We start from the raw sequence: 57671 nt of genomic DNA, 5'->3' as shown, positions 1-57671 counted from the left end.
CGTTTCCGGGATTGGCGGCAGCAGCTCCTGGCGTCGGTACGGGCAGGCTCAACCAGGCAACGGCAGCGCACAGCGCACAAATCGCCCCGGCGGTCAGATTTACTGCAGCAAAAGGGAATCGATCGAGAATGAGCCCGCCCAGGAAGGCGCCGCCCAGCGAGCCCACATTGGTCGCAACCTGAAGCCAGGCGAACAGGCTTGCGCGGTCCTTCCCGCCGGTAATCTGCACGCCATAGGCCTGCGCTGGAGCGATATAGCCGGCGCAGGCGCCCTGCAAGAAACGCAGCGCCATGATCGTCCAGACATCCTGTGCAACAGCGACAAGGAGTTGCGTGACCGCTAGCCCGCCGAGCGCCCGAACCATCATCAGCCGATTGCCGTAGCGATCGCCCATTCGCCCCCAAAAGGTGCTGGTCAGCGACATACCAATCATCGGGCCAACATAGACACCCACGCCTGCGAGTCCAAAGACGCTGTCGGAAGGGCTCAACGCTTTGATTTGGATCGGCCAGAATGGACCACTCATTTCCATGGCGCCCATGGAAATGAATTGCAGCCCGAACAGCAAGACAAAAACAGGACCGAAGCCGCGAAACAAGGCAGAAGCAGTTGTCATTCCGCTCCCGCCAGTGGATTCGGCAGCTCGTGCTCAACCCGATAGTCGCGATAACGCTCCAGGTGCATCCGCAGCACGGAGCGGCTCGGCCAGGGTTTCTCAAGAAAGGCCTTGCGTTCTTCCTGCCAGAATGCGTCCGACAACATGCGCGGCCTGAGCGCATCGAAAACCGCCTCGGCCTCTTCCCGCAGGATGCGCCAAAGGCTTGTGCCCGACAGTGGATAATGTTGGTCGAGGCACAGTGCGACTTCATGAAGGTGGCAGACGAAGCAGGCATCGATGACGAATGAGCGCACAAGACTGATATTGTCATCAAATGTGGTGGGTAAGATCCCCGTGCGAGTGAAGGGCTTGAGGTGGTACCCTCGTTCCTTGAACAGGGGCGCAAAACTGCGGCCGTCGCCGAAATCACGGATCAGCAGTTTTCGCGGGCGGCCGGTTTCATCGAACAGGATCGTGCTGTTTTGCTGATGCGCCTCAAAAGCAATTCCGTAAAGCAGATACATGGCGAGCGTTGGCCGGATGACGGTCCCTACATAGACACGGAAGAACGCAGATACGGCTGCTTCACTTTCATCGCCGCTTCTGGCAATCAATTCACAAATGAGCGGGCGGCCATCGATCGGGTTCGCCGTCAAGAGTGCCGCAACAGTGACCGGCAACAGCCCATCATTTCGCGCCAGAGCGTCGCAGTTGCGGTAGACGACCGATAGAAAGCGGCCCGGATGCTCGTCGCCCGTCACGGGGTGGTGCAGGATTGCGCCCAGGTCTTCGGTGAAGATCTCCAACCTTTCAGAAAGATCCCTCTCCTTTGACAGAATATCGGAAATCAGGGTGCTGAGACGCGGCCCCATGTGAATCGATTTGGCCTGCAGAGTGCGCTGTTCGCTGGTCATCCAGATCGCCACCGGCAGTTTGATAAAGGGCCTCGGCTCCTCTGTGTCCGGCAGCATTGTGCGGAACGACATTGACGGCAGCGTCATGGCCTCCGGGCCATCCGGATCGAAAACTCCGGAACTAATCTCGGACGCGAACTCACGGCGCAGGAAATTGTCAAGGTGCCAGCTATGGACAGGGAGAGGCAGCCAGTCCTCGCGAGACTTTCCACGTTTATGCAATCCTTCGGCCCAGTCGCGCCAGAGCTCGGGGAAGTTTTGTGAGAACCATTCCGAATAGCTGCCGACATGCGGCATCTTCTCCACATACGACCATTCTTTGCGCAGCGCTGCTATTCGGACGCGCACGCGAGCACCGAACTCCGGCGACAAAGCCGCGACGTCCTCCGGCGAGAGGTCGGGTTTGGCCTTCCATGTCGGATAAAAGGGATGACCTTCCAGCGCGCCCCACTGATCGAGCGTCATAGCCGCCAGATGCGGCGGCAGGCTCTTTTCCAGATATGCGAGGAATCCCTGCACGCCTGCTTCGGCTACTTTCCCTCGCAGCTCGGCGCTCCAGTGCTCCCGGTGACGACGCGCCAGGATGTCGTTGCGCATGCTGTCCTCGACGTCGCGTATGAGATGCTCGACGCCGTCCGATGCTGGCGAGATCGCCAAGGCGGGCGCGACCTGCCGGATGAGGTCGGAGGGACCACCGATACGGTAGCGAGCACCGATCTCGTCTAGTATTTCGACAGAACCACGATTTTGCAATGTCCCGGCAGGCGCACGACGCAGGTCGGTGAAATGCAGGACCCGGCGTGACTGCCAAAGGGGGAGCCATGCTTGGTTGCCGTCGCGCGCCCACAACAATGCATCCGGTTCAAGAAGGCGCTCGGCGAACAGGCAGCGGACGAGCCGGTTGACCGCATTGCGCGATGCGTCCGACCAAAGCCGCCCGGCACGCGCCTGAGCTTCGGCATCTGCGGAGGAAGGCATCCACTCGTCCACTACGCTTCCTCCGGCCAGTTGGCGGGCAAAAAGGCCGGCGTGCTTTCGGTGAACCCGCCATGGTAGTTGAGCGCCCAGTTGTAGGTTTTCGTGATAGCGGGAGTTGCCACTTCAAGCCGCGTGGCCAATTCCACCAGCAGCGCCTGCCCGAAGGCGATATCTTCGTGGAAAGCGCGGCTTGCGCGATCGATGACAAGGCCGGGCCCGTCCGGATTGGGAACAAGTGGGGCGCGAATGCCCGCGTAAGCACGGTTTGTTCGCAGCAGCGTATACATGGTCCGGTCGTCCTCGATCTGGCTGCCATAAGCCTCGATCAATTCCTGTCGGAGCGGCTTCACCGAACTCAGATCAATGCCCAGGCGCAATTCGACCGCATGGCGGATTGCCTGGTTTTCCGCATCGCAGGCCTCCAGCAATTCGGCGCCGGCGCGTGGGCAATCGCTCCACCAGCAAAGGGGACGGTCAAACGGCTTGTTTTCCCAGGGCGCGCCAGGGCCGATCAGGGCATAGAGCACGGCGGGATGCATCAATGCGTTGCCCGGTGTCAGCGTGATTTCGAGATAGTCCTGCAGCAGGGTGACGGGGGCTTCATAGATATGACCCAGCATCGCCTGGAGATCGGCGCGGCTCGCTGCAGTCTCGCGGCGATGAAGCGCCGCGAAGAGCTGAGCCTTGGCCCCTCCCATGCGCACCCGCTCGCCTGGCACCAAGTCAAAGGCCGTATGGGGCACGTCCTTCATGCCCCAGATCACCACATTGTCCGTACCCGAAAGGGCTTTGGCTGCGAGCCAGTTGAAGCCGCAAAAGCCGGGAATCGCGCCAACATAGACGTGCTTGTCCCGGGGGAGATGCCCTGCGAAGGAGTGTAGAAGCGCAGGCCGCGCGTGGGCCGGCAGCGTCACGATCACCATGTCCGTGCCTATAAGTGCCTCGCTCGGATCGGTGCCGACATAGTCGGGCCGTCCGCTCAAGAGGTGGCCGTCCGGCGTCTGGGCCCACCAAACACCGTCTCCCCTCGTCCATCGATCGGCGACGGCAGCCGCCCCCGTCAGCACGGAAACAGTGATACCTGGACGCTGCTTGAAGAGCACGGCATTCAAATGCCCAGTGCGCCCCGCACCGCAGATCGTCACCTTCATGCTGCGCGCGCCCTTCCGGTGAGCCAGCCGTCGAGCTGTGCGGCGATGGTCGGATCCAACAAATCGCGCTTGGCCATCCATTCATCGTCGAAGACCGAGCCAAGATATTTCTCGCCACCGTCGGCAACGGGCGTGACCACCGTGCCGGACAACTTGCCGGCTGCAATGAATTCCAGCGCCTTGTAGATGGTGCCCCCGGTCGAGCCCCCGACCAGAAGCGCGTGGCGCCGCGCGATAAAACGTGCTGTTTCGAAGGCCTGCGTGTCGGTGACCTGCACCCCTTCATCGATGCATCCATAGTCGAGCACCTTGCCGATTTCGTCGCCGGCGGGCGTTCCCGTGCCCGACTGGTAGTAGGGATGGCCAGGCTTGCCGAAGACGATCGAGCCGGCCGGTTCCACAGCGATTGTCCGGACAGCAGGGTTAACCCGCTTCAGACGCTGGGCGATACCGGTCATTGACCCGCCGGTGCCGACACAGCCGACAAAGGCATCGATGCCGTCAGGAAGCTGTGCCAGGAGTTCGTCGACGAAACCGGCATAGCCTTCCGGGTTTGCCGGATTGTCGGACTGGTTCATGAACAACGCATCAGGAAGCTGGGCGCCGAGTTGGGCGGCCAGCCGTTGGCGCTCCACCACCGCAACCTCGTCCTCCCGATAGTCGCCTTCGACATAACGAATTTCCGCGCCCAGCGCGCGCATCATGCGGATCTTGTCCGGCGCGGCGTGATGATCGACAACGGCAATGAAGCGCAGGCCCAATTCCACTGCGGCTAACGCCAGTCCGATCCCGGTGTTTCCGGACGACGATTCGACGATCGTGCCGCCCGGCGGGAGCCGCCCGTCCTCAAGCGCGGCAAGCACCATGCTGCGCGCCATGCGGTCCTTCATGGAGCCACCCGGATTGTTCTTTTCAAGCTTCAGCACGAGCGTGGCATCGCTGTTGGGTACGGCAATCGGCATCACCGGCGTTTGGCCGATCAGCTGGCTTACGGTCCTGCAGAGCATTGTGCCTCTCCTACTGTGTCGGGGACGAGCGTTAGCTGTCCTTTTACATCCTGAACCACGCAAAGGCGGCTCGGCATCGGGTGGCGATGGAATTCGTTTTCCAGGAGGTCCATCTGGTAACCGCCGGTGTTGGCGTAAACCAGAAGGTCTCCCGCTCGCGGAGCGATGGGAAAGGTGAGCCATCTGTTGCTAAGGACGTCCTCGTCCAAGCAGCTATGGCCGGCCAGATAACCTCGGATAGATTTTGCGGCGATCGGCGGCGATGTGGCCGGAACCAGGATGGGATCGACCAAAAATTCGGAGCCAAACCAGGTTTCGCAAGCGCTGAAGCTGCTGCCTTCGACGAAGACGACATGGGCATCAGGGCCAACGGCTTTCACGCGCAACACCCGGAAGACGGAAATCGCGGCCTGATCGGCCAGTGCTCGCCCGGGCTCCATCCCCAGCACCAGCCCCTCATGGACAAGATAGTTCGCAAAGCTGCGGCCATCGGCCATCGGTGCGCTCAGCAAACAACGCAGCCACTCGGCGGCGGAAAGCTCTCCCCCGTAGGGATAGAAGGAATCCGGTATCTTCCCGGTGCGGTAGTCCTCGGGCATCTGTGCCCCAAGATGCGCCTGATAGGCGCGCTGATCGACATATTGGATCGGCAACCCGCCCCCAATGTCGATCATGCGCGGCGCAAAACCTTGTGCGCGGGATTCGCTGAGCAGACCGGCGGCCTCTCTAATCGCTTGCGCGCGAGATTCCCAACTATAGCCACTCAGGTGGAAGTGCAGCCCGTCAAAGCGCAAGCGGCCTTCGCCAGCAATGCGCGACAGACAATGCCGGATGGCCGCGGCCGGCATGCCGAAGCGACTCTGCGCCTGGTTGGCGGGACGCAAACGCAGCAGCACCGGCTGAACCGGGCCGCCTGCCGGAAGCCCGCGGATCAGATCCTCGAGCTCTTCCGGTGAATCCACCGATATGAGAGCGTTGCAGTTGATAAGCTCGTTGTGGAATGCCGCCGTCTTCGCCGGGCCTGTCGCCACAAGTTGTGCGCCGTCGGCGCCGAGCCGTCTGGCATCCCGCAACTCATAAAGGCTTGAGACGTCAATGCCGGCCCCTGCGCGCAGTGCTGCGGATAACAGCCCCGGCGATTTGTTGACTTTCGCTCCGTAGTAGACCGCGTGTGTGACGCCGCTCTCTCGCAAGGCGCCTCTGAGTACCGCGAGATTCCTCTGCAGCTCTTCGGGCCAGATCAGATTGACCGGCGACCCATGTCGGGCGACCCAATCGATCAGCAGCGGGCCGTTGCCAGCCAAGAGCTCCGCCGTGCTTGGCCGCAGAATCGGTGAGAGGCCCGCGCCGGGCTTGTAGCAATGCAAGGTCATCGCCTCGCCCTTTCGGCATAGGCTACGGCGCGTTCTGTCGGAGCAAGGTGGCGCAAGCTCTCCAACGGCAGGTTGCAATTGGGCAGGCTCTGATCAAAAATATGTCGCGTCGTCTTGCAGGGGAATTTTCGGCCGCTGCGCGCCATCGCGAGGATGCTCGCAGGCGTGATCGTCTGGCCCGCGCGCCAGCTCTCCACCCGCACTGCGCTGTAGTCCAAGAGAATCACCGGCACCAGTGGCAGTTGCAGGCGGTGCGCGACTGCTAGCCGGTGATGACCGTCCATCACGAAGAGAGCGTCCTTCTCCGCCGTGATCGGAACAGTCCAACAACCCGCGCGGAGGATTTGCATCTGCAGCTCCGCTACCCGGTTGGGATCGACCTCTTCGGTCGGGATCAAGCATGTTGGCGAAAGGAAGCGAACTTGCATATCGACCAGCCTGATTTTTTGTCAGCAGGAACCGTTCGGGAAGCGCCTTCAGGGTGGCGCTGCGTCGTTGGTGCCAACGCGCAGCGACAAGGAACAGAGGGTTTGCAGGCACGCCGGCTGTTCGCGAACGAGCTGCCCGGTCTGCGTGTCCGGCAGCGGGGTTAACGCGCGAACAAATGCGCTGACACCTCCTCCCACGACCGAGCCATAAGCATCCATAAAGCCTCTCACCAAACTGTAAGAGCAGCGATTACATGTCCACGGTCATCGACAGGAGATACGTGCGCGGTGCTCCCAGGAAGAACGTCCCGAATGAGGCTACGCTCGACCAGTAATTCGTACCGGTCACATTCTGAACGTTCGCGCGGAAAACCGTCCTCCTGCCGTTGATCGCCGTCGTATAGCGAGCACCGAGATCGAGACGCGTCCAATCCGGGATCGGCTGCTTGTTCGCTGTGTCGACGAACTGCTTGCCCGTGTAGATGACTGCCCCATTCAAAGTGAGCCCGGTCACCCACGGGAGATCCCACTCGGCTCCAATATTGGCCTGCACGTTCGGAACGCCGATTGGCGTGTTGCCCACGTTTGCCGCGAGGGCGGTCTTCGTCAGGGTGCCATCCAGCAGCGAGAAGCCTCCGAGGACACGAATATCGGGCATGAGTTCACCGTAGACGTTGAACTCGAGCCCACGGACTTGCTGTTCGGCGGTCGCCGCGAAGCGCCCGGCGGACAGCTCGCCGCTCGCCTTCGATATCTGGAAAGCGCTGAAGGTGGTTGCAAGCCGACCGAAATCCACCTTGACGCCGGCCTCGTACTGCTTGGCGATGTAGGGCGGGAGCACTTCGCCGAAGTTGGAAGCGGTCTGCGGCGCAACATCGCCCCGGCTTAGACCTTCGATGTAGTTCGCGTACAGAGAGACGTTGTCCCAGGGACGGACGACGAGGCCGACCACGGGAGTGGTCGCGCTCTTGTCGTAGGACGACGTCAGTGTTCCGACATTGGAAAGATAGTTGTTCGCTTCGATGCCCTGGCGCCGGACACCCAAAGTCAACAGGACACGCTCATTCAGCACAGATAAGGTGTCAGCAATCGAGAGCCCCGTGAGTTCACTGTCCGAGAGCGGGGGGCGCCCGCTGATCTCGTTTGCGAACTGAGTTGGCGCCACGGTCGGATTGTAGATGTTCGACGCGACCAGACTGCCATTGGTGAGCCGCCGGTTCAACGCGTCATGATAGAGGGAGGCCTGGAAGGCGATCGCATGGTGGACGAAGCCGGTATCGAAGCGGGCGCGGACGCCGCCATCATATGTGTATCGATCAACGCTAAGCCCGAAGAATTGGGGCGTCGAAGTCGTGTCGCCGCTCGTATTGATGATCGTCGGGAGACCGAAGAATCGCTTGACATCGGTGCGCGATCCGCCGACGTCAGCGAACAACGTCACCTGATCGGTTACATCGTATTCGGTGCGCAACAAGGCAGATTGATCGTTGATGCGCGACCATTCCCAAGGTTGCGTCACGTTCAGCCGACCGTCCGGCGCGTTCGGCACTTGTAGGCCGGGAGCCATGAGGAAAGGACGTGACGGCGCGTCGAACCGATCGGTCTGGGCGATGAGATAGAGCCAGGACCTGAAGCGCTCGCCCTGATAGTCGAGGGCCAGCGATCCGACACCCGTCGTTTCGGACTGGCGGTCAATGGGCGTGTCGCCGTCGCGCAGGCTGCCGGTGGTGCGCACGCCCCATTCCTTGCTGTCGCCGTAGCGCCTCGCAATATCCCAGTGACCGCCGAACCGTGCGGCCGAACCGTAACCCGCGGTGAAGCGTGTCAAGTCCTCTCCCGCACGCTTAGGCACAACATTGATGACGCCGCCGACGCCGCCGTTGGGTGCGATCCCTGAGAGCGCAGCTGAGGGACCCTTGAGCACTTCGATGCGTTCGATGTAATCCGTGAATATGCGGTAGTTCGGCGCGATCCCGTAAAGGCCCTCGAAGGCGAACTCACCGCTATTGCCTTCGTTAATTGGAAAGCCGCGAATGTTGAAGGAATCGACCGTACCTCCCGTTGGGTGGGAACTGCGCACGGAAGGATCCAGGATCAAGGCATCCGCAACCGTCGCCGCCTGCTGATCCCGGATGAATTTGTCCGTGTAGCTCGTCAGATTGAACGGCGCCTTCATTGTGTCGGCGTTTCCGAGCAGTCCCAGCCGCCCGCCTTGAGCGACCTGGCCGCCCGCAAAGGCGGGCACGACACCCGGCTGCGACGGCTGCGATTGCACGACAGCGGTTTCGGTTTGCGGGGCGCTAGGCGCCGTGGGGCGCCGTGAAGTTGATCGGACCCGGGCGGCATTTCGTTTGGTCGGCGCGCTGCGGACCGACCGCTGCGTCGGAGCATCGACAGTAATGGGAGGAAGGGAGTTGCCGCCTTGCGGTGTTTGGGATTGAGCGGGCGATTCGAACCACGCCATCAACGCCACTCCACCTAGCAGTGTCGCACCAAAGCGAACAACCGCCCCAACCTCACCTGCACGTCGCATTTCCAGAAAGCCCCTCATCAAACAGCACATCGCCCAACGTGAAATGGCTCCACGACCGGGCTTCAACGACCATGGATCGAAAATCCGCTCTCTGCGTCCGAGCTCGGCCGACACTTACGACCCGTGAATCAGCCCCTCCGCAAACGCGCATTCCGGGTTGGTTGCCTGTATCCTCATGTACAACTTCGGATTGTTGGCGATCTGCACCGCCTCTTTAGAGAGACGCTATCGCGACCGCAACGCAAATGCGTGCGGTGCGACTTAGAATGTCTCGATCATCGATCGACTCGAGTCAGCGACACTATGTTTGGAAGTATTCCAAAGGTACTTTGGAAGATTCTAAGTCAGTGCTGTTGAAGTTGACGGGAAAGATAAACGAGAGTGGTTTCGCCAGAGAGCCATGCTTTTCCTGGAAGCGGTAACGCAATAGGCATCACTTCTTCAGGAACGCTTTAGACCTCGTCATGACTGTTGCGCGTCAAGCGCCGTCGCCTCAATTCCCAGGACCTTGCGTATTCATTGATCTTATCGGCGCTTGCGAATCCGTAGCCCAGACCACTACCGCTAAATGGGAGGCTGAAGATCGGCGCATTTCGAAGGCTTGCGCAGGCTCTCGAATTTGCGTCCGACGATCGCGGGCGCGAGCACCTCATTGACGAGCCGGGCGCGATGCTCGGCGCCGGGTGCGGGAAAGTTCGACCAGGCCTCCCTCCCCCCTCGACGCTGTCTTCATCGATTGCGCAAATGAAGACGGCCGGACGGTGGCGAACGACATCACCACCGGCGTCGCCAAAGGATAGCGATAGCAGAATCGCCCGGATCGAGCCCATCGTGAAGCCGTCAGACGTCATGTTTTCTTCCGCAATGGGGCACACTAAATGCATACTCGCGGGTACTTGCCGTGGATTCGCAGCTCCTCACGAGTTAGCGCGAAGACCGGTCGCGCGTCGACCGCTGTCGACCTTGGTGAGCCCGGCGGCGGTCGATACTCGCTTCTCGATGGCTCCTTCAGACGCGAGATCGCTACGGTTCGGCCCGCAGCGCGGGCTGATGGATGTCGATGATCGCCACCGCCACGAACGTAATGGCCACACACCCGGCGATGACGGCGAAGAACATGGTTGCACCGAAATTCAGGGCGAAGGTGCCGACATATGCGCTGACGATAGCCCCCGCTCGGCCGAAGCCGGCCGCAGCACCAACGCCGGTCGATCGAACATTCGTCGGGTACACGTAGGCGGCCAGCGCGTACAGCGAGCCCTGCGCGCCGAGCAGACAGAAGCCTTCGATAAATAGAAGTGCCATCAGCAATGGTTGGGTTTCGGTCGACAGCGGCATCGATGCCAGGATCGCCGCGCCGACGGTCGCCGCGCCAGCGACCGTCAGGATCGCTACCCGCGAACCGTACCGGCCGATCGCCCACCCGGTGACGATGCAACCACCGACGCCGCCGAAGTTGAACAGCGCCAGGCCGAAGCTCGCCGTCTGCACGTCAAAGCCTTTGCCGGTCAGGAGAGTGGGAGCCCACGCATAAAGGACGTAAACCGGCAACAGGCAGAAGAAGAATGCGATCCAAAGCGCCGTCGTCGTGCGACGGAGGGCAGCAATGAACAGGGCGGTGACCGATGCGCGTTCGCCCCCGACATCGCGCCGATCGACGAAGACGCTGGACGCCGCAGCAGTCTTGTCGAGAATCCGTACCGATTTCGCCACCTTCTTCGTATCGGCGCCCCGCGCCAACAGGTACTGCGGAGATTCAGGTAGCGCGACCACAAGGATCACTGCGACGATCATCGGCAATACGCCGCTGACCACGAATAACATGCGCCAGCCGTACTCGGGCTGGAGCTGGGCAGCGAGCAGGCCGCCGATCATACCGCCGATCGGAATGCAGACGATCCCCAACATCACGGACAGGCTGCGGTTTCGCTTAGGGGTGAATTCAGCGATCAGGGCCGTCGCAGCCGGAAGCGCGCCGCCGAGCCCGAGGCCCGCCAGAAAGCGGCAGAGGCTGATTTCACCCACGCCATGTGCGGCGGCGATTGCCAGAGTTGCCGCACCGAACAGAAAGACCGACGCGATGAGAGCCATCTTGCGTCCGCGCCAATCTCCGACGATGCCTCCAATCGGCGTGCCGATCGTCATGCCGACGAAGCCAAGCGCGAGGGCCGGAGCGAAATCGCCTCGCGTGACACTCCACTCCTTTATCATCGATGGTATTGCGAATCCGAGAATCTGATTGTCCAGACCATCGAGAATGATGGCGAGGGCACACAGGAGCAGCACCTGCTTTCGCGAGGTACTCCACGTCCCCTCCTCGGCCAGTGTTCCGATGTCGATGACTGGCTGCTTTGTCGTTTCCAAGACCTGTGTCGTCACGTTCTTTCTCCCCCTCTGTATGGATCTTCGAGTTTTTCTTCCTGGAAGCCACGCGACGCGGGCTTCGCAAGCCTTCGCTGCTCTCGTCGGAGGCTCCGGTCAGACGACGGTCATCCTCTCGATTCCCGCCGCCTGCGATCGGGCGGCTTCCATTTGGGCAGCGCTCAAAGTGTTGGCGAGCAGACAGGCGATGGTCATCGGCCCGACGCCACCGGGCACGGGTGTGATCGCGCCGGCGACGTCGATCGCCTCGTCGAAGGCGACGTCGCCGACAAGCCTTTCGGCACCGGTCTCAGACTTGATGCGGGTGATGCCGACGTCGATGACTGTCGCACCCGGCTTGATGAACTGACCCCGGACCAGACCAGGAACGCCGGTCGCGACCACGAGGATGTCCGCTTCCCTGCATCGCCGCTCGAGGTCGATCGTACGGATGTGCGCGATGGAGACCGTGCACAGTTCCTGCAACAGCAGCCGCGCCATCGGACGGCCGACAACGTTCGACGCGCCCACAACGAGTGCTCCGAGCCCCGCAATGTCGTCGTGCACCGACTTGATCAGACGCATCACGCCGAGAGGCGTGCAGGGAACCAAGGCTCCTTGCATGCCGGCCGCAGTCCGTCCGACGTTCAACGGATTGAATCCGTCTACATCCTTGTCTGGACGGATGGCGGTCACAACGCGCGCCGTATCGATGTGGGGCGGCAGCGGAAACTGGACCAATATGCCATTCACCGCCGGGTCCCGGTTTAACTCCTCGATCAGATCCAGAAGCCGTCGCTCTGTCGTGTTCGCATCGAGCACGAACCGACGTGACCGCATGCCGACGGCTTCGGTCTGCCGCACCTTGTTCGAGACGTAGACGTGGCTGGCAGGATCGTCGCCGACCAGCACGACGGCCAGCTCCGGTACTGCCACGCCACCGCCGACGAGAGCGGCCACGCCCTCGGCCACCTGCTTCCGAACCTCGGCAGCGAGCGCCTTTCCGTCGATGATGCGCGCGGTCATGGCCAGTGTTCAGACCTTGGAAAGGTCGGAGCGCCGGTTGTCCTTCTTGTAGGGCGCCGGAGCCACCTTCGCGCGAATGTGCTTCTGCCGACGTCCGGGTTCGCCCCAGACCACGACGACTTCGGTGCCGATCTCGGAATGATCGACGTCGATGGTGCACAGTGACAGCATCTCGCGGAAGAAGTAGCTGTATCCCCGCGACGTGGTCACGCCGACGTCCTTGCCGCCGCCCAGCACGCGGTCGGCGTACATGAAGCCGCGCTGGTCGCGGGGCATTTCCATGTACTGGTAGGGCACCTGCTCCTTCTGGAAGAGCGAGGCGTGGACATCAGCCACGTCGTCTCCGTTCCAGACCAACGTGCGGATCACGCGCCGCGGATTGGCGACTTCTTCCTCGAGGGCCGCGCGCCCGATGAATTCGTGGTCGAACTTGATGTTCTTGCCCCAGCCGAGTTCGACCGGACTTCGGTACCAAGCCCGGATGTCATCCGACTGGAAGCTGCCGGCGATGTTGAACGTGGACGCGAAGCCCGGCATCGCTGCGCGGAATTCGTCCTGATAGTCCTTCATGTCCTCATCGAAGATCGCAGGCATGTAGTCAGTTACGATCGTCGGGAAGCACGCTTCGAGGTGGTTGATGAAGATCGCCCGGCCGCCAATGCGGCGGAGGCCGAACTCCTGGCCGGCGGCGACAATAGCGTCGTAGACAGCCGCAGCCTGCTCCATGGGGCCTTGCAGTTCGAAACCGATCTCGCCCGACATACCCTGTCGCAGCGCAAGCATCTTGCAGCCGGCGATCTCGATCTCGCCCGAATGCATGAACTTCACGTCCCTCAGCGACTGCTTCGAGACCTTCTCAAGCAGCGCCACGGACGTCGGCCCTTGGACCTGGAAATTGAACCAGTCGTCGGCTGCGGATATGACGTTGTAGTCGCCGCGGCGACGCACGTAGTCGACCCAGAACGTGCCGCGCCCGAACAGCATGAATTCGTCGTCGGACAGGCGCGTGAGGATTCCCTCCGCAATGACCTTTCCCTGTTTGGTGGTATGGACGACGTGTTTCGACTGCCGTATGTCGAACTTCTGGAAGCTGTTGACGGAGGTGTCCGAGAACAGCTTCAGGGCATCGGGTCCCTTGAAGCGCCGCTCCCAGAGGAACGACCAGTCGCCGAGCGCGCAGGTTTCCTTCCAGGACATGCTCTCGTCGATCCAGTCGGTATATTCGGGAAGGCCCCAACGCGAGGTGAAGTAGCCTTCGGGCGTCCTGCGCATGCCCTTGGGTGTGAGCATTGATGGTTCTCCGTTCTGCTCAGTTGGCGAAAACAATGGTCCGTTCGCCGTTGATGATGATGCGGTCCTCGAGGAAGAGATGGACCGCGCGCGAGAGGACCCGGCGCTCGATGTCGCGCCCCTTGCGGACCAGATCTTCCGGCGTGTCGCGGTGGCTGACTCGTTCGACGTCCTGTTCGATGATCGGACCCTCGTCGAGATCGCTCGTTGCGAAGTGCGCGGTCGCCCCGATGAGCTTCACGCCGCGCGCATGCGCCTGATGATAGGGCCTGGCTCCCTTGAATCCCGGCAGAAAGCTGTGATGAATATTGATGCAGCGGCCATGGAGATGGCGCGCAAGATCGTCGGAGAGGATCTGCATGTAGCGCGCAAGGACGACGAGATCGGCTTTCGTCTCCTCGACGAGCGCCTTGATCTGCGCTTCTTGCTCCACCTTCGTTTCCTTCGTGACCGGAAAGTGATGGAACGGAATATCGCCCACCAGGCTGACGGTGAGCGCCGAGCGCGGATGGTTCGAGACAATCCCGACGATGTCCATGTCGAGCTCGCCGAGCCGATGGCGGTACAAGAGATCGCCAAGACAGTGATCGAATTTGGAGACGAACAGCAGGACCTGCTTGCGTTCGGCTTGGGACCGGAGCTTCCATTCCATTCCGAATTTCCGGGCGATCGCCTCGATTCCGCGCCGCGCCGCCTTCGCGCCCCCTTCTGAGAGAGTGACGCCGATCCTCATGAAGAAGCGTTCGCTTACGATCTCGTCGACCTGCGCGGCCTCGACGATATTACCGCCGTTTTCAAACAGGCAGCGCGAGACATCGGCCACGATTCCCGGCACGTCGCGACACGACAGGGTGAGGATGTATTGCGTATTCGATGCAGTTTCAGCGTGCATAAGCGGGCGATTCCTCGCAGCCACGGGCGATCGATTCCAGCGGCACCGACGTAAGGTGAGCGGATGTTTGAAGAATGAGAGGTGGACCGAGAAAGTGCGGCTGAGAGGCCTGAGCCTCCCGGGGGGCTACGCCTCTGATTTCACTCCCAAAGTCGCCTCTACGGGACGTTACAGAGGCACCATTGCGCAGAACGCCGCCATTGAAAATCCGGTATTATCCAATACAAGCTATCAGCATTATGGATATCAGACGGCTCGATCTGAACTTGCTTCTCCTGCTCGACGGGCTCTTCCGCGCCCAGAACCTGTCGGCGGTCTCTCGTCAGCTTGGAATGAGCCAGCCGATGGCCAGCGCTGGCCTACGAAAGCTACGGGACTTCTTTGGCGATCCCTTATTTCTGTCGACAGGGCGCGGAATGCGGCCGACGCCATTTGCGGAATCGATCGCCGAAGCGGTGCGTACAGTGCTTTCGACGGTCGACGAGCAGATACTGCGCAAGCCACGCTTCGTACCGGAAGAGAGTGACCGCGTATTTACGGTCACGACCTCGGACATCGGCGTTCTGATCTTCATCCCACCGATTCTCCAACGCATACGCATGATGGCTCCCGGAGCAGGCCTGCGATGCGTACCGACGTCCCACGAACAGCTGGAGGACGCGCTCGAAAACGGCGAGATCGATCTGGCGATAGGCTACTTTCCGGACCTCCTCGGCCCGAATATTGTGACCGAAGACCTCTTCGATCACCCCTTCACCTGCATTGTTCGAAAGGACCATCCGACGATCGGTGACACCCTGTCGCTTGAGCAGTTTCTCACGGCGGACCATATCGTCGTGAACCAGCAGGGGCGCAGTCAGGAGATATTCGAAAGGCGGGTCCGGGAACTCAAGTTGCAGCGCCGGGTCGTCCTACACTTGCCGCATTTCATGAGCGTGCCGCAATTGATCGCGACGAGCGACATGATCTCCACCGTGCCGTTCTCGCTCGGGGCCTGGTACGCAGACGCGGGTCTCAAGCTTCTGCCGCCGCCGGTCTCCATACCTCTGATCCAATTGAAGCAGCACTGGCACCGCCGGATGGACAACGAACCCGCCGTCCGCTGGCTCCAATCGATCGTGGCCGAGGAGTTGCGTCACCGCGATCCCGCGCTGGCCATGTCGGCCGATTATGCCAAGTCCCGTGCCAAGGCCGCGGAGCCCGCTATCGCGGGGCGGTCAGTGTCCGAAGGGACGTCGCTGCGTCGGTGATCTACGAATGCTATCGTGAATGACAGCCGATCCCTCAGTCTGGCCGTGCGCCGTTAGAGCGCGATGACTTTTCTTCGAATCGTCATCCCGCTCTAGCTCTTTGTTTGAGCATGATCTTTTTCGGAGAACCGGTGTCCACTTTCCGGATCATGCTCAAGATGAGGACAGCTCGACCGATGTCAGGTCTCGGATCTCGCGATCAAGACCGGACTGTGCGTAGTCTCAGTAGGCGCGCGCGAAGTCGCCCTCTTGCTTGATGTCGGTGAACACCGGAAAGCGAGCCTTCCACGGGGTTCCCTTGGCCGTCGTCAGATCGTTGAGACGCTCGAGCACGGCGAGGCCATCCTTTCAGCGCAGCCGTCGCTGCCGAAAACGCCATGGCCTCGCGCACATCAAGGCCGACGCCGATCGCAAGCGCATAGGCGCCGTGAAAGACGTCGCCCGCGCCGGTGGTGTCGACGACGTCGACGGCAAAGGCGGCCTGGCGGTGCAGGCGGCCGCTCTCACGCCAGTCGCGGGCGGGAACAGCCGATCGATGACATGCCGAGCGCCACTCAAATTGAAATCTGGACCCGCCGCACCGGCGGAGGAAAGTAGATGTCAGTGGACCAGTTCAGATGCAGCCAACAAGAGCGCGCCAGACCCGTAGAGCTGGGTGTCCGCGATCTGAACGGCATCCGGCCTGTCGCCAATCTGCTGCACGCGGCCGAGCCGGCCGTTGACCGTCGCCGATGCCAGAGCCCGCCAGCCTTGTTCAATCACTGGACTAAATCGCCTTGCGTCAAGAAATCCCATCCGCACCCCGGCGGCCAGGCCGTAGGTCAGCAATCCAGTGCAACTGGACTCCGGGGTGCCGACCTCGGGCGGAGCGAGCAACGACGTGGACCAGAAGCCATCCGGGCGCTGCAGGCTCGCTACGCGATCTGCGATCTCGACGAACAGGTTGACGTATTTCTCGCGTAGCGGGTCGCCGGGACGAAGCTCTCGTAGGATGTTGGCAAGCCCAGCGAGCACCCAGCCATTGCCGCGGCCCCACAATATCTTTTCGCCATGCGCGCCAGTTTTCCCGATGAAGCGGCTGTCGCGGTAGAACAGGTGCTCCTGGCTATCGAACAGGAAGTCTTTCGTGGCCCAGAATTCCCTGTCGGCATAGTCACGGAAGCGCTGGTCCTTCTGGATGCGCGCAATGCCGAACCATGTCGCCGGCCCCATGAAGATGGCGTCAGACCAGCACCATCGCTGCAGGCACTTTGCGTTGTCGAATTCGAGCGAGACCTGTGGCGGGTGCTGCAGGATGTATTCCAGCCGCTGCACGGTCGGCTCGATCATGCGTCGATCGCCGAAATGATCATAGGCGGCAATGTAGACCTGCCCGATGGCATGATCGTCCGCAAGGTAGATCGGGGGCGCCCAGTCGCTGTTGCCGATCTGCCAACCGGTGCGCTCTCCAAGCTCTCGGATCACGTCGAAGTACTTCATCTGACCTGGTGTCGCGGCCCATCTTGCGAGACCGATATAGAAGGCGGCGCGTGTCCAATCTGTCTCAGCCGCCTGGGGTACTTCATGAAAGTGCGACATTTGCCAGCTCGCGACTTGCTGGGCCGTAGTGCGCACGATTTCCGGCGCAACTGAAGCAGTGAGCAGGATGGCCATCAGCGCAACTGCCTTCATGCTCCGGCTCCTGACGTTCCTAACTACTGACTACCATCGGCCTATCGGCGGATCGTACCGCGGCGCGACGGCACAGCGCTATCGTAACAGTAACTTCGCTTTTAGCCCTTTGCAGCAGTGGGACGGCTTGCGAAAATCCGGTTTGCGCCACGAGACGCGCATGGCGTCGATTGGTCGGCGCCGATTACTTTCGTCGGCGCCGTGTTCGTTTTAGGGGACCCAAGTTCGATTTGGTTAGCCGCTTCGCATTCGCTGCGACGCGTCGTCGATACCGACGAACTATGTCATCTCCCGAAGCTCCAGACATCAACCTTGTGCCGGCTTCGACGGCCGCATCGATCTTTTCGCTGATCATACGTTCGGCTTCGCGCCGGGCCCCGCTGCCACCCAACATCAGCTTCATCAGCCGCAGCGCAATCACATGATTGGCCTCAACCGCCAGCATCGTCAAAGAATTGAACCTTCGCCGCCCCCTCAATCGCCGCATTACCAACTCCCCTACTGGACCATTGACCCACGGAGAACTCGCGCGACCTCTATCGGGCTCCGATGGCGGCGCCGCGGTCGCTACCCAGTATATGCGCCGTGCTTAAGAGAACAAACGTTCCCGTGCCCCGACGCAGCCCGAAATGGGCACGAGATGGCCGCTGGCGCTCCTCCTTCCAAATGTCACCACACGACTGCCACGCGAAGAACAAAGCCCAACCGCGAATCCAGCGCAAAGATGGCGGAGGCTTGCAGCCTAGTTGATATTTGAGATCCGGAGCGATTCCAATGTTGAGTGCGGATGGGAATAAACCGGTCGGAAAATCCAGCCAGCGTAAGGGGAAGACAGGACAGCAGCGCAAGAAGGTCGAGCCGAGCAAGGAAGCCCGCGCACGACAAGTTCCCGAGCCGGCGCCTGTGGCGGTCCAACTGGAGGACGCCCGTGAACAAATCAATGAAGCTGAGCAGATCAGCGAGGAGGTCCAGTTCAACGAGCCGATCAGCGCACCGGTCGCGTCGATCGAAAGCGCTTCGGTCGAGGCTTCCGCGACTGATACCGTCCCCGCCCTCCCCACCGTAGCGGCCGAGCCCGTCGCCGTCAGCGTTGCAACGATCGCCGATGCCTACAGCGACTACACCAGGAAATCGCTGAACCAGACCTTGTCCTTCCTGGAGAAGCTCGCGGCCGTCCGCTCGCTCGACAAGGTGTTCGAGCTTCAGACGGAATTCGCGAAGCAGGCTTTCGAGACTTTCATCGCCGAGTCGGAGAAAATCAGCAGACTCCACGGCGAATTGGCCAGGCAGAGAGTCTTGGGCTTCGAAGGGTTCGTCGCCAGGATCACCCAAACCACACTGGAGCTGCGCGCTACGCGCCACTAACTGAGTTCTAATGGCTGATCATCCAGGGGCGCGCGGTCGGAAAGCCCTTGGCGCCGGTCTTGCTCTTGGTCACCAAGCGCGCCGGCTTCTTGCCGGAGCAGCAGCCGCAGCCGGGGCCGTGTGAGGCCTTGTACTGGTCGAGCGTCTTCGGCGCGTGCGCGCTGCGCTCATTGGTGGCGTGGGCCTTGCGCTTATCGGAGGGCATGCAGAAGAAGCTCGGGGCGGTCAGGATGACGCGCGGCGATTCCGCTTCGCATTGCGGGCAGTCTTGCGGCAGGTCGCATTCGGACATCGGCCGCATGTCCTTGAACGGGCCGCACTCGTTGCAGAGATATTCGTAGACGGGCATTTTGTTTCCTTGCGCGGTCGGACTGACGTTGCGGCGGATGCGGGGCGGCAAATACGCGTCGTCCCGCATCCATCGCGCAGGGAGCTACTTGTCCGGCGAGATCGGCATCTGGATGTCGCCCGTGATGTGCTTGATCGGACCGGCCGACGACGGCATCACGTCGAAATCGAAGATCTCCGTCGGCAGCCACAGCGTGGCGCAGGCATTGGGCACATCGACCACGCCTGAGATGTGGCCCTGGCACGGCGCAGTGCCGAGGATCGAATAGGCCTGCGCGCCGGAGTAGCCGAACTTCTTCAGGTACTCGATCGCGTTGAGGCAAGCCTGGCGATAGGCGATGTGGACGTCGAGGTAATGCTGCTTGCCGGCTTCGTCGACCGAGATGCCTTCGAAGATCAGGAAGTCCTTGTAGTTCGGCGTGATCGGCGACGGCTTGAAGATCGGGTTCTTGATGCCGTACTTCGCGACGCCGTCCTTGATGATTTCGACCTTGATGTGTAGCCAGCCGGCCATCTCGATCGCGCCGCAGAAGGTGATCTCACCGTCTCCCTGGCTGAAGTGCAGATCACCCATCGAGAGGCCGCCGCCGGGCACATAGACCGGGAAGTAAATCTTCGAGCCACGCGAGAGGTCCTTGATGTCGCAATTGCCGCCATGTTCGCGTGGCGGCACCGTGCGCGCGCCCTCCGCGCCAATCTTCTCCTTGACCTCGCCCTTGGCACGGCCGCCATGCGCGGTCGGACCAAACGGCGGGTTGGCAAGCCCGGGCACGCGGGTCGGGTTGGTTGCGATCAGCTCGGCCTCGCGCGCGTTCCAGGTCGCGAGCATCTTCGGGTCCGGCAGGCAGCCGATCAGGCCGGGATGGATCAGGCCGGCGAAATTGACGCCGGGCACGTGGCGCGATGAGGTGTAGAGACCCTTGATGTCCCAGATCGATTTCTGCGCCAGCGGGAAATGATCGGTGAGGAAGCCGCCGCCGTTCTGCTTGGAGAAGAAGCCGTTGAAGCCCCACAGGCTCTCCTTCAGCGGGCCGACGTCGAGCAGATCGACCACCAGGAGGTCGCCGGGCTCGGCGCCCTTGACGCCGATCGGACCGGAGAGGAAGTGCACGATCGAGAGATCGATGTCGCGCACGTCGTCGGCGGAATCGTTGTTCTTGATGAAGCCGCCGGTCCAGTCATAGGTCTCGATGATGAAGTCGTCACCGGGATTGACCCACGCCACAATCGGGATGTCCGGGTGCCAGCGGTTATGCACCATGTCGTTGTCATAAGCCGATTTGGTGAGATCGACTTTGATGAGTGTCTCTGGCATTAAAAGCTCCCCTTCTTACTTGCCTTGGTTAAACGGACAGATATTTCGAGATCTGGACGGCATCGACTGCATCGCGCGGATCGTCGCGGACGATTTCGCCGTTCTCGATCACCAGCACGCGGTCGGCGATGTCGAGGGCAAAGCTCAGCACCTGCTCGGAGACGACGATCGAGAGGCCACGCTCGTCGCGGATGCGCTTCAAGGTGCGCGCCATCTCCTTGATGATCGAGGGCTGGATGCCTTCGGTCGGCTCGTCCAGCAGCAGCACTTTCGGCTTGGTGGCGAGCGCGCGGGCGATCGCGAGCTGCTGCTGCTGACCGCCGGACAGATTGCCGCCGCGGCGGTTCTTCATCTCGAGCAGCACCGGGAACAGTTCGTAGATGTCGCCGGGCACCTCGGACTCGCCGTGCACGACGAGGCCGGTCTCGATGTTCTCCTTCACCGTCATGGTGGAGAAGATCATGCGGCCCTGCGGGACATAGGCAAGCCCCTTCGCCACCCGCTCATAGCTTTCGAGCTTGTTGAGCTCGGTGCCGTCCATGGTCACCGAACCGCTCTTGGCCGGCAGAATGCCCATCAGCGACTTCATCAGCGTGGTCTTGCCCATGCCGTTACGGCCCATGATCGCCACGATCTCGTTGGGCGCGACCGAGACGTTGAGGCCGTGCAGCACCTCGCTCTGGCCGTACGCAACGTGAAGATCGGAGATTGCCAGCATGATCGCCTCCTAGAGCCGGATGCTTTTCTTCACCTCTCCCGTAGGGAGAGGTCGGCGCGTAGCGCCGGGTGAGGGAATCAGGTCCCACGAGAGCGCGAGCCCCCTCACCCGGATCGCATCTTTCGATGCGATCCGACCTCTCCCCGCTGGGGAGAGGTCGACGGTGCGCGTGGCGGCGGCTATGCGAAACGTCATGCTCAATGTCCGAGATAGACTTCGATGACCTTCGGATCGTTCTTGACGTGCTCCATCGTTCCCTCGGACAGGATCTGTCCCTGGTGCAGCACGGTGACCTTGTGGGCGATGTCCTCGACGAACTTCATGTCGTGCTCGATGACGAGCACGGAGCGGCCCTTGATGATGCGGTTGAGCAGTTCGGCGGTCTTGGCGCGCTCGGATACGCTCATGCCGGCGACAGGCTCGTCCAGCATCAGGAGGTCCGGATCCTGGATCAGCAGCATGCCGATCTCCAGCCATTGCTTCTGGCCGTGACTCAACTGGTCGGCGTAGGTGTCGAGGCGGTCCTTCAGGAAGATCATCTCGGCGACTTCCTCGACGCGCTGTTTCACGGTGGCGTCGCGCTGGAAGGTGAGCGAGCCGAAGACGGTGCGGCCGCGCGGGAAGGAGATTTCGAGGTTCTCGAACACGGTGAGGTCCTCGAACACCGACGGCGTCTGGAACTTGCGGCCGACGCCGGCCTGCACGATCTCGTTCTCGCGCAACTTCGTCAGCTCCTTGCCGCGAAACTGGATCGAGCCTGACGTGGCTTTGGTCTTGCCGCAAATCAGGTCGAGCACGGTGGTCTTGCCGGCGCCGTTGGGACCGATGATGACGCGGATCTCGTTGTCCTCGACATAGAAGGAGAGATCGTTGACTGCCTTGAAGCCGTCGAAGGAGACGGTGAGGCCGGAGACCGCGAGCAGGAAGTCCTTGGGCTGATGACCGATGAGCATGACCACTCCTCACTCCGCCGGTGCGCCGTCGGCGACGGGGAAGCCGTTGCCGGGTTTTGATTTCCGCGAGGCCAGCAGGCGGTCGATATGCGGCTGGACATAGTCCTGCCAGATGCCTGAGAGCCCGTTCGGGAACGCCAGCACCACGGCGATGAACAACGCGCCGAGGCCAAACAGCCAGAGCTGCGGGAAGGATTCCGACAGGCTGGTCTTGGCAAAGTTCACCAGCAGCGAACCCCAGACCGCGCCGAAGATCGACATCCGGCCTCCGACGGCGGTGTAGATCACCATCTCGATCGACGGCACGATGCCGACGAAGGACGGCGACATGAAACCGACTTCGAGCGTGAACATCGCGCCGCCGATTGCGGCGAAGATCGCGGCGGCGCAGAAGGCAAAGATCTTGAAATTGGCGACGCTGTAGCCGGAGAAGCGGACGCGGTCCTCTTGCTCGCGCATCGCCACCAGGATGCGGCCAAGCTTCGTCAGGCGGATGAACTGTGCGGCTATGATGCAGGCGAACAGCAGCACCACCTCGATGAAGTAGAGGATGAACTTGGCATGGTCGGTGCGGATGTCCCAGCCGTGTAAGGTGCGCAGATCGGTGATGCCGTTGATGCCGCCGGTGTAGCCCTGCTGTCCGACGATCAGGATGGTCATGATCGCGGCGATCGCCTGGGTGATGATCGCGAAATAGACGCCGCCGACGCGCCGCTTGAACATCGCCGCGCCGATGATGAAGGCAAAGATGCCGGGTACCAGCATGATCGCGATCAGCGTGATCGGGAAGCTGTGGAACGGCTTCCAGAAGAAGGGGAGCTGCGTGAGCTGATTCCAGTCCATGAAATCGGGAATGCCCGGTGTCGACTGGATCTTGGTGTTCTCAACGCTGGAGGCCTCGAGCTTCAGGTACATCGCCATGCAGTAGCCGCCGAGGCCGAAGAACACGCCCTGCCCCAGGCTCAAAATGCCGCCATAGCCCCAGCACAGCACGAGGCCAATTCCGACGAAGGCGTAGGTGAGATATTTGGCGACCAGGTTGAGGCGGAAGATATCCAGCGACAGCGGCAGGATGACGAAGAGGAGGAGCGCGAGCGCGACGAAGCCGATCAGCTCGGAGCGATTGAAAAAGCGCGAGTTGATGATCATGACCAGAGCCTGCTTGTTCTTATTTGCGGACCTTGAGTGCAAACAGTCCCTGCGGCCGCATCATCAGGATCGCGACGATCGCCAACAGGGTGAGCACCTTCGCCATCGAGCCCGACAGGAAGAACTCCATGGTCGACTGCGCCTGCGAGATGGTGAAGGCGGACGCGATTGTGCCGACCAGCGAGGCCGCTCCGCCGAACACGACGACAAGGAACGTGTCGACGATGTAGAGCTGGCCGGCGGTCGGTCCCGTGGAGCCGATCATGGTGAAGGCCGAGCCCGCGATGCCGGCGATGCCGCAGCCGAGGCCGAAAGTGTAGCGGTCGACCTTCTCGGTGTTGATGCCGACGGCGCCGGCCATCACGCGGTTCTGCACGACGGCGCGGACCTGACGGCCCCAACGCGACCAGAACAGCACATAGGCGACCACGATGGTGATCAGGACGGTCAGCCCCATCACGAACATGCCGTTAATCGGAATCTGGATCGCGTCGGTCGCCTGCCAGGAACCCATCATCCACTCCGGCAGTTCGACGCCAACCTCGCGGGCGCCGAACACCGAGCGATAGGCCTGCTGCAGGATCAGGCTCAGACCCCAGGTCGCAAGCAGCGTATCCAGCGGGCGCTTGTAGAGATGGCGTATCAGCGCCCATTCGACGAGCATGCCGAGCGCGCCGGAGGCGACGAACGCCAACGACATCGCGACGAAGAAGTAGCCGGGAAACAGCGCGGGCAGATATTGCTGGAAGGCGCTCGACGTCATCCAGGTGACGTAGGCGCCGAGGATCATGAACTCGCCATGGGCCATGTTGATGACGCCCATCTGGCCGAAGATGATGGCGAGCCCCAGCGCCATCAGCACGTAGACCGAGAACAGGATCAGTCCGGCGAAACCTTGCATCGCGAAGATGGCGCCGAGATCGCTGAGCGAATAGTCACCGAACATGATCCGTCCTCTGCATGGGTCAGGCCTGCGCCCGCGCGTGGCGCGTGCGTTGGCGATCGCGTGGGCCGACTGGCCCACGCCGCTTGCGAATTGGGAGAAGCCCTCAGCCGAGGCGCATTCTCACTGGTAGCCCTTCGGGAACGGATCGGGCTCTACGAGATCGGCGGTCTCGTAGATCAATTCATACTGGCCGTCCGCCTTGGCGCGGCCGACGCGCGTCTTCGACCAGAGGTGATGGTTCTCGTGGATACGGACATAGCCTTCCGGCGCGCCCTTGAACTCGACGCCCGGCGAGGCCGCCGCGACCTTGTCGATGTCGAAGCTGCCGGCCTTCTCCACCGTCAGCTTCCACAACCACGGGCCGAGATAGGCAGCCTGGGTGACGTCACCGATCACCGTTTTCTCGCCCCACATCTTCTTGAAGGCAGAGACGAAGGCCTTGTTGTTGGGATTGTCGAGCGACTGGAAATACTTCATGCAGGCATAGGCGCCTGCGATGTTTTCACCGCCGATGCCGTCGATCTCGTCTTCGGTCACCGAGATCGTCAGCAGCGTCTGCTTGGAAAGATCGATGCCGGCCGCCTTGAGCTGCTTGTAGAAGGCGACGTTGGAGCCGCCGACGATGATGGCGTAGATCACGTCGGGCTTTGTCAGCTTGATCTTGTTGATCACAGAATTGAATTGGGTGTGGCCGAGCGGGAAGTATTCCTCGCCGACCACCTTGGCGCCCTGCAAATGGCCCTCGATGTGCTTGCGCGCGATCTTGTTCGAGGTGCGCGGCCAGATGTAGTCGGAGCCGAGCAGATAGAACGTCTTGGCGCCCTTGGTCTTGTTGACCCAGTCGAGGCCCGCGATGATCTGCTGGGTAGCTTCCTGGCCGGTGTAGATCACGTTCTTGGACTGCTCGAGGCCTTCATAGAAGGTCGGGTAGTAGAGCATGCCATTATACTGCTCGAACACCGGCAGCACCGCCTTGCGCGAGGCCGAGGTCCAGCAGCCCATCACGGCGGCGCATTTGTCGTTGACGAGGAGCTTCTTCGCCTTCTCGGCGAAGGTCGGCCAGTCGCTGGCGCCGTCCTCCTGGATGAACTTGATCTTGCGGCCGAGCACGCCCCCGGCGGCATTGATCTGCTCGATTGCCAGTTTTTCCGCTTCGACCGATCCGGTCTCCGAGATCGCCATGGTGCCGGTGACGGAGTGCAGGATGCCGACGGTCACTTCGCTATCGGTGACGGCAAGGCCAGTGGTATTGACCGCGGACGTTGCCGGAGCCTCTGCGAACGAGGCGCGCGGAAGCATCGAGATGGCTGGCAGCGCCGCCATTCCCATCAGTAGCTTGCGCCGAAGCGGCGACTTCAGGCCCGGTTTCTTTTCGTCTGACATGAGCACCCCAGTGGTTCGAGAACGCGCTTAATGGTCAGGCGAGGATTGCCCAGATTTGTGCAGCGCACTGATACGCAAGATTGCGTATACTGCACCGCAAAATAGCGACGTAGGTTCTGGTACGGGATTTGCGAGCAGGACGGGCGGGATTACCGGGCGGGACCGACGTCGGCTCAGGAGGTGGGGAATTGGCAGGGCGGCAGCGGATAGACCGCGTCAGGCGCCAGTATAATCAATGGGTTGCCAACCAGACGCTGGAGGATTATGCGCTGCGCTTCACCGCAAAGAGCGCGCGTCGCTGGTCCGCCGGCCGTGTTGCCAACACCGCGCTGGGCGCGATCTCTTTCCTGGCGCTGGAAGCGATTGGCGGCACCATCACGCTGAACTATGGCGCGATGAACGCGACCGCGGCCATCCTCGTGGTCAGCGCCATCATCTTCTGCTGCGGACTGCCGATCGCCTATAACGCCGCCAAGTTCGGCATCGACATCGATCTCTTAACCCGCGGCGCCGGCTTCGGCTATATCGGCTCGACGATCACCTCGCTGATCTACGCCTCGTTCACCTTCATCTTCTTTGCGATCGAGGCGGTGATCCTGGCGACCGCGCTCGAAATGTGTTTCGGCATCCCGCGGCCGATCGGCTATGTCATCAGCGCAGTCGTGATCATCCCGCTGGTGGTCTACGGCATCACCCTGATCAGCCGTTTCCAGTTGTGGACGCAGCCGATCTGGATCGTGCTGCATATCCTGCCCTTTGCCGCGATCGCCTACGCTCATCCGCGCTCGTTCATCGAATGGCGCAATTTTTCCGGCGAGCATGGCGACCCATCCGGCCAGCTCGACCTCTTGCTGTTCGGCACTGCGGCCTCCGTGGTGTTCTCGCTGGTGGCCCAGATCGGCGAGCAGGTCGACTTCCTCCGCTTCCTGCCACGCGACCGGCGGACGTCGCGGCGAGCGTGGTGGATCGCGCTGCTCAGCGCAGGGCCCGGCTGGATCGTCCTCGGCGCCCTGAAGCTGCTGGCCGGATCGTTCCTCGCCTTCTTCGCGCTCAGCCACGGCGTCTCCTATGAGCACGCCGCCGAGCCCGCCAACATGTACCTGGAGGCCTATCGCTACGTGCTGTCGCAGCCGGATCTGGCGCTGGCGCTGACGGGAACGTTTGTGATCCTGTCGCAGGTCAAGATCAACGTCACCAACGCCTATGCCGGCTCGATCGCCTGGTCGAATTTCTTTTCCCGCCTCACCCACAGCCATCCCGGCCGCGTGGTCTGGCTGGTCTTCAACGTGGTCGTTGCGCTGCTGTTGATGGAGATCGGCGTCTACAAGGCGCTGGAGCAGACACTCGCGCTCTATTCCAATGTCGCGATCGCCTGGGTCGGTGCGCTCGTTGCCGACCTCGTCATCAACAAGCCGCTGGGCCTGCGGCCGCAGCACATCGAGTTCAAGCGCGCGCATCTCTGCGACATCAACCCGGTCGGCGTCGGCGCGATGCTGATTGCGACCATCGTCTCGATCAGCGCCTTCTACGGCGTGTTCGGGCCAACGGCCAAGGCGCTGTCCGCCTTCGCCGCGCTGGCGGTGGCGTTTATCGTTGCGCCGCTGATCGCCTGGGCTACCGACGGCAAATACTACATCGCGCGCAAGCCGAAACGGAGCTGGCAGAACCTCGAGCAGATCCAGTGCTGCATCTGTGAGCATTCGTTCGAGCCCGAAGACATGGCCGCCTGCCCCGCCTATGCCGGCCCGATCTGCTCCTTGTGCTGCTCGCTCGACGCGCGCTGCCATGACCTGTGCAAGCCGCATGCGCGCATCCAGTCGCAGGTGTCGGAGACATTGGGCAAATTGCTGCCGCAGCCGATCTATGCCCGCATCAATTCGCAGCTCGGGCATTATCTCGGCGTGTTCGCGGTCTCGGCGGGCCTTGTCGGGCTGGTGCTCGGGCTGATCTACCTGCAGACCTCGGCCACCGTGCAAGCCGGCAACCTGTTGTCGGACGTGCTGTGGAAAGTGTTCTTCGCGCTGATCATCATCATCGGCGTGGTGGCCTGGCTGTTCGTGCTGGCGCAGCAGAGCAGGCGCGCGGCGGAGGAAGAGACCCGACGGCAGACCGCGCTGCTGATCCAGGAGATCGACGCCCACAAGCGAACCGACGCCGAACTGCAGCGCGCCAAGGAAGTCGCCGAGTCCGCCAACCTCGCCAAGAGCCGCTATGTCGTCGGCCTGAGCCACGAATTGCGCTCGCCGCTGAACGCGATCTCCGGCTATGCGCAACTGCTGGAGCAGGACAATACCCTGCAGACGCGCCCGCGCGAACAGGTCCGCGTGGTCCGTCGCAGCGCCGACCATCTCTCCGGCTTGATCGACGGCATCCTCGACATCTCCAAGATCGAGGCCGGCCGGCTTTATCTCTCGCGCGACGAGGTCCGGCTGAACGATTTCCTCGACCAGCTCGTCGGCATGTTCCGTCTGCAGGCAGCCGGGAAAGGCATCGATTTCGTGTTCAAGCGGCCGGCGGTGCTGCCGGTCGTGGTCTATGCCGACGAGAAGCGGCTGCGGCAAATCCTGATCAACCTGCTGTCGAACGCGATCAAGTTCACGCAAACCGGCCACGTGCAGTTCGTCGTGCACTACCGCAGTCCGGTCGCCGAGTTCGAGGTGATCGACACCGGCCCGGGCATCCAGCCCGACGATCTCGAACGCATCTTCGCGCCGTTCGAACGCGGCGCGCTCGGCGTCTCGCAGCCGCAGACTGGCACCGGTCTCGGGCTCACCATCAGCCGGCTGCTGGCGGGCGTGATGGGCGGCGACATCAAGGTGACCAGCACCGTCGGCACCGGCAGCACCTTCCGCGTCAAGATATTGCTGTCGGAAGTGACAAACCCGCGGCGCAGCGCGCCGACCGATGCGCCGGTCTATGGCTATCATGGCCCGCGCAAGACCGTCCTGATCACTGACGACGATCCGACCCACCGCGATCTCTTGCGCGAAGTGCTGGCGCCGCTCGGCTTCATCCTGCTCAGCGCGCCCGATGGTCCCGGGTGCCTCGCGCTAGCGCAGCATTGCCGGCCCGACCTGTTCCTGCTCGACATCTCCATGCCCGGCATGGACGGCTGGACTGTTGCCGAGGCGCTGCGCTCGGCCGGCCATCACCAGGCACGCATCCTGATGATCTCGGCGAGCGCGCTGGAAGCGCATGGCGCCCCGCTCGCGCAACCGTTCCACGACGGCTACCTGATGAAGCCGATCGATATCCCGCGCCTGTTAGAGACCATCCGCCTGCTGCTCAAGCTCGACTGGCAGCACGATGCCGACGAGGTGCCCGTGCCGCAGTGGCAGCCGGAGAGCGGCTCGCGGCCGCCGGTGAAATATATCGAGGAACTGATCGGCCTCGGGCAATTGGGCTATATCCGCGCGATCCAGCTCAAGCTCGACGAGATCGGCACTGAACATCCCGAGCATGCCGACTTCGTCTCAGAGATGCGCTCATTGGTCGATCGCTTCGACCTCGATCAGTACATGGCGACCCTGAAGGCGCTGCACAGTTATGACCACTGAAAGCAAGAAGCGCGACGTCGCGCTCGTCGTCGACGACTCGCCGGAGACGCTGCGGCTCCTCACCGACGCGCTCGACGGTGCCGGCATGACCGTGATGGTGGCGCTCGACGGCGCCTCCGCGATGCGGATCGTCGACCAGATCACGCCCGATATCGTGCTGTTAGATGCGGTCATGCCCGGCATGGACGGTTTCGAGACCTGCCGCCGGCTCAAGCGCGATGCCGGGCTCGACCATGTGCCGATCATCTTCATGACGGGCCTCGCCGAGACCGAGCACATCGTGCGCGGATTGGAAGCCGGCGGTGTCGATTACGTGACCAAGCCGATCGTGGTGCAGGAAATGCTGGCGCGCATCCGCGTCCACCTCGCCAATGCGAGACTGACGCAGAGCGCCCGCGCTGCGCTCGACGTCTCCGGCCGCTATCTTCTCGCGGTCAACGGCCACGGCAAGATCCTGTGGGCGACGCCGCAGGCGCAAAGGCTGCTGTCGGACACGCTGGCGGAGGACGGCGACGACCTCGCGCTGCCCGATCCGATCCCGCAATGGCTTGAGCAGACGCAGAAGGGAAAGGCTGCAGCGAAGACCACGACCATGGCCTCGTTTCCAGCCAACGAGCAATTGCGGCTGCAATATATGGGTAAGCTTGGCGTCAACGAATTCCTGCTGCGGCTGGCGAAGGACACCAGCGCCGACATGCCGGCGGAATTCTCCAGCGAGCTCGGCCTCACCACGCGCGAGGGCGAGGTGCTGTCATGGCTCTCCAAGGGCAAGACCAACCGCGACATCGCGCAAATCCTGGGGCTCAGCCCGCGCACAGTCGACAAGCATCTGGAGCAGATCTATTCCAAACTCGGGGTGGAGAACCGCACCGCGGCCGCGGCGATTGCGGTGAATGCGAGGAACAGGAAGTCGTGAGGCGTTCGCGCCGTGGTGCAGCGCTCCTCCTTTCCGTCATGCCCGGACTTGTCCCGGGCATCCACGTTCTTTGGTGCAGCTCGGAAGAGCGCGGATGGCCGGGACAAGCCCGGCCATGACGGCGTGGCTACATTTCCCATCTTCTTCAGCCGAGCACACTGATATCCGCCACCAGCACCGTGCCCGTCGCGGACTCCGTGATGTAGAGCCGGTCGCGGTTCTCGCCGCCAATGACGACGTTGGTGACGGCATTCCCTGCGCAGGACTTGATACGCGCGATCGGCTCGCCTGACGGTGCGAACACGAAGACGTGGCCGAGCGAGACATGGGCGACGAACAGCCGGCCGGCTTTATCCATTGTGATCCCATCCGGACCGCCGGGGCCGAACATCGAGCAGAAACGGCCGACCTTCGACACGCTGCCGTCCTTCATGAACGGCGCGCGCCACACCGCGTTGTCGCGGGTCATCGCGACGAACAGCACCGCCTCGTGCGGATCGAGCACCAGACCGTTAGGGCTGATGCCGGTGTTGATCAGGCAATCGAGCTGCCCGCTCGCGCGCAGGCGATAAACCCGGCCGCTCGGATCGTGCAGCCCGGTCTGGCCCTGGTCGGTGAAATAGATGTCGCCGTTGGAGGCGATGTGCAGATCGTTGCAGCCGCGGAAGGATTCCGAATTGCGCGAGGTCAGTACCGGAAGCATCCGCCCTGCCCGCGCGTCGAGCTCCATGATGCCGTGCCGGTAGTCGGCGACAAGGGTGCGGCCTTTGGAATCGATCTTCAGCCCGTTCGGCCATCCCTGATATTCGACGGCCAGCGACCATTTCTTATTTGGCGAAATTTTGAAGATGCGGCCGAAGGGGATGTCGACAATGTAGAGATTGCCGTCGGCGTCGAAGGACGGCCCTTCGATAAAGCAATCGGTTGGCTGACCCGGGCGGTTGGCATCGGCCCACTCGGTTGACTGCTTGCGGCGGAATTCGTCCGGCATGGCGGAGAAGATCGTGGTCTCGATCAATTTCGGCGGCGTTTCCAGATACAGCATTTCTTGGTTCACCCGTTAGCGGAACGGACGGCACCATAGAGGACGTCGGGCGGGATGTCGTCCCTCGTACGTGCATCGCACGTCCCCTCAGACCTCATCCTGAGGAGCTTGCGTAGCAAGCGTCTCGAAGGATGGGCCACGGGCGAGATCGGGGCCTCATGGTTCGAGACGGCGCAAGAGCGCCTCCTCACCATGAGGGGTTGGCTACTCAGTTCGCTGCAGTCAGGCGACGCGGCTCATCACCCGACGCACTTGTCTGCGCGATCAGACGCTTCAGCTCCGGAATGCAGGAGCCGCAATTGGTGCCGGCCTTGAGTTGCGCGCCGATCTCCGCAGGAGAGCCCGCGCCGGCGGCGATCGTGTCGCAGATCGTGGCGCGGCCGACGCCGAAGCAGGCGCAGACGATCGGACCGGCGTTGGCGAGGCCGTCCGCCGATTTGCCTGACAGCAGCATGCGCCGCTGTGCATCGCTGAGCGCATCAGCGGCGAACAGGCTTTTCACCGCATTCCAGTCGCCGGCATCATCGGCGGGACCGAGGAACAGGCAGGTTTCGATGCGGCCGGCGTTGAAGGAGGCGCCGCGGTAGATGCCGCCGCCGAAATCCTTGTATTCGGCAAGATCGCCTTCGGTGTTCATCCTGAGCCAGAGCTGCCAGCCGAGCAGGTCGGCATTGTCAGCGAACAAATAGCCGTGACCGCCATTGACCGCGACGCGCGCGACCCAGGCGTGCGCAGGCAATTGCAGCGGCTGGCGCGACAGCGCAAAGCCGCGGAACACATATTCGTAAGGAGCGATCGAAGCCGGCGTCGCCTTGTTCTCGGGCTGGCCGGAGAACGGATCGGTGAAGGGCGCGACCAGCGATCCAACGCGGGCGTCGGTCGCAGTGGCCTCGCTCCAATGGATCGGCGCGAACAGCATGCCGCGCTGCTGACGCTCGCTGACGACGACGCGCAGCGTGCATTGCCCATAATCGGTGGTGACGCGTGCAAAGCTGCCGTCGCTCACGCCATAGCGCAACGCATCATCGGGATGCACCTCGACGAACGGCTCCGGCAGATGCTGGCCGAGCCTCGGGCTCGCGCCGGTGCGCGTCATCGTGTGCCACTGATCGCGGATGCGGCCGGTGTTGAGCCGCAACGGCCGCGCCGGCGTCGTCTCGGTCCGCAGCGTCGGAATCTCCGGCGCGACGAACCGCGCCTTGCGATCGTTGGCGAAGAAGCCGCCTTCGGCGAAGAAGCGTGGCTGCGGCGACGCATGCTGCCGCATCGGCCATTGCACCGGCGCCATCGCGTCAAAAGCCTCGTCCGACAGCGACGTCAGCGCGCCGATGTCGAAATCCCTGATGCCGTTGTTCTCGAACGCCGAGAGCGCCGCGTGCTCGCGGAAGATATCCGCGGCGGACTTGAAGTCGAAGGCGGCGCCAAAACCGAGGCGCCTTGCGACCTCGCAAAGGATCCACCAGTCCGGCTGCGCTTCGCCCGGAGATTCCAGGAACGCGCGCTGGCGCGAGATGCGGCGCTCGGAATTGGTCACCGTGCCGGATTTCTCGCCCCAAGCCTGCGCGGGCAACAACACATGCGCGCCTACATCGACAGTGTCGTTGGAGCGAACATTCTCCGACACCACGAACAGTTCGAGCTTCCGCAATGCCTCACGCGCGGCATCGGCATCCGGCAGCGATACTGCCGGGTTGGTGCCCATCACCCACAACGCCTTGATCTCGCCGCGCCCGATCGCCTCGAACATCTGCACCGCCTTCAACCCCTCATGGGTGGCGATGCGCGGCGCCTTCCAGAATCTACGGACACGGTCAATGTCCGGAGGCGTGAAGGCCATGTGGGCGGCGAGTTGGTTGGCGAGCCCACCGACCTCGCGCCCGCCCATCGCGTTCGGCTGTCCGGTCAGCGAGAACGGCGACGCGCCGATCTTGCCGATGCGGCCCGTGGCGAGATGGCAGTTGAGGATGGCGTTGACCTTATCGGTGCCCTGCGCCGACTGGTTGACGCCTTGGGAATACAAGGTCACCACGCGCGGCGTGCTGGCAAACATCTTGAAGAACGTCGCAACGTCCTGCTCGGAGAGGCCGGTGGCGAGCGCGGTCGCGCCGACACTGCCGGCCATGCCGCGGGCGCGCGCCAGAGCCTCGTCGAAGCCGTTCGTGTAGCAGTCGATATAGGTGTGATCGAGCGCGCCACTATCCGCGAGATGCACCAGCAGGCCGCAGAACAGCGCGGTGTCGGTGCCGGGCTTCAGGCCGAGGAAGAGATCGGCATCTTCCGATGTATCGGTGCGGCGTGGATCGATCACCACGATGCGCGCGCCGCGCTGCTGCTTGTTGGCGAGCATGCGCTGGAACAGCACCGGATGGCACCAGGCGGCGTTGGAGCCGACCAGCACCAGGAGGTCGGCCTGCTCGAGATCCTCGTAACAGCCGGGCACGGTGTCGGCGCCGAAGGCGCGACGATGGCCGGCCACGGAGGACGACATGCACAGCCGCGAATTGGTGTCGACATTGGCGCTACCGATGAAACCCTTCATCAGTTTGTTGGCGACGTAGTAATCCTCGGTCAGCAACTGGCCGGAGAGATAGAATGCGACCGCGCCGGGGCCGTCGCGCGCGATGATGTGCTTGAAGCGATGCGCGACATGGTCGAGCGCGTCGCTCCAGGCGATGCGCTCCATCCCCTTGTCGCAGCGGATCATCGGATGGAGCAGCCGGTTCGCCAGCCCCAGCGTTTCGCCGAGCGCGGAGCCCTTCGAGCACAGGCGCCCGAAATTGGCGGGATGATCGGGATCGCCCGCGATCGCGGCGCCGCCCTTGCCGTCCGGCGTCGCCAGCACGCCGCAGCCGACGCCGCAATAGGCGCAGGTGGTCTTGACGGTGCGAAGCGCGGGATCGGCTGCGCTCATGCTGCCTCCGCCAGCGAACGGCCGAACATCATGTCGCCGCGGATCTTGGCAATAGGCCTCGCGCTGCGGATCAGGTCGAGATACCAGAGCGCATCTGACGTATCGCCGATCAGGACCGCGCCGGTCAGACGTCCGTCTGCAATCACGAGCTTCTTGTAGGTGCCGTGGTTAACGTCGCTGAACACGATGCTCTCGCTGCCCTCGGCGCCTATGAAATCGCCGGCGGAAAACACGCTGACACCGGACACTTTCAAATTGGTTGCCACGATGCTGCCGGCATAGGCGACATCCTGCCCGGCAAGATGCCGCGCCAGCACCCGCGCCTGCTCATAGGCCGGCTCGACCAGGCCGTAGCAGATACCCCGATGCTCGGCGCATTCGCCGATTGCGAACACGCCTTCCGCGCCGGTCTGTAAGCAATCGTCAACCACGATGCCACGATTGACGGCAATGCCGGCCTCCTTTGCCAGCGCGATGTTCGGCCGGATGCCGGCGGCGAAGATCACCCCGTCGGCCTTGATCAATCGTCCGTCTGCAAGCTCGACACCTTCGACACGGTTCTCGCCGTGGATGCGCGCGGTGCTGGCCTCGAGCAGGATCTCGATGCCTTTCTGCTCGACCAGTGATTTCAGGAGCGCGCCCGCCGGTGCATCGAGCTGGCGCTCCATCAATCGGTCCATCAGGTGCACCAGCGTCACTGGCGCCCCCGCTTTCGCCAGCCCATAGGCCGCCTCGAGCCCGAGTAGCCCGCCGCCGATCACGACCACGCGCGTCTTGCGCGCGGCGAACGCGAGCAACAGGTCGACGTCGCGGCTATCGCGGAACGTATGCACGCCGGCGAGCTCGGCGCCGGGCACGTTGAGCCGCAGCGCCGATGAGCCGGTGGTCAGGACCAGCTTCGAGAAGGTGATGCTCTCCTCGCCCTCGATCTTCAATTCGCGGCGGCCGACATCGATCTCGGTGGCGATGCAGCCATATTTCACCGTGACGCCACGGTCGCGCCACCATGATGCCGGCTGCAGCTCGATATCCTCCGAGGTGGTCTCGCCGGCAAGAACGGAGGACAGCAGCACGCGGTTATAGGCGAGCCGCGGTTCGCTGCCGATCACCGCGATGGCGTAGCGCCCGAGCGCCACCTTCGACAATTCGTCGACCAGGCGCGCGGCCGCCATCCCGTTGCCGACAATGACCAGCGGTTCGCTCACAGCGCTTCCTCTATTCGGCGGCCTGAGGGCTGCCGTAGGCTTCCGAAATCATGTAGCCGGACAGCGTGCCGTAGGCAGCGGTCCAGGCAGCGGCCACTTCGGGCGTCCAGGCTTCGCCGAGGCCCTTCTGCAGCGTCCACAACAACGCATCGCCGACAACGGGATAGTGCTCCGCCTTGGTCCCGTAGCTCACATGCCGCTTGGCGAGTGCGCTTGCGGCGGGCAGCACGGATTGCAGATTGCTGAGCCCATTCACCACCACGGCGAGGACCGCCATCAGTTTCTTGCGCTGTTCGGTCATGTCGTCCGGAAACATCGCCCTCACGGTCGGTGCGACCTCGAACAAGCGATCATAGAAGAGGATCGCGGCCTGCTCGGAAATCGGCGCGACCTTCGAAAAACTCTCTTGCACGAGCTTGACTTGCTCCGGTGTCATGCTTTCTCTCCATCTCCACGCGTCGTGCGCGGGCTTGACCTACGCATCCATCCCAGAAAATCTTCCGCCTTCGATGGATTGCCGCGTCATTTTTGCGAAGACGCGCTGCGCGCTCTAGCCCGGCAATAACGACTGCCGGCTACGCCGCTTCCACGAAGCGATGCCGCTCGTAAAGGAATTCGAGCACCCGCTGCCGGCACTTGAGGTAGCCAGAGTTGGTGGCAAGCTCGAGCCGCTTGCGCGGGCGCGCCAGCGGCACCTCCAGCACTTCACCGATCCGTGCGCTCGGACCGTTGGTCATCATTACAATGCGGTCCGACAACAGCACCGCCTCGTCGACGTCATGAGTGATCATCAAAATGGTGTTGCCGAGCTTCTGGTGCAGGGCCATCACGGAATCTTGCAGATGCGCGCGGGTCAGCGCATCGAGCGCGCCGAAGGGCTCGTCGAGCAAGAGCACCTTCGGCTCCATCGCGAGCGCCCGCGCAATGCCGACGCGCTGCTTCATGCCGCCTGAGATCTCGTTCGGCCGCTTGTCCTTGGCGTGCGCCATCTGCACGAGGTTCAGATTGTGCATCACCCAGGCGTCGCGCTCGGCCCGCGTCTTGGTCTTCGAAAACACCTTGTCGACGCCGAGCTTGACGTTCTCATAGACCGTGAGCCACGGCAGCAGGCTGTGGTTCTGGAACACGACCGCGCGATCCGGGCCCGGCGAGTTGACCTCGCGGTTCTCGAGCAGCACGCCGCCATGGGTGGCACCGGTGAGCCCGGCCACGATGTTGAGCAGCGTGGACTTGCCGCAGCCGGAATGGCCGATGATCGAGACGTACTCGCCCTTCTCGATCGTCAGGTTGATGTCCTTCAACACTTCGGTAGTGGCATTGCCGCGCGTGAAGATCTTGTCGATATGGTCGAGCTTCAGATAGGCCTGCATGACACGTCCCCTCAGTTCACGGCGGTGCCGCGGGTCACGATCTTCGCGACGCCCGCAATCAGGCGGTCGAGCACGAAGCCGATGATGCCGACATAGAACAGCGCCAGGATGATTTCGCTGATGTGCGAGGAATTCCAGGCGTCCCAGATAAAGAAGCCGATGCCGACGCCGCCGATCAGCATTTCGGCCGCGACGATGGCCAGCCAGGATAGGCCGATGCCGATACGAAGGCCGGTGAACATGTAGGGAGCAGCCGCCGGGATCATGATCTTGGCGAAGAACTCGAGCGGGTTGAGCTGCACCACCGCGGCGACGTTGCGGTAATCCTGCGGGATATTGCGGATGCCGACGGCGGTGTTGATTATGATCGGCCACACCGAGGTGATGAAGATCACGAAGATCGCCGACGGATGGCCGTCGCGGAAGGCCGCAAGCGACAGCGGCAACCAGGCGAGCGGCGGGATGGTGCGCAGCACCTGGAACAAGGGATCAAGTCCGCGCATCGCCCAGACCGATTGACCGACCAGCGTGCCGAGCGCGACGCCGATGATTGCGGCAAGCGAATAGCCATAGGCGACGCGCTGCAGGCTCGCCGACAGATGCCAGAACAGGCCCTTGTCGATGCCGCCATGATCGAAGAACGGATCGAAGATCAGTTCCTTGGTATCGCTGAACACACGCGAGGGCGGCGGCAGCGTCGAGCCGGCGCGCCGGCAGATCAGCTCCCAAACCACGAGCAGGAACGCGACGACGATCAGCGGCGGCACCACGCGCACCGCGGCCTCCTTCGCCATCTTGGCGTATTTCTCGGACTGCGGCGCACGCTTCGGCGTCATGGTCACGACCGGCGCAGCCGTAACCGGAAGTGCCGTCGATGCGGCGTCGGTTTTCAGTGCAGGCATAGACATCGAAAATCTCTCTCCGTGCTCAGGTGCCGGGCGACGCGCAGATGCGCGCCGCTTTGCGCGGATCAGACGTCAACACGCTTGATGGACAGCGACTTCAGATAGGCCGACGGATTCTCGGGATCGAACACCTTGCCGTCGAAGAACGTCTCCTTGCCGCGCGAGGTTGAGGTCGGAATTTCGGACGCGGGCACGCCGAGATCCTTCGCAGCCGCGCGCCAAATGTCCTCGCGGTTGACCTTGGCGATCAGCCCCTTGGTGTCGAAGCCCGCCTCGAACTTGCCCCAGCGGATATCTTCGGTGAGGAACCAGAGATCGTGGCTCTGGAACGGATAGGACGCAAAGTCGCGCCAGTACTTCATGATGTGCGGCGAGTTCTCGACCACCTTGCCGGTGCCGTAGTCGAACTTGCCGGCGCTGCGGTCATAGACGTCCTCGACCGGGCAGTTGATCCACTGTCGCTTGGCCATGATCGCGGCCAGCTCCTGCTTGTTCTCGGCCTTGTCGGCCCATTGCTGGGCTTCCATCACGGCCATGGTGATGGCCTTCGCCGCGTTCGGATATTTGTCGACCCAGGCGGCGCGCATCGCGAACGACTTCTCCGGATGCTTGTTCCAGATTTCGCCGGTGTTGACGGCGGTGTAGCCGATGCCCTGGTGAACGAGTTGCAGATTCCAGGGCTCGCCGACGCAGAAGCAATCCATGGTGCCGACCTTCATGTTGGCGACCATCTGCGGCGGCGGCACCACGATCGTCTCGATGTCCTTGTCGGGATCGATGCCGCCCGCGGCGAGCCAATAGCGGATCCAGAGATCGTGGGTACCGCCGGGGAAGGTCATCGCGGCCTTCACCGCCTTTCCGCTCGCCTTCTTCTTGTCCAGCGCCGCCTTGAACGGCGAGGCGTCGGTCGAAAGCTTGAGGTCGGCATATTCCTTGGCAACCGAGATGCACTGCGCATCGAGGTTGAGCCGCGCCAGGATGTACATCGGTGTCGGCTGGTTGTTCTGCGTCACCTTGCCGGCGGAGATCAGGTAAGGCATCGGGGTGAGGATATGCGCGCCGTCGATGCCGTTGCCTTCCGAGCCGAGCACGAGATTGTCGCGCGTCGTGCCCCACGAAGCCTGCTTCTGCACGTCGACATCGGGCATACCGTGTTTGGCGAAGATGCCCTTGTCCTTGGCCACGAACAGCGGACCGGCGTCGCTGAGCGCGATGAAGCCGAGCTTGGCGCCCTTCACTTCAGGGCCTGCGCCTTGCGCGAACGCGCCGGCCGGGAAATTCAGTTTCGCCGCCGCCAGCAATGCGGCCGTTCCGCTTGCCGCCTTCAAAAGCTGGCGGCGGCTGACGCCATGGCGGGAGGTCTCTTTGGTCGGCTTCGTCATGCGTGCAAATGTCCTTTGCGTCTGAATGCCCGTCCGCTTGTGGCACTGCCCCGAAGCGCACGGGGTCGCGTGCTGGGGAGGCCCCAGTCTGGCGGTGTCACAATTCGGATGATTGGTTTCGAGGGACGGCTTCAATGGCGTCGCAAGCTAGCTATTCAAGCTTCGTGCCAAGCCGCGTGTTGGAAAAATTCTAAGGAATGTAACGGGTTGGGAGTCGCACCGCTCCGCGCGTCTCGCTCGGTTCCGCCGCCAAATTTTGCGATTCGCTCAATCTTTGTGCGCCGCACAAAAAATGAGCAGGCCCTGCTTGAGCAGTAGCCCGGGTGAAGCGCAGCGCAACCCGGGGACCCCTGCGCGCGTGGTCAGCAGCAATCCCGGGTTACGCTGCGCTTCACCCGGGCTACCGCCGCCTACGCGTCTTCGCCGACCTTCTCGGCCTTCACGCCGAGCGGTGCCGGCGGCGCGCCCTCGCCCGGCTTGATGCGGAAGTCGTAGGTCATCAAATGCCACGGCTCGCTCGTCTTGGTGCCGTCGGGCATGACAGGATCGGTGCGCTTTTCTATCTTCGCGACCAGCTCGTCCTTGACGCCGAACACCACGTCGGAGGCGAGATATTTGTCGCCTTCCATGAAGACGTGGGTGATCAGCGGCTCATAGCCCTTCGCCGCGACCAGGAAATGGATGTGCGCCGGGCGCATCGGATGACGCCGCGTTTGCATGATCATCTCGCCGACCGGGCCGTCGGTCGGGATCGGATAGCTGCAGGGCAGGATGGTGCGGAAATGGAAACGGCCGTCACCGCCGGTGATGAAGCGCGCCCGCGACGACGGGCCCTGCGTCGCATAGCTCGGCTTCTGTGAATCGTAGAAGCCATCGTCGTCGGCATGCCAGACGTCGACCGGTGCGCCGGCGACCGGCTTGCCGTCGAGATCGGTGACGCGCGCCTGCACGTAGAGCCGCTCGCCGGGCAGCGTCGCCGAGATATCGGTGCCGTCAGGCGTCACCTTGTGCTCGCCGACATAGAACGGACCGAGCACCGTGGTCTCGGTGGCGCCATCGCGGTCGCGATGGTTGACGGCATCGACCAGCATGGAGACGCCAAGCACGTCGGAGAGCAGGATGAACTCCTGGCGGATATCGGTGCATTTGTGACCGGTGCGGGTCAGGAAATCGATCGCATATTCCCATTCCTCGAAGGTGAGGTCGGTGCGGCCGACATAATCGTGCAGCGACTTCACCAATTCCTGAAGCAGGAATTTGGCCCGCGGATTCGGCGTTTCCTCGAAGCTCTGGATGACGGCGGCGGTCAGCTCGGTGTCATTGAATTGCGGCATTGCTTCCATCCCTGCGAATTGGTTTCGCTTGGCTTCAGCCTACACGACGACCCACGACGGTGTAAGCGCCAGGTGATTGGAACGCAGGACACTTTTCGGCTATCAAGGCCTGCCCCAAAACCGGAGAAGAGCGATGTTAGCCCCCACCCCCGCTTCCCCCGAATCCGCCGGCATGTCGCAAGCGGCGCTGGACCGGCTCGAGGACCACCTGAAGCGGCGCTACATCGAGGCCGGGCGGTTTCCGGGCACGCAGCTTCTGGTCTACCGCCGCGGCAAGATCGTGCATTCGACTGTGCAAGGCTTTGCCGATGTCGAGCGCAAGGTGCCGGTCAAGGACGACACCATCTTCCGCATCTATTCCATGACCAAGCCGATCACCTCGGTCGCCTTCATGATGCTGGTTGAGCAAGGCCTCGTGGCACTCGACGAGCCCGTCCATAAATACATCCCGGAATGGAAGAACCTCGGCGTGTTCCAGGCCGGCACCGCGCCGGCGTTCCTGACCAAGCCGCCGTCGCGGCCGATGCTGATCGTCGACCTCCTGCGGCACACCTCGGGGCTGACTTACGGCTTCCAGCAGCGCTCCAATGTCGATGCAGCCTATCGCGAGAACAAGATCGGCGAGGTCGTCAAGGCCGGGACGCTCGACACCATGATCGAGGATCTCGCCAAGATCCCGCTCGAATTCTCACCGGGCGAGGCCTGGAATTATTCTGTCGCCACCGACGTGATCGGCTATCTCGTCGGCAAGATCAGCGGCATCCCGTTCGAGCAATTCCTGAAGGAGCGTATCTTCATCCCGCTCGGCATGAACGACACCGATTTCTTCGTGCCAGCAGACAAGGCGCATCGCCTGGCGGCCTGCTATTCCGCCGACCCGCAAGGCGGCATGACGTTCCATGCCGCCGACCGCAAGGGCGGGCTGACGCTGCAGGATGACCCGGCCACCAGCTCGTTCCTGTCGCCGCCCTCGCTGATATCAGGCGGCGGCGGATTGTGCTCGACGGCCGCCGACTATCTCACCTTCTGCCGCGCGCTGCTCAATGGCGGCGAGGTCGGCGGCGTGCGGCTGATCGGACCGAAGACCTTGAAGCTGATGACGTCGAACCATCTGCCCGGCGGCGTCGACCTGCCGGCCCTGTCGCGCTCGCTGTTCTCGGAAGCGGCCTATAACGGCATCGGCTTTGGCCTCGGCTTCGCCGTGACCATGAACCCGGCGCAGACGCTGATTGCCGGCAGCCCCGGCGAATACAATTGGGGCGGCGCCGCAACCACGTCGTTCTGGATCGACCCGGCGGAAGAATTGATCACGATCTTCATGACGCAGGTGCTCCCCTCCAGCGCCTACCCGCTGCGGCGCGAGCTGCGCACCATGGTGTACGCCGCGATCACCGACAGCAACCTTTGACCCTCTTTGTTCCGCGGCGCATCGCGTGAAGCGCCGCGGAACTTCGACAGCTTTCGAACCGTCGCGACGCGTGCTTGGCATGCAAGTTGCTACGCATGGGCAAAACCCATGGGAGCAGACCATGTCGAGCATCACAGCCGCAGCAGCTACCGAAACCCGCAAGCCGCTCTACACATCCCTCTTCGTCCAGGTGCTTGCCGCGCTGCTGCTCGGCATCGCGCTCGGCGTGATCGCCCCCGACTTCGCGATCGGGCTGAAGATCTTCAGCGACGCCTTCCTCAAGCTGATCTCGATGATCGTGGCACCGATCGTGTTCTGCGTGGTCGTGCACGGCATTGCCGGCGCCGGCGACCTGAAGAAAGTCGGTCGCGTCGGCGTCAAGGCGCTGATCTATTTCGAGGCGATGACGACGATCGCGCTGGTCGTCGGCCTCCTGCTGGCCTATCTGTTCGGGCCCGGCCATGGCATGAACATCGATACCTCGACGCTCGATGCCAAGGCGCTCAACACCTATGCCGACAACGCCCACAAGCTGCAGGGCGGCGGCATCGGCGCTTTCCTCCTGAACATCATTCCGACCACCTCCTTCGATGCGCTGGCGCGCAACGACGTGCTGCAGGTCTTGTTCTTCGCGGTGATCTTCGGCGTCAGCCTGGCGCTGGTCGGCGGCGAAAAGGGCGAGAAGGTCACCTCCATGATCGACGCTGTCTCGGCGGTGCTGTTCCGCGCGATGGGGCTGATCGTGCGCGCCGCCCCGCTCGGCGTGCTCGGCGCGGTGGCCTATACGGTCGGCAAATACGGCGTCGGCTCGCTCAAGCAACTGGTCTCGCTGGTCGCGCTGTTCTACATCTCGGTTGCGATCTTCGTGTTCGGCGTGCTCGGCGGCGTCATGGCCCTGGCCGGCATCAATATCCTCAAATTCCTGGCCTACCTTCGCGAGGAATTGACCATCGTGCTGGCGACTGCGTCGTCCGACGCGGTGCTGCCGCAGATCATGCGCAAGCTGGAGCGGTTGGGCGTCAAGGACTCCGTCGTCGGGCTGGTGATCCCGACCGGCTATTCGTTCAACCTCGACGCCTTTTCGATCTATCTCACGCTGGCGGTGGTGTTCATCGCGCAGGCCACCAACACGCCGCTGTCGTTCGGCGATCTGTTGCTGGTGCTCGGCGTCTCCCTGATCACTTCAAAGGGCGCGCATGGCGTGCCGGGCTCGGCGATCGTGATCCTGGCGGCGACGCTGAATGCGGTGCCGACCATTCCCGCCATCGGCCTCGTGCTGGTGCTGTCGGTCGACTGGTTCATTGGCATGGCCCGCGCCGTCGGCAACCTGATCGGCAACTGCGTTGCGACAGTCGTGGTAGCCGCGTGGGAAGGCGATCTCGACCGCGAAAAGGCCACGCGGGTGCTCGACGGCGACGAGCTGGTCGACGTGACGGCGGGGTGAGGTGAATCGTAGCCCGGATGGAGCGCAGCGCAATCCGGGGCGCCACGCGATCTGGCTAGGCCCCGGATTGCGCTGCGCTCCATCCGGGCTACGCGCAAACGGGCGCTATTTGACCAGTTTCAGATACGGCGGCAGCGGCTTGCCGGAGACCGACCTCACTTCCTGCGGCGGCCGCTCCTCCGGAGTCATCAGGTCGCACAGCGCCTTGAGCTCGGCGTCGGTCACCTGATGCAGCTCCATCCTGAGTTCGAGGATGGCCAGCGACAGCAAACGCGCCGTTTCCGGACTTGCCTTGTCCGTGAGGAAGTCCCTGCACTCCTCAAGCGTCGCAAGCAGCGAGAGCAACCGTTCTTCGGTATGGACAACCGGCATTTCTTCCGCTCCCGAACTTGCGAGATAGATCCGCGGCGTTTCATTTCTTCGCTTCATGAGCCTCTCCACAAAGGTCTGCGGGTGGTCGGGCGCGTGAATGGACAGATGATCCAGAAATTTTGCGAAATTGTCCAGCGGGTGATTGGTGCTCTGTTTTCCTTCTAATGCGCCTAACGCGCGGGAGGGATGCGCCACGCGGCTATGTCCGCTGTCATTTTTTGGCGAAATCCAGAGCCGTTGAGGTCCCGTACAAGTACGGGGTGTAGAACCACGCATGCAGAGGCCGGTAGTAAGCATGCGTTCAAAATCTGTGTCGATCCAACCCGTAGTAGTTGTGGTTTGTCCAATATTTTGCCAAATACACAGTGCGGGATATCGCAAGTTATCTCGGGCGTTGACGACTTTAGGTAGTCTGACGGCGCCGGTATCTGGATACTTCCAAAGCGCGCGGCGTTTGGCTACCATTCGACAGTCTGCTTGGAGTACCGTGGTTCGCGAGACGAACTCACGATCCGGACAAAGTTAACGCGGAAGTATGGACGAATCCCTGACCAATCTGCGCAGGGCCTCCCGATTTGAAGGACGGGTAACCAGAATGAACAGATCAGCAGCAAAGAAGATGAAGCAACGCAGTGCCGGCAAGCCCGACATTGAGTTGGGCAAACGGATTCGCCTGCGGCGTGTGGAGCAAAAGATCTCGCAAGCGGAGCTGGGCGAAAAGCTCGGCGTCAGCTTCCAGCAGGTCCAGAAGTACGAGAAGGGCGTGAACCGTGTCGGCGCTGCTCGCCTTCAGCAGATCGCTGCCGCGCTCGACGTGCCTGTCACGTTCTTCTACGACGGCGACAACAAGTCGCGCGAGGTCGAAAGCCTCCTCTTCCTGGACAGCGCTTTCAGCCTGAGGTTGCTGCGAGCCTACAGCAAGATCAAGGACCAGACGGTTCAACGTCAACTGGTGTCCTTGATGGAATCGATCGCCGCGAACGAAGGCTGAGCCGTCGGCCCTTCTCCGTTTCGTGGCGCGGACCGCATCGATCCGCGCAAGCGCGTCGAACCGTGGCAAAACGCTGCACCGGGCTATGCGTTGGTTCGGATCGAGGCTTTGCTGAAGCGCTGCCATCGCGATGGCGGCGCTTTTTGCATTTGGCCCTTTCGCAGAAGCGCGTCCGTTCCAGCATCGATGCCGAGAGCGACAATCGGTCGCGCGACCGTCGGGCCCCTCTTCTCGCGGGTTCGAAGTTACAACAGCGCCAGCACGGCCTTGGCGATGTCGGCGGTGCCGTTGCCGCCGCCGATCTCGATCGGTTTGATGCCGCCGGCATAGGCCTTGTCGACGGCGCGCTCGATCCGTTCACCGGCTTCCGCCGCGCTCTCCAGCCCATGCTTGTCGGCAAGCCAGTCCAGCATCATCGCGACCGACAGGATCATCGCAGTCTGATTGGCCTTGCCCTGCCCCATGATATCGGGCGCAGTGCCGTGGCAGGGCTGAAACACCGCGTAGCGGTCGCCGATGTCGGCTGACGGCGCCATGCCCATACCGCCGATCAGTCCGGCAGCAAGGTCGGAGAGGATGTCGCCGAACATGTTCTCCGTCACCATGACGTCGAAATCCCACGGACGCTTCACCATGAGCGCCGAGCAGGCATCGATATAAAGGTGATCGGCCCTGACATCCGGATGCCGCTTTGCGGTCTCGTCGAAGATGCCGCGGAAGAATGCAAGGGCCTTGAACACATTCGCCTTGTCGACGCAGGTCAGCCCGCCGCCAACGCGGCCGCGCGCCTTGCGGCGTTCGGCGAGGCGGAACGAGAACTCGAACAGGCGCTCGGAGGTCCTGCGCGTGATCAGCATGGTCTCGCGCGCCTCATCCTCGGTGACGACGCCCTTGCCCATCGAGGCGAACAGGCCTTCGGTCGATTCCCTGATCACGACGAAGTCGATGCCGCGCTGCTCCGCGCCGACGATCGGGCTTGGCACCCCCGGAATCAGCCGCGCCGGCCGCACGCCGGCATAGAGATCGAAATGGAAGCGCAACTCGATCTGCGGCGCGATCTCGGTGTTGTCGGGGTAGCGCACCGACGGCAGGCCGCAGGCTCCTAACAGGATCGCATCCGCCTCCTCGCACAGCCTCACCGTCGATTCCGGCAGCGAGACGCCGGTCTCTCTGTAGTGGTTGGCGCCCGCGGGTGCCTCGGTGAAGCGGAATCGAAGCTCCGTCGCCGCCTCGATCTTGCGCAACACTTCGAGTGCCGGCGCCATCACCTCCGGACCGATGCCGTCGCCGCCGAGCACTGCGATATGGAGGGCGTTGTTTGCGGACATGGGATTCCCCCATTCGAAACAATGAAGGTTTTTGAACTCGTCATCGCCGGGCCTGTCCCGGCCATCCACGTTCTTACCGCTGAACGACCATAAGACGTGGATGCCCGGGACAAGCCCGGGCATGACGGCGGAGTATGGTGGCGGCTTACGGCGTCAGCACGGCGCGGCCGACCAGCTTGCCCTTCTGCAATTCGAGCAGGGAGTCATAGGCCTTGGCGAGCGGCACAGGAGTCACCGGGATCGGCGCAATCTTCTTGGTCCGGACCAGGTCGAGCAGTTCCTGCGTCTCGCGGAGGTTGCCGACATAGCTGCCCTGGATCGTGATCGCCTTGATCGGGATCAGCGGCAGCGCGAAGGTTGCGCCACCGCCGAACAAGCCGACGATCACGAGCTTGCCGCCCTTGGCCAGGCAGTCGAAGCCGAGCTGCGTGGTCTGGGCGTTGCCGACCAGGTCGATCACCGCGCGGATCGGGCCGCCCGCCTTCTTCGCCAATTGCTCCAGCGCATCGCCCGCCCCGCCGTCGACAGTGCCGAGCGCGCCGGCGGCTTCCGCCGCCTCGCGCTTGCGCGCGTCGATGTCGACAACGATCGCCCCCTTGCCACCCATCGCCTTCAGCAGCGACAGCGCCATCAGGCCGAGGCCGCCGGCGCCGATGATCACGATCGGCGAATCGAAGGCGAACTCGACCTTCTTCAGTGCGCTGTAGGTGGTCACGCCCGAGCAGGCATAGGGCGCGGCGGTGACGGGATCGAGCCCTTTGAGGTTGAGCAGGTACTTTGGATGCGGCACCAGCATGTGATCGGCGTAGCCGCCGTCGCAATAGACGCCGAGCGAGTTCGGCTTGACCGCACACATATTCTCGTCGCCGGCGAGGCAAGTCGGGCATTTGCCGCAGCCGAGCCAGGGATAAACCAGCGCCACGTCGCCGGCCTTGAGGCCACCGGTGTCTCCCGGCTTCACGTCCGGCCCGAACGCCGCCACCTCGCCGACGGTCTCATGCCCCATCGTGCGCGGCAGCGAGACGCCGCGATCCTTCAGCGACAGCGGCTTGCGCCCGTGGCCGAGATCGTAGCCGCCTTCCCAGATATGCAGATCGCTGTGGCAGATGCCGGCCGCCTTCACCTTGATCAGCACCTGCGTCCCGGTCGGCTCCGGCGTCGGCTGGTCGACTTCCTTCAAGGGGGCGTTGAACTCGGCAACCTGGAAACTCTTCATCTTTATTCTCCCAACATTCTTTGTTGTTACGGCAACATTGCCACGTCTGCCGACGCGAGACAAACCTCGGCGGGCGACGATCAGCCTTGCCGGCTGTTAGCCTGCGAATGCGGCAATCTCCGCGTCGGACAGGCCCGCCTCCTTGAGATAGGCGCGGGTGTGCTCGCCGAGCGTCGACACTCGCTTTACGGCCGCAACCTTCGCGCCGGACATCCGGAACGGCAGGTTGACCACCTTGAAGGTCCCGCCGCCGTCCTCGACCTCGGCCAGAGCGCCGCGATGCGCGAGCTGCGGATCGGCCAGCGCTTGCTCCACCGTGCGATAGGCGGATGAGGGCACGCCCTCCTCATTGAGCGCGGCGAGGCATTGTTCTGTCGTCACCCGGCGCGACCAATCCTCCACGCCATCCATCAGGGCCGCCCAATTTTCCCGGCGGTCGGAATATTTGGCGAATCGTGGATCGCTCACCCATTCGGGACGACCGATCACCTGCATCAAGCTCTGGAACGTCTTCTCGCTGGCGATCGCGACCATGACGTAGCCGTCGGAGGTCTCAACAGGGCCGAACATCGGCCGCGCCGTTGGCTGCACCTTGAACTGCGCCCACTGCACCTCGTTCAAGGTCAGGCTCAGCATCGCTTCGAGCATGGAGACGTCGATGTGCTGGCCCTCCCCGGTGCTGTGCCGCTGATGCAGCGCCGCTCCGATCGCGCCAAACGCATAGACGCCGCTCAGCACGTCGGCGATGTAGATACCGCAATAGTCGGGCCTGCTCCGCCCGGCCTGGTAGGCCAGATGCGCCATGTCGTAGCCGGAGGCGGCATGGATGACCGGAGCATAGGCCGGCAGGCCAGCCGACGGCCCGGTCTGGCCGTAGCCGGAGATCGAGCAATAGATCAGCCGCGGGTTGAGCCCGCGCAGGCTGGCGTAATCGAGCTTCAAGCGCTGCATCACGCCGGGGCGGAAATTCTCGACCAAGATGTCGGCGGTCGCGACGAGGCGGCGTACCACCTCCACCCCTTCCGCCGACTTCAAGTCGAGCGTCAGGCTCTTCTTGCCGACATTGAGCTGGCCGAACGCGGTCGAGCAAAGCTTACGCATCGGTGGGCGGGTACGCATCATCTCGCCTTCAGCAGGCTCGATCTTGATGACTTCCGCTCCGAGGTCGGCAAGCATGCGCGTGCAATGAGGGCCGGCGATCGTCGTCGAAAAATCAAGCACACGAAGGCCGCCCAGGCTCTTTGTCAAATAGCCCTCATCGTTCTCGACTATCGTCATTCGCAAAGCTCCCTCGGGCCGTACCTTTTATCGGCGCGGCGTGAACCTAGAGCATGATCCGGAAAAGTGGAAACCGGTTTTCCCTCGCGACAAACGCGAAGCGCTTGCGCGGGGACCATGCTCAAACAAGAAGGTGGAGCGGCTTCTGCAGGGAAGCGTCTGAACCAGACCGGACTGGGCGGGCCCGTTGATTTTCGTCAAAGGAAAACTGGAACCATTTTTGCATAGTCGTTTACAGGTTGGAGCGAGGCGCTTTTTTGAGGGTCTTATTCATCACCACTGAAATGGACGATTTCGTCCGCGTCGGCGGCCTTGCTGCTGTTTCCGCCGCCCTTCCCAGAGCCCTGCGTCCCCTGAGCGATGTCCGGATCATGCTCCCCGGATATCGGGACGTGGTCGAGCAACTCACTCATATTGAAATCGTTGGCGAATGCGCGCCGCTCGCGGAGATGCCCGCATGCTCGATCGGCCGCGCCTCGACCCGCGACGGCATGCCGGTCTACGTCGTGCTGTGCCCACAGCTCTATGACCGTCCGGGCAACCCTTACGGCGACGAGAGCGGACGCGACTGGCCGGACAACGACATCCGCTTCGGGCGATTCGCGTCGGCCGCGGCAGAACTCGCCGCAGGCAGTCTGGACAAGAATTGGGCAGCCGACCTCGTCCACGCCAATGACTGGCAGGCCGCGCTGGCGCCGGCCTATCTGGCCTGGCGCGGCGCGCGCATCCCCTCGATCCTGACCATCCACAATCTCGCGTATCAGGGACTCTTCCCGAAAGACTCGTTGCGGCGGATTGGCGCGCCGGAAAGCTCCTTCCACATCGACGGGCTCGAGTTCTACGACAAGCTGTCCTTCCTCAAGGGCGGCATCGTCTATGCTTCGCATCTGACGACCGTCAGCGCGACCTATGCCAAGGAGATCACGACGCCAGAGCTCGGCTGCGGGCTCGAGGGCCTGCTGCGCATCCGCTCCGACGCCGCGCAGCTCACCGGAATCCTCAACGGCATCGACGAGAGCTGGGACCCGCGCTTTGACGCCAAGCTCGCGCAGCAGTTCGGTGTCGGCGACTGGGCCGGCAAGCAGGCCAATGCGGATTACGTCCGCAAGCAGTTTGGCCTTGCCGTCTCCCGCGGCCCGATGTTCGGCCTGGTCGCCCGCCTGGTGCACCAGAAGGGCGTCGATCTGGTGCTGTCTGCGGCCGATAAGATCGTCGCGGCCGGCGGGCAGATCGTCGTCACCGGCTCCGGCGAGCCGGGAATCGAGCAGGCCCTGGTGGAAGCACACCGGCGGCGGCCGGACGCGATCGGGGTCGCGATCGGCTTCAACGACGCCCAGGCGCGAAGGATCTTTGCCGGCAGCGATTTCACGCTGATGCCGTCGCGCTTCGAGCCCTGCGGCCTGAGCCAGATGTATGCGCAGCGCTTCGGCTCACTGCCGATCGGCCACCAGACCGGCGGGCTGGCCGAGACCATCCAGGACGGCGAGACTGGATTTCTGTTCGCGCAGCCATCGGCGGAATCCTTCCTCGGCGGCGTGCACCGCGCGTTCGAGGCGTTCGTCGCCAAGGACCGGCTCGACGCCATGCGCCGCAGCGCCATGGCGCGGAGCTTTAGCTGGAGCATCTCGGCCGCCTTGTACGGCGCGCTCTATCGCAAGCTGGCGCTGCCGCAGGCGTAGAGCCGTAGTCCGGGTGGAGCGCAGCACAACCCGGAACCGCTGGTGGATGTTGATGCAGGCGCCCCGGGTTACGCTACGCTTCACCCGGGCTATGGGGACTCACGCCGGCGCCGTTCGTCGCGTCTCGGGCATGATCAAGAGGATCATCAGGAGGCCGAGCGAGGCGATGCCCGCGAGGCCCAGGAACGCGATATTGCTGCCGAACTTGTCGCTGACATAGCCGGCGAGCACCGTGCTCAGCGATGCGCCGATTCCGACCGCGGTGCCGATGATGCCCTGCGCCAGGTTGAAATGCCCGCTGCCGAAGGCGACGTCCGCCACGATCAAGGGCACCATGACGCTGAATACCGCCGCGGTAATGCCGTCGAAGATCTGCACGGCCACCAGCAGATAGGGATCGTGCACAGTCGCAAACAGCACGCCGCGGATCACGAGCGCGCCGAAGGCGAGCAGGAGCAGCGGCCGCCGGCCCCAGGCCTGCGCCTTGCGTCCGACCGAAGGCGAGGCGAGCGCCACGATCGCCTGCGGCACGATGATGCAGGCCGCGATCAGCACCGGCGCCCACTGGCTGGATCGCATCGTCACCACGCCCGCCATCAGCGGCAGCATCGCCGCGTTCGCGAGTTGGAACAGCAGCATGCTGACGGCGAAGATCAGCAATGCCCGCTTGCTGCACAGCGCGAACACGCTGGTCGCTTTCTTGTCGGGCACCTCGCGGACAACAGCGCCATGGGCTTGCGCGATATCGATCTCCTTCTCGCGAATCCGCGACAGCGCGATCAAGGTCGGTATCGCGAGGATGAAGGTGACCAGGAACACGGAACGGCTCGAGATCAGATACCCGGCGGCGCCCATCAGCGCCGCCGCCGAGCCGTTGCCGAGCGAGGCGAAGCGGGCATTGCGCCCGAGCCGCTCGCTGATCGCATATGGCCCCACCAAGCCGAGGCTGATCGCCGCGATCGCCGGCCCTAGCACGCAGCTTGCGAGCGCGTGCAGGGTTGCTGCCGCCACCACGATCGGGAAGATCGGCCACACCGCATAGGCCAGCGCGGCGCAACCGATGGTCGCGACCGCGAGCCCGGCGACCATTTTTTCGGAGCGCGCCGCATCGACGATGGCGCCGCCCGGCATCTGCCCCAGCAACGCAATGATGCCGCCGATCGAGAGCACGAAGCCGATCTCGACCTGGGTCCATTTCTGCGTGGTCAGATAGACCGCCACGAACGGGCCGAACCCGGTCTGCACATCGGCCAGGAAAAAGATGAACCAGTCTAAACCGCGCTGGCTCTGGGATGAAGGCTTGCGCGACGGCTCGGGTGCCGGCAACTCCGGAACCAGTGGCGCACCGTGATCGTCCGCCGTCGACCGCCTGCGATCGCCGCCAATCCTGTCCGCTAAAGAGGAGGGACGAGCGATCAATGTATCTCCGACTTTAATGGTCATATTGCCATGGACGCAAACTGCCGGCAGCGCCGAGCACGATGAGAGGCGTATCCTCCTTGTATTCCGGCGCCGCGCTCACCTGCTCCTTGTTCAGTTCGAGCGTGATACTGTCGCTCTTGTTGGCGACCTGGCCGAAATGCAGTGCGTTCCAGTCAACGACGATCTTGCGGCTGCCGACACCGAGGAAGCCGCCGAAGTCGATCACAGCGGCGCGCACGGTGCCTTCGCGATCGACGATCACGTCGACAATTCGTCCCATGTCCTCATTGGCGGCGCTGCGCACGTCGCGTCCGAGAATGCCATGCGCATCCCTGGCACCGATCACCGTCACCGAGGGTGGAGGCGCCGGTTCCTTTTGCGCAGCCGGGGGTTTGGCCGGCGCCGGTGCCGCCGGATCATCGGCCGCTTGGGCGGCCGCAATTGCGGCAAAGACCGCGGCAATAATTGTCATCGCCATGTTCGCCCACATCGGGGGCCTCCAATCCAGGAATAAAGCTAAACATTCTGGCCGACATTCAATGCGTCAGCACGATCGACACCTGGATTTGACCGCGTGTACGCAGCACTTCCAGCGATACTTCGCCATCATGGCGGCGGACTCGCAGATCGACGCTGGAGGCGCCGAGCTGCAGGTCGCGCAGGATCGCCTCATTTAGGAATTCCGGCAAGCGCGGATCGCGCAGCCTGATCTCGCCGCGCGCGGCGTCGAATTCGAGCCCCAGCGCCGCCTCCACCAGCGTGAAGGGGGTCGCACTCGCCCAAGCCTGCGGCGCACAGGCTACCGGATAGAGCACCGGTCCGCGCCGCCTTTCGCGCTGGAACCCACAGAACAGTTCGGGCAAACGCCGGAGATCCATGTAGCTGGCGGCGTCGAACAGCCCCTTGAACAGGTGCGCCACTGAGTGTTTCAGCCCGTAGCGCGCGAAGCCGAGCGCGATCAGCGCATTGTCGTGCGGCCAGATCGAGCCATCGTGATAGGACATCGGGTTGTAACGGACCTCGTTCCTGCCGACCGTGCGGATGCCCCAGCCCGAGAAGAAGCTCTGGCTCATCAGGTCGGCTGCGACCAGCCGCGCGCGGTCTTCGCGCACGATGCCGGTGAACAGGAGCTGGCCGGCATTCGAGGTCCGCACCCGGCAGGGTTCCTTCTTGCCGTCGAGCGCCAGCGCATAGGTTCCGAGTTCCTCGCACCAGAAGGCGTCCTCGAAGCGCTGGCGCAGCGTCTCGGCCTCTTCGTCGAGCTTCTCTGCCCTGTCGGCATAGCCGAGCCGGCGCGCCACCCTGGCCAGCAGCCGCTTGGCCGCGAACACATAGCCCTGCACTTCACAGAGCGCGATGTAGCCCTCCGCGAGCCTGCCGTCGGCATGGAAGATGGCGTCGTAGGAGTCCTTCCAGCCCTGGTTGGCGAGGCCCTGCTCCGTCGCGCGCTGATATTCGATGAAACCGTCGCCATCGGGATCGCCGGGGCCGTCGATCCATTGCAGCGCCGCCTCGATCGAGGGCCAGAGTTCCGCAAGCGTCGCTTCGTCTCCGGTGCGCTCGAAATAATGGCCGGCCAGCAGCACGAACAGCGGCGTCGAATCGACGCTGCCGTAATATTGCGCGAACGGCACCTCGCGCAGCGCCGCCATCTCGCCGCCGCGCATCTCATGCAGGATCTTTCCGGGCTCGGCATCGGAAAGCGGATCGACGCTCTTGGCCTGGAAGAACGCAAGCCGCTTCAAGACGCCTTTGGCGATGCGCGGATCGATCCACAGCATCTGCAACGCGGTGATCAATCCATCGCGGCCGAACGTCGTGGAGTACCAGGGGATGCCGGCATAGGGATAGCGGCCCTGCGGCGTCTCCGTCATCAGCATGTTGAGGTCGGCCATTGCCTGGCACAGCACCTCGTTGAAGATGTTGTTCGAGGTCTCGATGCTGGCTGCACCAGCCGTCGAGCGCCGCATCTCACGGCGGTGCGCGAGCAGCCCGCGAAAGAACGGCACCGGCTTGTGCATGACCGGCTTGTTGCAGGACACCGCGATGAACAGCGAGGTGACCGCCTTGGGCTCCAGTTCGAAATGATAGGTCGCGGCATTGACCGCGAGCCGCGTCGGCTTGGGATCGAAATGCAGCGCCGTGATCCGTGACTGTTCGTCCAGTCCGACATATTCGAGCACGACGTCGGTCGGGCCGAGCAACCTGCTCGAGCCTACGCCACGCCGGGGCCGGCGCTCGCCGCGCACTTCGAACAGATCAGCAAAATCATTGTCGAACAGCAAGGTGAGATCGAAGCTCGCCAGCCGATCGCCGTGATTTTGCAGACCGATGCGCTGATAGGCGGTGCCGCGCCAGAGGAAGATCGAGCGCACGATGTGCAGCGTGTCCTTCTGCAGCATCAGCCGGCCGCCCCGATAGACGTCGGAATTGGTGAGATCGACAGTCAGCGCCGAGTTGTCGTCGCGCAGATTCGAGCCGAGCAACAGCGGCTGCACGTCGTCGAGCACCATTTCCAGCCGCGCGAGATAGCGCGTATCGGCGTTGAACAGGCCGTCGGGTCCGCCGGCGGAAGCGCCGATGTCGCCATGGCTGTCGAGCACGATGAACGTGTCGTCATGCTTAAGCGACCGCCGCGGCCTCGCGGCGGGACCGGTCATCGGAATGTAGAAGGGCGATTCCGCGATTTGCTCGACGACACGCACGGTCGAAATCTGCGTAACGATCTCCGCTGCCATTTAGACCTCGAGCGCCTCTCTCTCGGGTTTGCGATGGACGCTGACTATACGCAACTATTGTGGATCAGGCAGCCTGGCTGGCGAGGCGGCCCATTTCGCGCACCACCAGTTCGCGGTATGGCCCCCTGCCCTGCACGAGGATATCGGGCGGCCCGTCCTCGACGATGCGGCCGCCCTGCAGCACGACCACACGATCGAAGCTGCGCAGCGTGGCCAGGCGATGGGCGATCGCGACCACGGTGCGCCCGCGCATCAGGCGCGACAGCGCTTCACGTATGGCCTCCTCGGACTCGCTGTCAAGCGCCGCGGTCGCTTCATCGAGCAGAAGGATCGGCGCGTCTTTCAGGAACGCACGGGCGATTGCGATGCGCTGGCGCTGCCCGCCCGACACCTTGACGCCCCGGTCGCCGACGATGGTATCCATACCCTCCGGTAAATTCTCGATGAAGTCGCAGCGCGCTGCGATCGCCGCGCGGAGCACCTCGTCGTCGGTCGCGTTCGGCCGTCCGTAGCGGATGTTTTCCATGATCGAGCGGTGGAACAGCGAGATGTCCTGCGGCACCACCGAGATCGCCTCGCGCAGGCTCTGCTGCGTGACCCGCGCAATATCCTGGCCGTCGATGGTGATGCTGCCGCGCTCCACGTCGTAGAAGCGCTGCAGCAGCGTGAACAGCGTCGATTTGCCGCCGCCGGATTGCCCGACCAGCCCGACCCGTTGACCGGGCTGGATACGCAGGTTGAACTTGTCGAACACCTGCATGCCGCCGGGGTATTGGAACGAGATGTTATTGAAGGCGATCGCAGCCCCGCTCTTGATCAACGCCTCGGCCTCCGGGTGATCCTTCAGTTCATGCGGGGTCAGCAGCGTCGCGAGCGCCTCCATCAGGCGGGCGACATGCTGGGTGGCATCGACCAGCGCCACGGCCAGATCGCGCGTCGCGCTCAGGATGCAGATCCCGAGCGTGCAGACCAGCACGACGTCGCCGGTGGTGGCGGCGCCCTGCTGCCAAAGGTTGACCGCCCACGCTAGCATGCAGATGGTGAGGACCACCGTCACCGCCGCATGAGTGAGCCGCAGCTTTTCGAGGTAGCGCAGGCTGCGGCCCCGGGCGGTCAGTTCCCGGTCCACGGTCGCGTCGAACCGGGCGTGCTCGAAGCTCAATCCGCAGAACGCCCGCACCAGCGGCATGTTGTTGATGACGTCGACCATCTCGCCATCCACGGCGGCCGCCTTGTCGGCATAATCATCGTGCAGCGGCCGGCCGGCGGCTGCCATGCGGAACATCGCGAACACCATGGTTCCCGCAATGACGATCAGCACCGCCGACATGGTCAGGCTTACGGTCCCGATCAGTGCGATCGCGGCGAAGGTCGCAACACACGGCGGCAGCACGTTCCAGACAAACATGTTCTCGACCGTATAGACCGCGTTCGAGGTCGCGGTGATCCGGCTGGTCAACATGCCTGGCAGGCGATCGGTAAAGTAGCTCGGCGCATGACCGGTGAGGTGGCGGAACAGGTCGCGCCTAAGATCGCCGGTGACGCCGACGAAAGCGTAGCTCGCGATCCAGCTTGCGATCCGCCACAGAAAATTATCTGCCGCGATCAGTGACATGAGCAGAACGAATGCCAGCCATACGCCGCCGGCCTGAGCCGGACCGCCCGATAGGCTGTCGACGAGGTTCTTCACCCCGTACTGCGTGCCTACGGAGCAGGCAACCGCACCGAGAACACACCCCAATATTACGGCGTGTGATGCGGGCCGCCGCCGCAGATAGCGCAGCACAAAAGGAAAGGGGCGGTGCGCGTATCCTGAAAGATTGTCCATGTGCGCCTGCAAACCTGTTGAGCAGCAAGGTGAATTTCTTAGTGAACCGCCCCGCACACGATTCCGTGAGGGACAGTGATCGATGTTTCGTACCGCGAAGCCATCACTGCGCAACAATTCTGCAGCACCGATAGTTGCGAAAATTTGTTCGCGGCAAATGGCATCAGCAAGACCACACTGTGAAGGAAGAAAGAACGACCCACACAGCAAAGGAACTTCGCACGTGCGGGAACGTTCCCGTTACGGCATGCCGGTGCCGGACAAATGGGGTTGGGCTTGATTATCCCACATCACACAGAGGAGACGAAAGCATGCGCATCGCGCAGGTTGCGCCACTGACGGAGGCTGTTCCCCCGAAGCTCTATGGCGGGACGGAACGGGTCGTGCACTGGCTGACTGAAGAACTGGTCACGCTAGGCCACGACGTTACCCTGTTTGCCAGTGGGGACTCGCAGACCTCGGGCAAGCTGGAGGCGACCTGGCCGAAAGCATTGCGGCTGGATGGATCGGTCCGCGATCCCAACGCGCTGCACATGGTGCTGCTCGAGCGCGTCCGACAGAAATGCGATCAGGAGGAGTTCGACTTCCTCCACTTCCATCTGGATTATTATCCGTGGTCGCTGTTCCAGCGGCAGCCGACGCCGTTCGTGACCACTCTGCACGGCCGGCTGGACCTTCCCGAGCACCAACCGGTGTTCGATACGTTCCCGGAGGTGCCGGTGATCTCGATCTCCAACGCCCAGCGCCGTCCGGTGCCACAGGCGAATTGGGTGAAGACGATCCATCACGGCCTGCCGGAGAACCTGCTGACGCCGCAGGCGGTCAACCCGTCCTATCTGGCGGTGCTCGGCCGCATCGCGCCGGAAAAGGGGGTCGACCGCGCCATCAAGATCGCGATGCGCTGCGGCATCCCCTTGAAAATGGCGGCAAAGGTCGACCGCGCCGACCAGGAATATTACGAGGCGGTCATCCGTCCGCTGATCGTGGACAACCCCCTGGTAGATTTCATCGGCGAAATCAGCGACCGCGAGAAGCCGGAGTTCCTGAGCGGCGCCATCGCCCTGTTGCTGCCGATCGACTGGCCGGAGCCGTTCGGCCTAGTGATGATCGAGGCCATGGCCTGCGGCACGCCGGTCATCGCCTTCAACCGCGGCTCGGTGCCGGAGATCATCGAGGATGGCCTGACCGGCTTCATCGTCGAGGATGAGACCAGCGCCGTCGGCGCGGTCGGCCGGCTTCCGGCGCTGAGCCGGCAGACGATCCGTAAGCGGTTCGAGACCCGCTTCACCGCGCGCCGCATGGCGCTCGACTATCTCAACTGTTATCGTGACCTGATGGAAGCGGCCGAGCCGCGCATCAAGCTGGTCGCAAGCGCGGAGTGAGGGAAGAGCGGAGATGCCGTAGGGTGAGCAAAGCGTAGCCTGCCCACCATTACGAGCGAACACTTGGTGGTGGGCACGGCGCTAACGCGCCTTGCCCACCCTACGAGACTGTGAATCTTTTTATATCGGGCGCGTGGCAGCTGTGATTCTCTTCGCGGATTGATTTGCAGGAGGGGGATGATGGCTGGTGACGAGTTGTTTGGAGAGCTGCCGGAACAAGCGGAGCCACGGGCCGAAGCAGTGCGGCGCGGTGCGCCGCGGCTGCGCGAGCCGGTGCGCGACCAGGTCGAACTGCGAGCGGTCGATATCGA

Annotated in this window: 44 protein-coding genes and 1 pseudogene (1 of these 45 running past the window's edge); 9 read left to right on the top strand and 36 right to left on the bottom strand. The window is 62.9% G+C overall.

Annotated features, from left to right (window positions below):
* The 11 genes from YY7_RS0109940 to purU all read right to left on the bottom strand — a co-directional run.
* On the bottom strand, positions 1 to 616 hold the 5' portion of the coding sequence (locus YY7_RS0109940) for an MFS transporter (RefSeq protein ID WP_028163100.1). Its footprint begins 614 nt before the window's first position; the window shows 616 of its 1230 coding nt (coding positions 1–616); its start codon is at positions 614 to 616; its stop codon lies off the left edge, out of view.
* Complete coding sequence (locus YY7_RS0109935) at positions 613 to 2502, bottom strand: IucA/IucC family siderophore biosynthesis protein (RefSeq protein ID WP_028163099.1); 1890 nt, start codon at positions 2500 to 2502, stop codon at positions 613 to 615. Before YY7_RS0109935 ends, YY7_RS0109940 begins: the two co-directional genes overlap by 4 nt.
* A complete protein-coding gene (locus YY7_RS0109930; RefSeq protein ID WP_028163098.1) occupies positions 2502 to 3641 on the bottom strand; it encodes an NAD/NADP octopine/nopaline dehydrogenase family protein in 1140 nt (379 codons plus the stop codon). The genes YY7_RS0109935 and YY7_RS0109930 overlap by 1 nt, the downstream gene beginning before the upstream one ends.
* Positions 3638 to 4648, bottom strand: a complete 1011-nt coding sequence (locus tag YY7_RS0109925) for a PLP-dependent cysteine synthase family protein (protein WP_028163097.1) — start codon at positions 4646 to 4648, stop codon at positions 3638 to 3640. Before YY7_RS0109925 ends, YY7_RS0109930 begins: the two co-directional genes overlap by 4 nt.
* On the bottom strand, positions 4630 to 6021 hold the full coding sequence (locus YY7_RS0109920) for a Y4yA family PLP-dependent enzyme (RefSeq protein ID WP_028163096.1): 1392 nt from the start codon (positions 6019 to 6021) through the stop codon (positions 4630 to 4632). Before YY7_RS0109920 ends, YY7_RS0109925 begins: the two co-directional genes overlap by 19 nt.
* Positions 6018 to 6449, bottom strand: coding sequence for a ParB N-terminal domain-containing protein (locus YY7_RS0109915; protein WP_028163095.1), 432 nt, complete (start codon positions 6447 to 6449; stop codon positions 6018 to 6020). Before YY7_RS0109915 ends, YY7_RS0109920 begins: the two co-directional genes overlap by 4 nt.
* A gap of 250 nt (positions 6450 to 6699) precedes the next feature.
* The gene (locus tag YY7_RS0109910) at positions 6700 to 8913 is read right to left on the bottom strand and encodes a TonB-dependent receptor (protein WP_245287235.1); all 2214 of its coding nucleotides are present in this window, start codon (positions 8911 to 8913) and stop codon (positions 6700 to 6702) included.
* A gap of 1092 nt (positions 8914 to 10005) precedes the next feature.
* Entirely contained in the window at positions 10006 to 11361 is a 1356-nt protein-coding gene (locus tag YY7_RS51230) for an MFS transporter (RefSeq protein WP_196237241.1), read from the bottom strand.
* Positions 11362 to 11460: 99 nt separating this feature from the next.
* Positions 11461 to 12369, bottom strand: a complete 909-nt coding sequence (locus YY7_RS0109890; protein ID WP_028163093.1) for a bifunctional 5,10-methylenetetrahydrofolate dehydrogenase/5,10-methenyltetrahydrofolate cyclohydrolase — start codon at positions 12367 to 12369, stop codon at positions 11461 to 11463.
* 9 nt (positions 12370 to 12378) lie between these two features.
* Positions 12379 to 13659, bottom strand: coding sequence for a glycine cleavage system protein T (locus YY7_RS0109885; RefSeq protein ID WP_028163092.1), 1281 nt, complete (start codon positions 13657 to 13659; stop codon positions 12379 to 12381).
* A 19-nt stretch (positions 13660 to 13678) separates the two neighbouring features.
* Positions 13679 to 14551 (bottom strand): formyltetrahydrofolate deformylase, encoded by an 873-nt coding sequence (purU, locus tag YY7_RS0109880; protein WP_035689738.1) that lies wholly within the window; start codon positions 14549 to 14551, stop codon positions 13679 to 13681.
* 182 nt (positions 14552 to 14733) lie between these two features.
* Here purU and YY7_RS0109875 point away from each other — a divergent pair, with 182 nt between their 5' ends.
* Positions 14734 to 15801, top strand: a complete 1068-nt coding sequence (locus YY7_RS0109875; protein ID WP_245287234.1) for a LysR family transcriptional regulator — start codon at positions 14734 to 14736, stop codon at positions 15799 to 15801.
* A gap of 346 nt (positions 15802 to 16147) precedes the next feature.
* Here the strand turns inward: YY7_RS0109875 and YY7_RS57945 are convergent.
* Positions 16148 to 16312, bottom strand: a pseudogene (locus YY7_RS57945) (PfkB family carbohydrate kinase); the annotation flags it as partial.
* A gap of 89 nt (positions 16313 to 16401) precedes the next feature.
* Positions 16402 to 17472: a glycoside hydrolase family 88/105 protein gene (locus tag YY7_RS0109865; protein ID WP_028163089.1), complete on the bottom strand. Its 1071-nt coding sequence runs from the start codon at positions 17470 to 17472 to the stop codon at positions 16402 to 16404.
* Positions 17473 to 18246: 774 nt separating this feature from the next.
* On the opposite strand from YY7_RS0109865, the gene YY7_RS57940 reads away from it, so the two are divergent.
* Positions 18247 to 18837: a phasin family protein gene (locus tag YY7_RS57940; protein ID WP_028163088.1), complete on the top strand. Its 591-nt coding sequence runs from the start codon at positions 18247 to 18249 to the stop codon at positions 18835 to 18837.
* A gap of 7 nt (positions 18838 to 18844) precedes the next feature.
* On the opposite strand, the gene YY7_RS0109850 is transcribed toward YY7_RS57940, so the two are convergent.
* The 7 genes from YY7_RS0109850 to urtA all read right to left on the bottom strand — a co-directional run bounded on the left by YY7_RS0109850 (position 18845) and on the right by urtA (position 25649).
* Complete coding sequence (locus YY7_RS0109850; protein WP_028163087.1) at positions 18845 to 19186, bottom strand: FmdB family zinc ribbon protein; 342 nt, start codon at positions 19184 to 19186, stop codon at positions 18845 to 18847.
* Between the two features lie 84 nt (positions 19187 to 19270).
* Positions 19271 to 20500 (bottom strand): formamidase, encoded by a 1230-nt coding sequence (gene fmdA / locus YY7_RS0109845; protein ID WP_028163086.1) that lies wholly within the window; start codon positions 20498 to 20500, stop codon positions 19271 to 19273.
* Between the two features lie 28 nt (positions 20501 to 20528).
* Positions 20529 to 21218 carry an urea ABC transporter ATP-binding subunit UrtE gene (gene urtE / locus YY7_RS0109840; protein WP_028163085.1) on the bottom strand — a complete coding sequence of 230 codons (690 nt, stop codon included), beginning with the start codon at positions 21216 to 21218 and terminating at the stop codon, positions 20529 to 20531.
* Positions 21219 to 21415: 197 nt separating this feature from the next.
* On the bottom strand, positions 21416 to 22171 hold the full coding sequence (gene urtD / locus YY7_RS0109835; RefSeq protein WP_028163084.1) for an urea ABC transporter ATP-binding protein UrtD: 756 nt from the start codon (positions 22169 to 22171) through the stop codon (positions 21416 to 21418).
* 9 nt (positions 22172 to 22180) lie between these two features.
* Positions 22181 to 23320, bottom strand: coding sequence for an urea ABC transporter permease subunit UrtC (urtC, locus tag YY7_RS0109830; protein WP_028163083.1), 1140 nt, complete (start codon positions 23318 to 23320; stop codon positions 22181 to 22183).
* Between the two features lie 19 nt (positions 23321 to 23339).
* Positions 23340 to 24266, bottom strand: coding sequence for an urea ABC transporter permease subunit UrtB (gene urtB / locus YY7_RS0109825; protein WP_028163082.1), 927 nt, complete (start codon positions 24264 to 24266; stop codon positions 23340 to 23342).
* Between the two features lie 120 nt (positions 24267 to 24386).
* The gene (gene urtA / locus YY7_RS0109820) at positions 24387 to 25649 is read right to left on the bottom strand and encodes an urea ABC transporter substrate-binding protein (RefSeq protein ID WP_028163081.1); all 1263 of its coding nucleotides are present in this window, start codon (positions 25647 to 25649) and stop codon (positions 24387 to 24389) included.
* Between the two features lie 188 nt (positions 25650 to 25837).
* Here urtA and YY7_RS0109815 point away from each other — a divergent pair, with 188 nt between their 5' ends.
* Entirely contained in the window at positions 25838 to 29206 is a 3369-nt protein-coding gene (locus YY7_RS0109815) for a hybrid sensor histidine kinase/response regulator (RefSeq protein WP_028163080.1), read from the top strand.
* Positions 29196 to 30122: a response regulator transcription factor gene (locus tag YY7_RS0109810; RefSeq protein ID WP_028163079.1), complete on the top strand. Its 927-nt coding sequence runs from the start codon at positions 29196 to 29198 to the stop codon at positions 30120 to 30122. Before YY7_RS0109815 ends, YY7_RS0109810 begins: the two co-directional genes overlap by 11 nt.
* Positions 30123 to 30267: 145 nt before the next feature.
* Here the strand turns inward: YY7_RS0109810 and YY7_RS0109805 are convergent, their stop codons facing one another.
* From YY7_RS0109805 to YY7_RS0109770, 8 genes are all read right to left on the bottom strand, one after another.
* Positions 30268 to 31167, bottom strand: a complete 900-nt coding sequence (locus YY7_RS0109805) for an SMP-30/gluconolactonase/LRE family protein (protein WP_028163078.1) — start codon at positions 31165 to 31167, stop codon at positions 30268 to 30270.
* A gap of 208 nt (positions 31168 to 31375) precedes the next feature.
* Positions 31376 to 34078, bottom strand: a complete 2703-nt coding sequence (locus tag YY7_RS51215) for a nitrate reductase (RefSeq protein ID WP_035689733.1) — start codon at positions 34076 to 34078, stop codon at positions 31376 to 31378.
* Entirely contained in the window at positions 34075 to 35283 is a 1209-nt protein-coding gene (locus YY7_RS51210; protein WP_080663646.1) for an NAD(P)/FAD-dependent oxidoreductase, read from the bottom strand. Before YY7_RS51210 ends, YY7_RS51215 begins: the two co-directional genes overlap by 4 nt.
* A 10-nt stretch (positions 35284 to 35293) precedes the next feature.
* Positions 35294 to 35719 carry a globin family protein gene (locus YY7_RS0109790; RefSeq protein WP_028163077.1) on the bottom strand — a complete coding sequence of 142 codons (426 nt, stop codon included), beginning with the start codon at positions 35717 to 35719 and terminating at the stop codon, positions 35294 to 35296.
* Positions 35720 to 35858: 139 nt separating this feature from the next.
* Positions 35859 to 36653, bottom strand: coding sequence for an ABC transporter ATP-binding protein (locus tag YY7_RS0109785; protein ID WP_028163076.1), 795 nt, complete (start codon positions 36651 to 36653; stop codon positions 35859 to 35861).
* A gap of 11 nt (positions 36654 to 36664) precedes the next feature.
* On the bottom strand, positions 36665 to 37561 hold the full coding sequence (ntrB, locus tag YY7_RS0109780; RefSeq protein ID WP_028163075.1) for a nitrate ABC transporter permease: 897 nt from the start codon (positions 37559 to 37561) through the stop codon (positions 36665 to 36667).
* 62 nt (positions 37562 to 37623) lie between these two features.
* Positions 37624 to 38940, bottom strand: a complete 1317-nt coding sequence (locus tag YY7_RS0109775; RefSeq protein ID WP_028163074.1) for a CmpA/NrtA family ABC transporter substrate-binding protein — start codon at positions 38938 to 38940, stop codon at positions 37624 to 37626.
* Positions 38941 to 39350: 410 nt separating this feature from the next.
* The gene (locus YY7_RS0109770) at positions 39351 to 40274 is read right to left on the bottom strand and encodes an intradiol ring-cleavage dioxygenase (RefSeq protein WP_028163073.1); all 924 of its coding nucleotides are present in this window, start codon (positions 40272 to 40274) and stop codon (positions 39351 to 39353) included.
* A gap of 133 nt (positions 40275 to 40407) precedes the next feature.
* Between YY7_RS0109770 and YY7_RS0109765 the strand changes: the two genes are divergently transcribed.
* Together YY7_RS0109765 and YY7_RS0109760 are read left to right on the top strand one after the other, a co-directional pair.
* A complete protein-coding gene (locus YY7_RS0109765; protein ID WP_028163072.1) occupies positions 40408 to 41682 on the top strand; it encodes a serine hydrolase domain-containing protein in 1275 nt (424 codons plus the stop codon).
* Positions 41683 to 41803: 121 nt separating this feature from the next.
* Positions 41804 to 43126 (top strand): dicarboxylate/amino acid:cation symporter, encoded by a 1323-nt coding sequence (locus YY7_RS0109760; RefSeq protein ID WP_028163071.1) that lies wholly within the window; start codon positions 41804 to 41806, stop codon positions 43124 to 43126.
* 105 nt (positions 43127 to 43231) lie between these two features.
* Here YY7_RS0109760 and YY7_RS60180 read toward each other — a convergent pair whose 3' ends face one another.
* Positions 43232 to 43963, bottom strand: a complete 732-nt coding sequence (locus tag YY7_RS60180) for a hypothetical protein (protein ID WP_155255111.1) — start codon at positions 43961 to 43963, stop codon at positions 43232 to 43234.
* A 130-nt stretch (positions 43964 to 44093) separates the two neighbouring features.
* Here YY7_RS60180 and YY7_RS0109750 point away from each other — a divergent pair, with 130 nt between their 5' ends.
* Positions 44094 to 44489, top strand: a complete 396-nt coding sequence (locus tag YY7_RS0109750; RefSeq protein WP_130222530.1) for a helix-turn-helix domain-containing protein — start codon at positions 44094 to 44096, stop codon at positions 44487 to 44489.
* A 245-nt stretch (positions 44490 to 44734) separates the two neighbouring features.
* Here the strand turns inward: YY7_RS0109750 and YY7_RS0109745 are convergent, their stop codons facing one another.
* From YY7_RS0109745 to YY7_RS0109735, 3 genes are all read right to left on the bottom strand, one after another.
* On the bottom strand, positions 44735 to 45817 hold the full coding sequence (locus tag YY7_RS0109745; protein ID WP_028163068.1) for an isocitrate/isopropylmalate dehydrogenase family protein: 1083 nt from the start codon (positions 45815 to 45817) through the stop codon (positions 44735 to 44737).
* Positions 45818 to 45962: 145 nt separating this feature from the next.
* Positions 45963 to 47033 carry an alcohol dehydrogenase gene (locus YY7_RS0109740; protein WP_028163067.1) on the bottom strand — a complete coding sequence of 357 codons (1071 nt, stop codon included), beginning with the start codon at positions 47031 to 47033 and terminating at the stop codon, positions 45963 to 45965.
* Between the two features lie 96 nt (positions 47034 to 47129).
* Positions 47130 to 48311 carry a CaiB/BaiF CoA transferase family protein gene (locus YY7_RS0109735; protein ID WP_028163066.1) on the bottom strand — a complete coding sequence of 394 codons (1182 nt, stop codon included), beginning with the start codon at positions 48309 to 48311 and terminating at the stop codon, positions 47130 to 47132.
* A gap of 257 nt (positions 48312 to 48568) precedes the next feature.
* Here YY7_RS0109735 and glgA point away from each other — a divergent pair, with 257 nt between their 5' ends.
* Positions 48569 to 49990, top strand: a complete 1422-nt coding sequence (glgA, locus tag YY7_RS0109730) for a glycogen synthase GlgA (protein WP_035689769.1) — start codon at positions 48569 to 48571, stop codon at positions 49988 to 49990.
* A gap of 99 nt (positions 49991 to 50089) precedes the next feature.
* Here glgA and YY7_RS0109725 read toward each other — a convergent pair whose 3' ends face one another.
* The 4 genes from YY7_RS0109725 to YY7_RS0109710 all read right to left on the bottom strand — a co-directional run bounded on the left by YY7_RS0109725 (position 50090) and on the right by YY7_RS0109710 (position 55978).
* Positions 50090 to 51409 (bottom strand): MFS transporter, encoded by a 1320-nt coding sequence (locus YY7_RS0109725; RefSeq protein WP_028163064.1) that lies wholly within the window; start codon positions 51407 to 51409, stop codon positions 50090 to 50092.
* 13 nt (positions 51410 to 51422) lie between these two features.
* Positions 51423 to 51902 carry a PRC-barrel domain-containing protein gene (locus YY7_RS0109720; RefSeq protein WP_245287233.1) on the bottom strand — a complete coding sequence of 160 codons (480 nt, stop codon included), beginning with the start codon at positions 51900 to 51902 and terminating at the stop codon, positions 51423 to 51425.
* Between the two features lie 46 nt (positions 51903 to 51948).
* On the bottom strand, positions 51949 to 54150 hold the full coding sequence (locus YY7_RS0109715; RefSeq protein WP_028163062.1) for an amylo-alpha-1,6-glucosidase: 2202 nt from the start codon (positions 54148 to 54150) through the stop codon (positions 51949 to 51951).
* 64 nt (positions 54151 to 54214) lie between these two features.
* Positions 54215 to 55978 carry an ABC transporter ATP-binding protein gene (locus YY7_RS0109710; protein WP_028163061.1) on the bottom strand — a complete coding sequence of 588 codons (1764 nt, stop codon included), beginning with the start codon at positions 55976 to 55978 and terminating at the stop codon, positions 54215 to 54217.
* A 311-nt stretch (positions 55979 to 56289) separates the two neighbouring features.
* Here YY7_RS0109710 and YY7_RS0109700 point away from each other — a divergent pair, with 311 nt between their 5' ends.
* Positions 56290 to 57360 (top strand): glycosyltransferase family 4 protein, encoded by a 1071-nt coding sequence (locus tag YY7_RS0109700; protein ID WP_028163060.1) that lies wholly within the window; start codon positions 56290 to 56292, stop codon positions 57358 to 57360.
* Positions 57361 to 57671 lie beyond the last annotated feature (311 nt).

The organism is Bradyrhizobium elkanii WSM2783 (assembly GCF_000472865.1).
Classification (GTDB): Bacteria; Pseudomonadota; Alphaproteobacteria; order Rhizobiales; family Xanthobacteraceae; genus Bradyrhizobium; species Bradyrhizobium elkanii_A.
This window is presented reverse-complemented; position numbering and strand designations above follow the sequence as displayed.

What these genes read in the sequence shown, in the direction of transcription:
- YY7_RS0109930 (WP_028163098.1), bottom strand. Translation starts at nt 3,641, where the DNA reads ATGAAGGTGACGATCTGCGGTGCGGGGCGCACTGGGCATTTGAATGCC.
- YY7_RS0109925 (WP_028163097.1), bottom strand. Translation starts at nt 4,648, where the DNA reads ATGCTCTGCAGGACCGTAAGCCAGCTGATCGGCCAAACGCCGGTGATG.
- YY7_RS0109920 (WP_028163096.1), bottom strand. Translation starts at nt 6,021, where the DNA reads ATGACCTTGCATTGCTACAAGCCCGGCGCGGGCCTCTCACCGATTCTG.
- YY7_RS0109915 (WP_028163095.1), bottom strand. Translation starts at nt 6,449, where the DNA reads ATGCAAGTTCGCTTCCTTTCGCCAACATGCTTGATCCCGACCGAAGAG.
- YY7_RS0109910 (WP_245287235.1), bottom strand. Translation starts at nt 8,913, where the DNA reads ATGGCGTGGTTCGAATCGCCCGCTCAATCCCAAACACCGCAAGGCGGC.
- YY7_RS0109890 (WP_028163093.1), bottom strand. Translation starts at nt 12,369, where the DNA reads ATGACCGCGCGCATCATCGACGGAAAGGCGCTCGCTGCCGAGGTTCGG.
- YY7_RS0109885 (WP_028163092.1), bottom strand. Translation starts at nt 13,659, where the DNA reads ATGCTCACACCCAAGGGCATGCGCAGGACGCCCGAAGGCTACTTCACC.
- purU (WP_035689738.1), bottom strand. Translation starts at nt 14,551, where the DNA reads ATGCACGCTGAAACTGCATCGAATACGCAATACATCCTCACCCTGTCG.
- YY7_RS0109865 (WP_028163089.1), bottom strand. Translation starts at nt 17,472, where the DNA reads ATGAAGGCAGTTGCGCTGATGGCCATCCTGCTCACTGCTTCAGTTGCG.
- YY7_RS57940 (WP_028163088.1), top strand. Translation starts at nt 18,247, where the DNA reads ATGTTGAGTGCGGATGGGAATAAACCGGTCGGAAAATCCAGCCAGCGT.
- YY7_RS0109850 (WP_028163087.1), bottom strand. Translation starts at nt 19,186, where the DNA reads ATGCCCGTCTACGAATATCTCTGCAACGAGTGCGGCCCGTTCAAGGAC.
- fmdA (WP_028163086.1), bottom strand. Translation starts at nt 20,500, where the DNA reads ATGCCAGAGACACTCATCAAAGTCGATCTCACCAAATCGGCTTATGAC.
- urtE (WP_028163085.1), bottom strand. Translation starts at nt 21,218, where the DNA reads ATGCTGGCAATCTCCGATCTTCACGTTGCGTACGGCCAGAGCGAGGTG.
- urtD (WP_028163084.1), bottom strand. Translation starts at nt 22,171, where the DNA reads ATGCTCATCGGTCATCAGCCCAAGGACTTCCTGCTCGCGGTCTCCGGC.
- urtC (WP_028163083.1), bottom strand. Translation starts at nt 23,320, where the DNA reads ATGATCATCAACTCGCGCTTTTTCAATCGCTCCGAGCTGATCGGCTTC.
- urtB (WP_028163082.1), bottom strand. Translation starts at nt 24,266, where the DNA reads ATGTTCGGTGACTATTCGCTCAGCGATCTCGGCGCCATCTTCGCGATG.
- urtA (WP_028163081.1), bottom strand. Translation starts at nt 25,649, where the DNA reads ATGTCAGACGAAAAGAAACCGGGCCTGAAGTCGCCGCTTCGGCGCAAG.
- YY7_RS0109810 (WP_028163079.1), top strand. Translation starts at nt 29,196, where the DNA reads ATGACCACTGAAAGCAAGAAGCGCGACGTCGCGCTCGTCGTCGACGAC.
- YY7_RS0109805 (WP_028163078.1), bottom strand. Translation starts at nt 31,167, where the DNA reads ATGCTGTATCTGGAAACGCCGCCGAAATTGATCGAGACCACGATCTTC.
- YY7_RS51215 (WP_035689733.1), bottom strand. Translation starts at nt 34,078, where the DNA reads ATGAGCGCAGCCGATCCCGCGCTTCGCACCGTCAAGACCACCTGCGCC.
- YY7_RS0109790 (WP_028163077.1), bottom strand. Translation starts at nt 35,719, where the DNA reads ATGACACCGGAGCAAGTCAAGCTCGTGCAAGAGAGTTTTTCGAAGGTC.
- YY7_RS0109785 (WP_028163076.1), bottom strand. Translation starts at nt 36,653, where the DNA reads ATGCAGGCCTATCTGAAGCTCGACCATATCGACAAGATCTTCACGCGC.
- ntrB (WP_028163075.1), bottom strand. Translation starts at nt 37,561, where the DNA reads ATGTCTATGCCTGCACTGAAAACCGACGCCGCATCGACGGCACTTCCG.
- YY7_RS0109775 (WP_028163074.1), bottom strand. Translation starts at nt 38,940, where the DNA reads ATGACGAAGCCGACCAAAGAGACCTCCCGCCATGGCGTCAGCCGCCGC.
- YY7_RS0109770 (WP_028163073.1), bottom strand. Translation starts at nt 40,274, where the DNA reads ATGCCGCAATTCAATGACACCGAGCTGACCGCCGCCGTCATCCAGAGC.
- YY7_RS0109765 (WP_028163072.1), top strand. Translation starts at nt 40,408, where the DNA reads ATGTTAGCCCCCACCCCCGCTTCCCCCGAATCCGCCGGCATGTCGCAA.
- YY7_RS0109760 (WP_028163071.1), top strand. Translation starts at nt 41,804, where the DNA reads ATGTCGAGCATCACAGCCGCAGCAGCTACCGAAACCCGCAAGCCGCTC.
- YY7_RS60180 (WP_155255111.1), bottom strand. Translation starts at nt 43,963, where the DNA reads ATGGTAGCCAAACGCCGCGCGCTTTGGAAGTATCCAGATACCGGCGCC.
- YY7_RS0109750 (WP_130222530.1), top strand. Translation starts at nt 44,094, where the DNA reads ATGAACAGATCAGCAGCAAAGAAGATGAAGCAACGCAGTGCCGGCAAG.
- YY7_RS0109745 (WP_028163068.1), bottom strand. Translation starts at nt 45,817, where the DNA reads ATGTCCGCAAACAACGCCCTCCATATCGCAGTGCTCGGCGGCGACGGC.
- YY7_RS0109740 (WP_028163067.1), bottom strand. Translation starts at nt 47,033, where the DNA reads ATGAAGAGTTTCCAGGTTGCCGAGTTCAACGCCCCCTTGAAGGAAGTC.
- YY7_RS0109735 (WP_028163066.1), bottom strand. Translation starts at nt 48,311, where the DNA reads ATGACGATAGTCGAGAACGATGAGGGCTATTTGACAAAGAGCCTGGGC.
- YY7_RS0109720 (WP_245287233.1), bottom strand. Translation starts at nt 51,902, where the DNA reads ATGTGGGCGAACATGGCGATGACAATTATTGCCGCGGTCTTTGCCGCA.
- YY7_RS0109715 (WP_028163062.1), bottom strand. Translation starts at nt 54,150, where the DNA reads ATGGCAGCGGAGATCGTTACGCAGATTTCGACCGTGCGTGTCGTCGAG.
- YY7_RS0109710 (WP_028163061.1), bottom strand. Translation starts at nt 55,978, where the DNA reads ATGGACAATCTTTCAGGATACGCGCACCGCCCCTTTCCTTTTGTGCTG.
- YY7_RS0109700 (WP_028163060.1), top strand. Translation starts at nt 56,290, where the DNA reads ATGCGCATCGCGCAGGTTGCGCCACTGACGGAGGCTGTTCCCCCGAAG.